Below are 46,570 nucleotides of genomic sequence, written 5' to 3' on the forward strand. Positions count from 1 at the left end.
CTTGTTCGCTGAAAATCAGGTTTGGATTCCACTCCCACGTGCTCGCACTGGCCAAGGACCAGCGTCGCTTTGAGTGTCTGCTTCGGAGCACGTCCTCGGTGGCGTTGAATGTTCGAGATGGTGTTGAAGCAGCCGCTTGTACCGGCAGTGACGCAATGTCCGCTTCCACTTCCATGTCCGACTTTGCGCTGACGAGCATCAATGTCGTGGAAGGGTCGGGGGCGGCGGTAGCCTCCCGTCCGTAGCTAGCTCCAGGTGGGGTGGGAAGCAGCCATAGCTACTTCCAGAGTGAAATCCCTTCCTGGGCGATCGTGCGCTGCACAGCGTCCCGCGCTTCCAGCCGCCGCGCGTGTGCCGTCCAGGCTGGGTACTGGCCTTGCATATCGATGTGCATACGGTTCCCCCAGCGGAAGAACACCAGCAGGTAGGGATCGACTACCGAGTAAGCGTCGCCGAGCGCGTACTGACGGCCTTGCATCCTGTTCTCGACCAGAGCGAATGCCGATAGCAGGTACTCCATGCCCCGTTCGATCAACGGCCCGTGCGTGGAAGCGTCAGGTAGGAAGTAGTCCGTCTTCCATACCATTCGAACCGCCACGGCGTGGACGGTGCCCGACAGCCAGTTGGTCCACTCGACCGCGCGCACGATGCTGCCGGTATCTGATCCCATGAGAGCGGCAGCAGGGTTGGTTAGCCCGAGATGCAGAAGGATCGCGGGGGCTTCAGTCAGGAGAAACCCCTCGGCGATCAGCACGGGGATACGGTCCTTGGGGTTGATCTGCCGGAACTCGGCAGACTTGGTCTCAGGGTGCCCGGCGGACATCATCACCGTCTTGTAGGGGACGCCGATTTCTTCGAGGACGATGTGTGGAGCGAAAGCGCTCGATCCAGGGGAGGCATGAAGGGTGTACATCGATCCCGTGCTCGAAGGATGTGCTGCTAGATGGACCACCCATCCATAGCACAGTGACGAGTAGCGGTCGCGCCAGTCAAAGGTCCGGCAAGGGGGCGCGATCGGCCCTTTTGTAGGATCAACCTAACCTATCGACTTCCTGCCAGAAGCCGGCTTTGCGGCCGTGAGCGGTCCGGAGCGCCCTTTCGTAGGCCGCGTGGTCCGGTATGGAGCCGAAGTCCTCCACGCGCCCCGCAGCGTCGCGGCAATCGCGGAGGTGCTGCGCCGCGTGCTTGTAGCGCGACGACCGAGCTGTCCCGAGCGTGAAGTCGATTATAGCCCGGCGCAGCAGCATCGCAGCGAGGGGATGCCTGCTGTCCAGCGCGTCGGAGGCCGGCGAGAGCAGCTCGTAGAGGTCGCCGTCTAATGCCTGCGTCCGGCTCAGGACCAGTTCGCTCGCCCGCCGCAGGTCGGGCCAAGTGACGAGGAACTCCAGCGATTGGTGGACGTCCTTGAACACGAGCGCGTGCGCCATGGCCCGCTGCTCCGCTTCGACATCGTCGAAGTCCGGTAGCTTGCGAAGGTAGGCGTGAAGATGGGTGGCGCTGAGCGTCGTGGTGAAGCGCTCCCACCGGAAGGCCTGCGCCTCGTCGGATCGCCCGAGCGCCTCGAGCACGTCGAGGCGCGCGTCCTCCCACTCGACCGGCGCCTGTTCACGCTGCCGCGCGTCGACGCGCTCCACCGCCGCCCAGGCCTCGGGCAGTCGCCCGGCTCCGAGCAGCCGTCGCGCGATGGCCGCGGCGACGGCCGGCATCTTGCGCGCAGGGGCGTCGAACTGCCCGATGAAGCCGTCCACGTCCCCGAGCGCGTCCGCCACCTGCTGCAGGATGAGGCTGGCCATGTGCTTTCGGTGACGGGACCGAACCTCGTCGGCGTGGATCGGACCGGCACTCGACCAGGCGACCACCTGTCGCTTGCTCCCGGGCGATGCGGCAAGCGGTTCCGCCTGCCACGCTTGCACGGCTTCCCTGAGAATCAGCAGCCCGGCCGTGCCGAGTTGGGGAGCCAGGATGGGGACGAGTTCGCCCCAGACACCATGTTCGTCGACGGCAAGGGCCTGAAAGGCGCGGTTGGCGAGGGCCTCGGGCGGTAAGCCGGCCCGCTGTGCCAGGGTGCCGAGATCCCGGACGGCGGTTTGGAATGCCTCGGACAGGCGGCCGCTGCCATCGTCGGAACGCGCGAGCACGCCTTCGGCGCAGCCGACCAGGCGCCAGAGCAGTTCGAAGGCCTCGGCCGGATCGGTTGGGGCAACCACGTCGAGGATGGCGCGGCGCTGCACCTCCAGTTCGGCTAGCAACGGCTTGATCTTCTGCCAGTTCAGCCAGGTTTTCGCGCTCCCGATACGGACCAGCTGCTTAGTGACGGCACGCGCCGTTTCACCGGCACCGCCGCGGCCGGCCAGGGCCAGGCGGAGCTGTCGCTGGGCTTCAGCATTGCCCTTGCTGATCGCCATGAGCAGTTCCGCGAGCCGGGCCGCGCCGAGCGCCTCGAGGTTCGCAGCGTTCAGTGTCTTGCTCTGGGCCATGCTGTGCTTCTGGTTCGATCAGGAACTGTCTTCAACGGCCATCTCGTCGGATAACTGGCATGCGGACGTACACAGACTTATCCCCCGCAACTGTGGATAAACGGTCGTCGCGAGCGATCACGAAGGAAGCACAAGGGCTGACAGCCTGACCTGGAGGGGACCAAAAGTCCGATCCTGGTGCACGAGGACCTCACCCTGCTTGGCGAGTTCCAGGCCAGCCAGGAAGCCGGTCGCGAGGTTGGAACGACGCCGCAGCGGCGAGGCGGGTATGCATCCTGACGCTCCGGGTACCAGCTCACCCAGCTCGCCACCGCCGGGGTGGTCACGCAACCAGGTCCGCAAGTGCACGAGTGCTTCCGCAAGGGGCCAGACATCAAGTGCGGGCGGCGCGTACGGCCGGACTGCCTCGCGTGCCGCCGTCTTCGGCACATCCAACAAGTCGAAGCACGCCAGCAAGAGGTCCAGCAGATCCCCGCCCTCAGTGCGGTCGGCGATGGCAGGCACTTCGGCGACCCCACGGGCGAAGACCTCCTGCCCTAGTTGCGGCCGCCGCTCCAGCCACCCTGCCAGTGCTCGCGCGTGCCGGCGCTGCTCAGCGCGGATGAGGCCGTCGCGTAGTCGCTCCGCCTCCGGCACCTTTGCCTCGTCCTCAGCATGCACCAGCAGCTTCGACTTCAGCAGGACCAGCCAGCTGGCGGCGATGAGCCAGTCGCCCCGCTCCGTTAGGGTCGCCGCGGCGCCCGGTGCCTCCACTGCGGCTACGTACTGGTCCACCAGCGCCACGATCGACAGGCGCGCAAGATCGACCTTCTGAGCGCGGGCCAGCTCCAGCAGGAAGTCGATCGGCCCCTCGTAGCCGTCGAGTTGCACGACCGGGGCGGAGGCGGGACCGCCCCGCCCGGCCGGCGTCATCCGGCGTCGCCGGCGACGGGTTGCAGGTCCAGCCGCAGGTCGGTCCAGGTCTTGGTCAGCAGCCGCACCGCCGCAGCAGGGCCGGCATCGGCTGCGAAGAACCCGAAGTGCAGTGCCGCCTGGCCCTTCGGTCGCCGGCCCGCCGAGCTGGGCAGCCGCTGCACTCGGCGTAGTTCTTCGGTGCCCCAGTGGGTGCGGAGCCAGCGCCGGGCATCCGGGTGGTCGGGACCGAGCGCCAGGATCGCCGCCGGCACGGGCAGCAAGGCGTGCAGGTCGAGCGGCCGGGCACGGCTCGCCTCCGCCGCAGCCCGAACCCGCCGGTGCCGATCCTCGCTGCGTTCGCGAAGCTGCGCTGCAAAGATCCGGCAGCCCTCGAGCGATAGCCGCCCGGTGCGGGGATAGCGGGAGGCCAGACGGTGAAACACGTCCTCCTCCATGGCGGCGAAGTCGATCTGCCAGGGCGTGACACCCGGCCCCTCTGCCGCGGCGGCGAAGGCCGCCACCATTTCGGCTGGCCCGCCGACGGCCAGCCGAAACGGCAGCCACTCCGTGTGCTCGACCGCTCCCTCGCCGCCCAGACGATCGGCGCCAGGCAGTTCCGCTTGGCTAAGGGTGGCTGTCGAGCCGACCGTGTCCCGACCGACGGAACGAACCTGCTTCGGACGCCCACGCGGCCGCTTCGGTGCGTCCGGCTTCGCGCGGGAGCGCGACGGCCGGACCGGCGCCTCGTCCCAGGGGAAGCGGATCTCCGTCACAGGCCGACCTTGCCGGCGGGGCTCTCGGAGAGAAGCTTGGCCCGCCGAACGTAGCCGCGCATGGTCTTGTGGTCGCGATGGCGCGTGTGATCCATGATGTCCTGATCCCGCACACCCTTGTCGTAGGCCTCGGTGATGAAGCCGGCGCGCAACCCGTGCGCGGTCAGGCGGTCGCCGCCCGGCACGGTGATGCCGGCGAGGTGGGCGCGTCCGAGCAGCAGGAAGCGCACGGAGTCCGGCACCAACGCGTCGCGGCCGATGGTGCCGGTCTTGCTGATGCGGCGGAACAGCGGTCCCGCGCGGTGCTTCAGTGTCGCGCGCCAGGCCTCGATGGCGCGCACCGGACAGGTCGCCGGGTTCTTGCCGCGCGGGATGCCGATCTCGGCGCCCTGGCGCTCCTGGTCTGTCTTGGACCGGCGGATGCGTACCCGCAGGCCGAACGGCGTGGGCACGACATCGGTCACTTCGAGCGCCACGAGTTCGGAGCGGCGGAAGGCGCCTGCGAAGCCCAGCAGCAACAGCGCGCGGTCGCGCCGGCCCACAGGACCATCGTCGCAGGTGTCGACGAGCTTGCGCAGGTCGGCGAGGCGGATCGCCGCGGCCTGACGCACGGGCTGGCCGTGCTCGGCGAGCACGCCCTTCAGCGTGGCGCGGATCTCGAGGCTGCCGGTCTCCCAGGGGAAGCCGTTGTAGCGATGCATCTGGCCGATGGCGGCGAGCCGGCGGCGGACGGTGGTGGGGGCGTGGGTCTCGCCGAGATGGGCAAGGTAGGCGCCGACGGTGGAGGGCTCGGCCGGGATGGGTTCGAGGCCGGCCTCGAGGCACCAGGCGGAGAAGTGCTGCCAGTCCGAGCGGTAGGCCCGCAAGGTGGCAGGCGACATGGAGCGGCGGGCGTACTCGCGAGCCTTGGCCTGCGCCGCCAGGCCCTTGGCGGTGGGCACAAGTCGCTGTTCCGGCAGGCTTTCACCCGCCCCACGTGTCGCGACGTCGCTACCCATATCGCCTCGACCTCCTGCCTCCGGAAGCCCGAATCTGCCTCAGGCGGGCACGAAGCGCCACCTGCAATTACATTACTCGTGATAAGGGGGGTTATCGCGGGTAATGGGTCGCGTGCATGCTGTTGGTTGTTGCTCGGCCGAGATCGCGATAGTCCCTGATTGCCATCCTGGATTCCGGGCCGATCATCCTTGGTTCTGGGACGGGTCCGGTCGGCCGAGGCGAACCTGAAGCGGACCGGAGCCGAGATCAACCTGGTGGACGCGGTCAACGCTGCCTGACGGCGAGGCTCAGATCGGCAGCTCGGCCTGGGGACTGCCGGCCCGAACGTATCGGTATCTGTATGTCTTCGCCCGGCCGGACCCTACGACCTCCTCCACCCACGACGTGAGCCCGCCTGCCTGCTGCATGTCGGCAAGCGCCTGCCGAACCTCCTCTCGCAACTTGACCCGTTTCTTTGTCTCCTCGGCGCGGTAGTCACGCCCGGCCAGCGAGGCCAGCAGTTCCACGTTGATCCAGCTATGGGCAGGCTGGCTGTCAATGTAGGGCCACCAGCATCGCGCGTAATCGGACTTCAATTTGAAGTAAACGTCAGCATCTACTGCGACGAGATGCCGTTCCTCAAGTGTCCGACGGACCCATTCTCCATACGACACCGTCAACTTGCTATCGAGCTGGGCACCATCCCACTCGATTCGACCTATTAGGGCATCCGACCAACCGGCTCCGGCGAGCATCCCCCGGGCCTCGGCACGCAGATATTCTTCATGCGATCCACGGAAGACCCTGATCGTTACGCGCTGTAGCTCCTGGAGCACGCGAAGGGCGGTCAGGAGGTTCGTCACGTGGATGGTCAGGCCACTGGCAGCCAGCAGCTCCCGCCACGTCGTCTCGGTCTGGCATACGACGATCTTCTGCCCAGTCTCGGTGCGGGCCTCGACGCGCTTCGCGCGCAGCCGGAAAAGCGCAACGAGCGCATCCCGATGCCGGGTTCCCAGCTCGCGCCCGGCCACTTCGACCACGCTGTGCGGGGGGACGATGTAGGTCCGACGGAAGTTGCTGTCGGTGTCCAAACCATGGACACGGGCAGCGAATGCACTCGTCCGAGCCAGCCGGGAGGGCATCACGGCGGGGGCACGACGCCCCCTGGCGTTCTGCTTCGTCCGCTCAAGCCGGGCAAGGCGCTTTCGCTCCACCTCAGACAGGAATTTCGGCCCGCTCTCGCTCATTGCCCCAAAATGCCCCTGCGATTCCGCTCGCCGCTGGAATGCTCCCGCGATTCCCGTGGAAGAGGAGCATAGACACGAAGAATGGGCCTGAGAGCCCAAAAAATGCTCCCGTGATTCCCGTCACCCGGAGAAGTTATCCCCAGCTCTGGGGACAACAGGAGGCCCTAAGTGAATCCCAGGGGCACTTTCCGTAGAGGCAGGGGCATTACGCGTAAAAGCGGGAGCAGAACCCCCACCTAGGCCACTGAATCGAAACGCAGAATTTCCCTTTAGACTCATATTATTAGACGAATCTTAGACCTTCCGCTGGGGACAACCCTAACGCGGGCTGGTTCCCCATGCTGGTCCTGGAACGGACGTCCAGTTCATGAGGCAGGAACGGCATCGGGAGAAAGGCTGCTGAAAGGACGGTCCTGGCACCGACTCGGACCAATCAAGGGTGCAGGGAAGAAGCAGAGGAGGGGATCGGGCTCTAAAGTGCCCCCGCAATTACGACTGCCTCGCCCCTTCCAGGGCGGCCACTTTGGCCGCCATCGCGATGTTCAGACCCTTAGGTCCGCGCACAGTGCCAGACATTGGTCCGCCGGTCCTGACCGTCTTGAGAGAACGCCAGAATGTGGTGGGCCCCGAGGTAGCGTCCTGGCCTCGGTCACGAACCCTCGGCGCCGCAGCGTTCGCAGAACCCTCCGGCGCGCAGCAGGACCTCCGCCCACACGCGGGGGTCCCGGACGTAACGGCGGCCCCTAAAAGTGACTGTGTGGTGTGTGTCGGAGCCGGCATCGACGTCGTTGAGACTGTCGCCTGTAGCTCGCAGGTCGTGGTCCAAGAGTCGCTCAATCAGGCCCGCATGGGGCACCTCGACCTTCATGCGCTCCCAGGCCCGCCGAGTGCCCAGGCCACGTAGCGCCGCCATGGAAGCTGCGATCGCATCCTCGTAGTCCGACCGGCTACCTTCAAAAGACGGTGGAGCAGCACCTCAAGGGCGAACTACGGCTCGAGAAGACCCTGCACGGCGTCGCCGACATGGCTGGACGGCCGGGCAAGGCGACTCGCAGAAGCCAGATGCCGCAGGGAAGCTTCGGCCGGCTGCTGGGCTGATTTCTTCGCTGCCACACAAGATTCACCCGGTCATGCAAAGCCTTGTGGGTAGGGCATTCCGCGAGTCATGGAGCCTCCTCCCGCAGGTTCGCGGTCGCGTGAGCTGGGAATCAGTTCTTGTTTTGTTCGCGATTCGCCCGATAGGGTGGCGGCATGGCCGACCATTTTCCGAACGAATCCAACGAGAACTCGCTAAGCCCAGCGCGCCCAGAGGAGGTGGCCGACGCACTGTCCTACGCGCTGCGCTACGACGAGCGCGGGCGGCCACGGCCGCACGGTGGGGAGATGGTCGCGGGCTTGGCGGCGCAGCACTTGGCTCAGTATCTCGAGCGGGCCGGCTTCGTGTTGATGCGCAAGCGTCCGGGGCGTCCACACAGTGCGGGGTGACTCGGGTAACGCCCGGCGCTTCATTTCCGTGCATCTTCCGTGGCTAGCGGTGGACGCGCTCCGACGGCGCGAGCCCGACCTCGCAAGCGAGGCAGTGGCGACGTGGCAGACTGTGGGTAACCGCCGCGCGCTGGTTTGCGTCGACGCCCCGCATCTGCACGCAGGGCAGGCCATGGCCGACGCTCAGGCCATGCTGCCGAATCTCGTGTTGCGGCCCGCTGACCCAGGCAGTGAGGCCGAGCTGCTGCAGCGGCTCGGGCACTGGGCCCTGCGTTTCACACCGCTTGTGGCCCTGGATGCCCCAGATGGGCTGGTCCTCGACGTGTCCGGCTGCACCGACCTGTTCGGCGGTGAGATGGCGATGCTCGCGGAGGTGGAGCGCTGTTTCCGCCGGGCCGCCTATCGGGCGCGAGTCGGGATGGCGGGCAGCGCCGATGCTGCAGCAGCCATGGTCCGGAGCGGGCACAACGGCGTTGTTGTCCCCGTCGGCGGCGACCTAGAGGCAATCGGCGCACTGCCGCTTGCTTCGCTGCGGCTCCCTGGCGAGATCGCAACCGGTCTCGCCAGGCTCGGCCTGCTAACGCTGGGCGATGTGCTGCGCCAGCCGCGGGCGCCCCTGGCACGCCGCTTCGGTCGCCCACTACTCGATGCGCTGGATTTCGCCTCAGGCGCGAGGGCGCGGCCACTGAAGCTGGTCCAGCCACCCCCTGCCCTGCTGGCGATCCGCTCTTTCCTCGAGCCGATCGTGACGCGCCCGGCCATTGACCGTGCCGTGGACGCCCTGCTGGAGGAGCTGTGCGCTACGCTCGCTGAGTCGGGCAGCGGTGCCCGACGCCTCAGCCTGCTCGCCTTCCGCGTGGACGGCGAGGTGCAGGAGGTGGTCATCGGTGTCGGCAGTCCCTCGCGTGACGCCGCTCACCTGCGCCGGCTCTTCGCCGAGCGGCTTGGCACCTTGGAGCCCGACCTCGGCTTCGAGCGCATGATCCTGCGCGCGACCGAGACCAACGCACTTCAGGCCCGCCAACTGAGCGGCCTGGGCGGGGACGCCCTGGCCGGCGAGCAAGAGCGGATGCTGTCGAAGCTGATCGACCGTCTCGGCCAGCACGCCGTGATGTGGCGTGTGGCGCAGACCGGAAGCCATTTGCCCGACGATAGCGTGGCCATGGTCGATCCCCACACAAATCCCGAGGTGCCGGACGCCTGGGAGGAGCGGCGGCGGCCGGTGCGCCTCCTGCGTCAACCGAAGGAACTCGGCGTGGTGGCCGAGGTGCCGGAGGGCCCCCCTGCCCGGCTGCGTCTGGACGGCCGCGTGCTGCGAGTGTTGCACGCCGCCGGCCCCGAGCGGCTGGAACCGGAATGGTGGGGCGACAAGCACGACCGTCCGCGCCGGGATTACTTTCGGGTGCAGACCGAGGAGGGCGGCCGGCTGTGGGTGTGCCGACTCGGGATCGCCCGTCCCAACGCCCCAGCACGCTGGTTCCTGCACGGCGTCATCGGCTGATCGCCCTGTGTCCCTTGCCTACGCAGAACTCGGCTGCCGCTCGAACTTCACCTTGCTGGACGGCGCTTCGCATCCCGGCGAGCTGGTGGTGGCCGCTGCAGCGCTCGGCCATGCCGGGGTGGGCATCTGCGATACCAACAGCCTTGCCGGTGCTGTGCGCGGCCACGTTGCTGCCAAGGAGGCCGGCATACCCTACGTTGTGGGCTGCCGCCTGCAGTTGCAGGACAGTGCCGAGTACCTGGTGTGGCCCACCGACCGGGCGTCCTTCGGCCGCCTGACCCGACTGCTTTCGCTGGGCCGCATGCGCTCGCCCAAGGGCGAGTGCAGCCTCACTCATGACGAGATGATCGGACCTGCGGAGGGCTGGTGCATGGCGGCCGTATCCCCCGTGCGCCCGGACGCCGCCTTTGGCGATCGCCTACGGGCCGACGCCACGGCGCTGCGCTCTCGGTTGGCGCTGCCGCTGCTCTGCACGGCGACGATCCGTTTCGACGACATCGACGAGGAACGGCTGGAAGCCCTGGCCGAGATGACCGCCCTCGCCCGTGTTGACCTGCTGGCGACCAATGACGTGCGCTACCACGTCGCCTCCCGTCGTCGCCTGGCTGACGTGCTAACGGCGATCCGCCTCGGCCGGCCGGTGGACCGGCTGGGCCGCGATGCCGAGCCCAATGCTGAGCGGCACTTCAAAGACCCAGCCGAGATGGCCCGGCTGTTCCGCCGCGCCCCGGCCGCCCTGCTCAACACCCTCCGTGTCCTCGAGGCCTGCAGGGGCTTCTCGCTGTCCCAGCTGCGCCACGAGTACCCGGACGAGATCATGGAGCCCGGCCGCACGCCGCAACAGACGCTGGAGGGCCGCGTCGCCGAAGCATGCGCCCGCCGTTTCCCGCGCGGCGTGCCCGACGACATCCAGGGCCGCATTGAGCACGAGCTGCGGCTAATTGAGCGGCTGGACTACGCGCCCTACTTCCTGACGGTGGACGAGGTGGTGCGCTTTGCCCGAGACCAGGACATCCTCTGTCAGGGACGCGGCTCCGCCGCTAACTCCTCCGTCTGCTACGTGCTCGGCATCACCGCGGTAGATCCCTCCAAGCACGACCTCCTGTTTGAACGCTTCCTTTCGGTGGAGCGGGCTGAGCCGCCCGACATCGACGTCGACTTCGAGCACGAGCGCCGCGAGGAGGTGATCCAGTTCATCTACCGCCGCTACGGCCGCGATCGCGCGGCCATCGTGGGCACTGTAATCCGCTTTCGCGGCCGATCGGCGGTGCGCGAGGTCGGCAAGGCGCTCGGGCTGTCGGAGGACGTCACCGGGCGGCTGGCCAAGGCCAGCTGGGGCCCAGGACGGGACGACAGCCTGGCCGAAATCGCGGCGGCCGAGGGTCTCGACCTGTCCGACCGCCGCCTCGGCCTTGCGCTGGAGCTGGCCGAGGAGATCCAGGACTTCCCCCGCCACCTCGCCACCCATGTCGGCGGCTTTGTCATGTCGCGCGGGCCCCTGATCGAGATGGCGGTGGTCGGCAACGCCGCCATGGACGGGCGCACGGTGCTGGAGTGGGACAAGAATGACGTCGAGGCGCTCGGCCTGCTGAAGGTGGACATCCTGGCGCTGGGGATGCTGAGCTGCCTGCGGCGCGGCTTCGACCTTCTGCGCCGGCACCGCATTGCCGACCTCGATCTCGCCGACGTGCCCCGCGACTGCACCGAGACCTACGCTATGCTGCGTCGGGCCGACTCTCTGGGCGTGTTCCAGGTCGAAAGCCGCGCGCAGATGAACATGCTGCCGCGTCTGCGGCCATCGAAGTTCTACGACCTGGTGGTGCAGGTGGCCCTCGTCCGGCCCGGGCCGATTCAGGGCGACATGGTACATCCCTACCTGCGCCGGCGCTGGGGCGACGAGGCGCCGGTCTACCCCTCCCCCAGCAAGGAACACGGTCCGGAGGACGAGCTAAAGCAGGTGCTCGGCCGCACCCTGGGCGTGCCACTCTTTCAGGAGCAGGCCATGCGGGTGGCCATCGTCGCCGCCGGCTTCTCGCCCGGCGAGGCCGACCAACTGCGCCGCGCCATGGCCACCTTCAAGTACACGCAGGGTGTGGCGGTGTACCGGGACAAGCTGGTCGGCGGCATGATCCGCCGCGGCTACGACCCCGACCTCGCCGAGCGCGTGTTCAAGCAGATCGAGGGCTTCGGCTCTTACGGATTTCCGGAGAGCCATGCCGCCAGCTTCGCGCACCTGGCCTACGCCTCGGCCTGGGTGAAGTGCCACCATCCCGCGGTATTCGCGGCCGCGCTGCTGAACAGCCAGCCGATGGGCTTCTACGCCCCCGCGCAGATTGTGCGCGACGCCCAGCAGCACCGGGTGGTGGTGCGTCGGCTGGACGTGAACGAGAGCCGTTGGGACTGCACCCTGGAGCCGGAGGCGCGCAGCGCCGAGGGCCTCGCCCTACGCCTAGGGCTGCGCATGGCCGCTGGCCTGTCGGCCGAGGACGGGAAGCGGGTGGCCGAGGCCCGGCGGACGGGCAACGGCTCGCCTTATGCCTCGGTGGACGAGGTGGTGCGCCGGGCCGGGGTAGGCCGTAAGGCTATTGAGGCTTTGGCCGAGGCGGACGGCTTTGCTGGCATGGGTCTCGATCGCCGGGCGGCGATGTGGGACGCCAAGGGAGTCGAAGGCGACACCCCTCCCCTACTGCGGCTGGCCGCCCAGGCCGCAGCGGCCGGTGAGCCGCCTCTCCTTGTTGAGCCCTCCCCTGCCCTGCCGGCCGAGGCAGATGGGCAGTCGGTGGTGCTGGACTACACTGCGACTGGGCTAACCCTACGTCAGCACCCGCTGGCGCTACTGCGATCGCAACTGCGCGCACTCGGTTGCAGCGATACCCGCGACCTGGAGGGTATGCGCGCCGGGCAGCGGATCAGGCTGGCCGGCATGGTGCTGATGCGGCAGCGGCCGGGCACGGCCAAGGGCATCGTCTTCATCACGGTCGAGGACGAGCACGGGACAGCGAACCTCGTCGTGTACACCGATGTCGGTACGCGCGACCGGGCCGCGCTCATCGGGGCCCGGCTTATGGTGGTCGAGGCTCGGGTAGAGCGTGAGACCGAACGGGCCGAGGTGCCGATCACCCACCTGATCTGCCGCAAGCTGGAGGATCGCTCCGATCTACTTCGTAACCTGATGCAAGGCTCACTGCATGAAGGATGGACTGAGCGCGCGATTGGACGCGCCGACGAGGTCAGGCGCCCGGATCCAGGGTCAGTGCGACCCAACCCCCACATGCCTCAAAGCAGAGATTTCCGCTAACCCTGCTTTCCCGAAACGCTGAAGTCCCGAAAGCAGGAAATCGGGTTTGGCTGGGAACCTTGAGACGATCAGTCAGCAGATTGGGGCGGCACCTCCTCTTCTGAAATGCAGAGTGTTGGCACACCTGGGGTGTGTGGTCCTCTAGCAATTTGTGTGGGCAATCAGGCTGAAAGGGCACTCTAGTAGCCCCGTAGTCACTCACCTTAGCCCGATTTCGGGGTTTCCCGAAACGACGAAATCCCCGTTTAGGGCTTTCGTGCTAGCCCGAAACCAAGTAAGACTTGATGATGCCGCAAGGTCAGGGCAGCGCGGCCGTTGCTGGAAACCGTGGTTTCGGGAAATCGGTGTTTCGGGGGCGGTCATAATGGCCATTGTCACGTTCGCTCAGGTCAAGGGTGGTTCAGGAAAGACTACCGCGGCGATGTGCACAGCTGCCGAACTCGTTGCCCGAGGCGCGACAGCCCCGTAGCCACCCACCTTCGCCCGATTTCGGGATTTCCCGAAACGACGAAATCCCCGTTTAGGGCTTTCGTGCTAGTCCGAAACCAAGTAAGGCTTGATGATGCCGCAAGGTCAGGGCAGCGCGGCCGTTGCTGAAAAGCGTGGTTTCGGGAAATCGGTGTTTCGGGGGGTCATGATGGCCATTGTCACGTTCGCTCAGGTCAAGGGTGGTTCAGGAAAGACTACCGCTGCGATGTGCACAGTTGCCGAACTCGTTGCCCGAGGCGCGACAGTTGCTGCCCTCGACCTCGACCCCAATCGTCCTCTGAACGCCTTCTTCGGGAAGGTGCCGGAACTGCAGCACGTAGGCGTGGCTGTTCCGGACGGCGAGCGTCGGGTCAGTGCTCTGGTGAGGGATCTAGCGTCGAAGCATGATCACGTCGTGATCGACCTTATGGGGGCTGCCACGAACGACACGCAGGTAGCAATGGCGCTGGCAGATTTGGTGATCGTTCCATCTCAGATGAGCGAGACTGACCTCCGATGCGGGGTCGAGACGTGGCGGCAAGCTGAGGAGGCCCAAGACATTAGCGGACGCCGTATTGCCCGCGGCGTCCTTCTGACACGCACGGCTGCCGGCGCAGCCCGACCGAGGGTCGAAGCTTTTCTTAGAGAACAGTACCAGCGGATAGGCGCGCATGTTCTCAGGGCCGCCTTCGGCGACCGGGCTGCGTGGAAGGAGATGACCTACACCGCTCACATCCCTCATCTTCATGACAGGAGTAGTAATGCTGCAGCGAACTTCGTCGCCGTTTTCGACGAGATGATGGCCTTGATCTCGGAGGACGCTTCTCCCTTGGCCAGTGCAGCCTGAGGAATCGAGCAATGTCCGCAAAGCCTCAGCGCCCGGTACTTCAAGCGCCTGATTTTGGACCGCGGCCGGCGCCCTTACCAACCTCGGCTAATGACCCGCGCTTCAGTGCAGCGGAGGCTTTGGAGACCACAGAGGCTCTTGAGCGTGGCTTGAGGAGCGGTAACGTGCGTGTGGTTAATCCGGAAACCGCGCCTCCCCAATCACGAACTGAGCCCGGTGCTCCACCCTCTCGCCGCTCCCCGGAAATCTCACTCTCTACCAAGGCACCCGAGTACGTTCTGCAGCAGCTTCGGCGACGTTACGCCGAGACTGGAGTGACTATTCGCAATCAGCTTCTGCTCGCGTTGCGAAAGGATGGGATTGAAATCAGAGAGGATGATCTGCAGGACGAACGTAAACGTCCGCGGACCAGATAGTCTTGTCGCGTTGTAGGAAATCGGGAGTTCCGGCTTTCCCGAAAGACCGAAATCCCTAGGAAGGCTCCACGGACTAGCTGGTTTCGGGGTTGCAGGCCGGGTGTTAGGGACCTGGCTACGCTCACAAGCTGCTGGGTGAGATGGTCGGGCTGCAGCTAACGACGCGACTTGCGAGATTCCTCCTCGTCTACCCGCCATCAACATACTGGTGTCCTCGCGCTCCTTTCGGCCGTACCGAGAATGACCGCGGGCGGCGCGAACGGCGTGCTCGCCACGATTGAATTCCGCTTTTCCTGTTCGCACCGCTGATCGCGATTCTATGGGCCGAACCGGTTCAGGGAGCCACGATGCATGGAAGACGGGAGGGGAGGGGAGAGGCCGGTACCGCTAGCGGCGGACCCGCGACAAGGGTGCGTCGCTGCGCTCCCGCGCCGGGGCGGGGCCCCGGCACCGCCCTTGTCCCGCGCCCGCCTCGCGGTCGGCGGGTGGAATCCAGGAGGAGGATTCCGAGGGATGATTGGTAAGGATGACGAGCTGCAGCGGCTTCGGGAAAGCGTGAACTGCGCCGCCTTGCTGGAGCGCATGCCACCGCCGTGGAGGCTCGACAAGGCCGAGAGCACCCGGGACTGCCTGAAGTACCGGCGCGGCCAGGGCGAGATCATCATCGTCAACCATGGCGGCCATGGCTGGTGGGACGCCGGCAGCACCGCCAAGGGCGACGTGTTTGGGCTGGTGCAGCACCTGCGCCCGGACCTGAACTTCGGGCACGCTCGCAAGCTCCTGCGTGAGATGGTCGGGCTGCAGCCCAACTTCCCCGAGTACGAGCGGGTGCGCTCGCGCGGAGAGGGAGTTACCCCAGCCGCCGAGCGCTGGTCGGCGGCGAAGCCACTGCGGCCGGGCTCGCGGGCCTGGCGCTACCTCGCCGAGGTCCGCCGGTTGCCCAGCCCGGTGCTACGCGCTGCCGTAGCGGTCGACGCTATCCGGGAGGGTGCATACGGCACAGCCTGGTTTGCTCACCGCGACGAGACAGACGCGCTGACCGGCTTCGACATGCGGGGGCCGGAGTTCCGTGGCTTCGCCAAGGGCGGGTACAAGACCCTGTTCCGGCTGCCCGGCTGGATCGCCTCGCGTGAGGTACGGCCACGCCGGATGGCCGTGACCGAGGCGCCGATCGATGCCCTCAGCCTTGCGGCCGTCGGGCGGCTGCAGGGCGACACCCTGTACGTCGCCACTTCCGGCGGCATGGGGCCGGGGTCGGTGCAAGCATTGGATTTGCTGCTCGCCGGGATGGCCACCCTCCCGGACGCCCTTCTGGCCACCGCGACCGACAACGACCCGCCGGGGGAGCGCTACGCCGCCTTCCTGGCCGAGCGCGCCGCCGCGGCGGGCGTGCGCTGCGAGCGCCTGCTGCCACCGCGCGGGCTGAACGACTGGAACGACGTCCTGACACGGGGGAGGGGGGCATGAGCCTCATCACGGAAAGTACTGCCACGGCCCCCAGTCGGGAGGCGGACGATCTGGTGCGCGCGCTGCACGCCGCCTTCTTCCGGCTGCCCCCGAAGCTGCAGGCCCGCTGCAAGGTGCCGCCAACCGGCGATGCCGCGATCGACCGCCCGGTGCTGGTCGCGGCCGACAACGGCTCCGACCACTACCGCGGCGTGGTGGTCGCGGGCGAGCGCGACCAGGACGGCCACTGGCTGCTGGACGACGCCTTCACTCTGCTCAGCCTCGACCACGACGAGGGCCCCGACGCCGCTCTGGTGATCTGCCACGGATGGAACTGCCATGCCGACCGCATCTGAAGCCATCTCCTCCGACCGTGCCCGTCTGGTAGCTGGGCTGACCCGCCCCCAGGGCGAAGCCGCCGGGATGCACGGGCCGGTGCTGGTGCTGGCAGGAGCTGGAACCGGCAAGACCAAGACCCTGACCGCCGGCGTCGCCCTGCGCATCGCCGAGCGCGGCATACCGGCCCAGCGCATCCTGGCCGTGACCTTCACCAACAAGGCGGCGGGCGAGATGCGCGAGCGCATCGTCGCCCTGCTCGGCGGGCAGGCGGCGCCGTCCTGGATCGGCACCTTTCACGGCCTCGGAGTCCGCCAGTTGCGACAGGAGCCGGAGATGGCGGGGCTGCGCGAGAACTTCGACGTGCTCGATGCCGTCGATGCCAAGCGCCTGCTCAAGCGCACCATGAAAGCCATGGGCGCCGAAGCCGGCGATGACGAGGGCATGGGCAAGGACCCGGTGAAGGCCGTGGCCGGCCACATTGGCCGCTTCAAGGACAACCTCATCACCCCGAGCGAGGCGGTCATCCGGGCTGAGGCGATGATTGCCTCGAGTCCAATGGCCGACGCCTCCGGTCTGCGCGCCGCGGCACGTATCTACCCGGAATATCAGCGCCGACTGGTGGAGGCTAACGCCGCCGACTTCGGCGACCTGCTGCTCTGGCCGACGGTAGCCATGGGACGCGACGAGGAGCGCCGACTGCGTTTCGCCGGCCGCTTCTCCTGCTTGCTGGCCGACGAGTACCAGGACGTGAACGCCGTCCAGTACCGCTGGCTCCGGCTGATGGCCGAGGACCACGGCGAGATCTTCGCCGTCGGCGACGACGACCAAGCGGTGTTCGGCTGGCGCGGCGCGGACATTGAGTACATCCGCCGCTTCACGCGCGACTTCCGCGGCGCGGCCGTGGTCAAGCTGGAGGAGAATTTCCGCTCCACTGGCCACATCCTGGCCGCGGCCAACGCGGTCATCGCCCGTGACGACACCCGGTTAGGAAAGACGTTGCGCACCACCCGGGAGCAGGGCCAGCCGATCGAGGTGGTCAGGTTCCGCAACGACGAGGCGGAAGCGATCGGCATCGCCGCCGAGATCCGCAAGCGCGGCGCCGAGGGCGTCCGCTGGCAGGACATGGCCATCCTTTACCGGGCCAACCACCTGTCGCGCGGCATCGAGGAGGAGTTGCTGCGAGCCAAGGTGCCCTACGTGCTCGTCGGCGATGTCGGCTTCTACCAGCGCGCCGAGGTGAAGGACGCCCTGGCGCTGCTACGCCTCGCGACCTGCCCGGATGACTGCCAGTCCGACGAGGCGTTCCGCCGCGCCTGCAACAGCCCGCCGCGCGGCATCGGCCCGAAGGCTCTCGACCTGCTGGAGCGCGACGCCGAGTGGCGTGGTTCCTCGCTGCTGGCCGCCTGCCGCACCGCCGAGCTACCGCCCAAGGTGAGAGGGGCGGCCGGCGCCTTCGCCGACGCCGTGCGCTCGATCGCGACCGACGCGGAGGCCACAGTCGCCGACCGCTTGTCCATGCTGCTCGACCGCACCGGCTACCGGCAGTGGCTGCGCGATAGCCGGGCTGAGACGGTGGAGGGTCGGCTGGAGAACTTGGCCGAACTGGTGCTGCTCGCCGGGAGCTTTCACTCAGCGGCGGAGTTGCTGGAACATGCCGCCCTGGCCAGCGCCGCCGCGGGGGAGGACACCGAGGGACGGGTGCAGCTGCTCACCCTGCACCGGGCCAAGGGACTGGAGTTCGCCCATGTCTTCCTGCCGGCATGGAACACGACCGTATTCCCGAGCCAGTACGGCGAGGCCTCGGAGGAGCGGCGACTGGCCTATGTGGCACTGACCCGCGGCAAGGAGCGGGTGGCGGTCAGCTACGCCGAGTTCCGGCGCGGCTACGTCGATCCCTCGCCCTTTCTCGACGACATCCCGGCCGACAACCGCCACGAGGGGTGGCTCCGCCCGGAGGAGCGCCGGGCACCGCGTCCATCACCCCGGCAGTCCGGCATGGACGCGCTCAACGAGATGCTCGCCAGCCTGCGGCAGCGGCGGGCGGGGTAAAGCAGGCGGGAGAGCAGGGAGGAGGAGAGGGAGTAGGGAAAGCCCTGCCACCCTCTCCCGGAGCGCGGCAAGGGTTCGTCGCTGCGCTCCCGCCGCAAGCGGCTCCCTTGCCTCGCCCCGGTCGGGGCGGCCGGCGGGCTGGGTCTTCGAGAAGAAGATTCAGCAGAAGGAATGGGATCCATGGATCTCGCCAAACGCCTCTCCAAGCGTCAGGGCCGCAGACAGGACATCGAGGCAGCCGTCGGTCTGATCGTCATCGCTGTCGTCCTCCTCGGCGGCGCCGTGCTGCCGGGCTTCCTGGCACAGCACGCCTCCACCGTCCCGGTGCCGGCCCATCGGGAGGCCCGCCGGTGAGCCCCATCATCCTGCCCGAGATCCAGGGCCATCTCACCGTTCGGGCGCTGAAGGGTGAAGTGGCGGACGGTTTTGCTCTGTCCCGCGCCGACTGCTTCCCTGTTGTCGAGGTCGCCATCGTCCACGACGGCGCCGACCGCGGCATCGGCGAGACCGAGGCCTACGTCGCGCTGCTCGCCCGCGCTCCCGGCATGAAGCGCCTGCTCGAAGAGGCCCTGGCCTTCGAGGCCGAGGCCTTTGACGACGACGAGTCGGTGTCGGGTGCTGACCTGGTGGAATGGTTCGCTGGCTGGCGCGGCCGGGTCCGTAAGCTGCTGACGCAGCCGCTGCCGCCTCTTCTCCCGGTGCTCGACCCGGAATCCTGACGGGCGCCCTACGCCCTTCCGATTGCCCCTCTCAATCCGATCCGAAAGGAACTGCCATGTCCACTCCGGCACGGTTGCCCCGGCTGCTTGTCCTGCGTCCCTACCTCGGGCAGGCGACCCGTGACGGCGCCTACGCGCACGTCGACGCCCTGGTGATGTACACACGCGACGGCACGATGCCGTGCCGCTACGGCGAGCTGCGCCCGCTGATGTGGCACGAGGACGGCGCACGCCCCATCCTGCACGAGAACTTCCGCTTCACCTGCCAGGTCGATGACCGGCAGGCCGCGCCTTACGCACTGCGCTACGGGTACATGCCGGAGAACGGCGAGGTGTTCACCACGAGCGATCTCGCCCGCTTCGGCAAGCCGCTCGCCGCCCTGCAGCGCGCCATGGCGCGGCTGGTCGAGCAGGAGGGGCGCACCGAGGATCTCGGGCAAATCTTCGCCCGGCTCGCCCGCGTGCTGCGGGTCGATGGCACGGTGCTGCTGGATGTCCGCGAGCACGGCAGCTTCTTCGAGGAGAACCACCGCGTCCGTCTTACGGCGGACGCTCCGAACCTCGGCGAGATGATCCGTGATCTCGGGGTGGTCGCGCGGGAACTGCACCTTCGCTGCGCCGAGCGGCTCGGCCGTCGGGCGGCCTGAGCCATGGTCCTCGCCTGCGAGGCTCCCGAGAGGGCGGCCGCGATCTGCTCCTGGTGCGGCGAGATTGCCGTGCTGGAGCTTGCGGAGGCGTGGTCCGACCACGCTTTCCTGTTCGAGACCTGCTGCCCGGCCGCCCACGAGGACGTCTGCGCCGGCATGGCCGAGGACCCGGCCTGGGCGCGCGACCTGCTGCGCCATCTCGGGGCCGAGGTCCTGCTGGGACACGGCCTGCGCCGAGTGGCCGACACCGGCTGCGGCCAGCTGCTGCTGGACTGGAAGCTGGAGGTCCGGCCAGTGAGCTTCGCACGCGCTGCCGACTTCGTGCGGCGTCACCACGCCCACAACGCCGCCCCAACCGCCTGGCGCTACGGCGCCGCGATCGTCAACGGGTCCACCCTGCTGGGCGTAGTGATGATCGGCAACCCGGTCGCCCGCGGTTTGATGGGCCGAGGCACTGTCGAGGTGAATCGCCTCTGCATCCGCAGAGATGTCCCCCGCACCCTGGCCTGGAACGCCTGCTCGCAGCTTTATGGCTGGGCGGCCAGGGAGGCCGAGGTGCGCGGCTTCGAGCGCATCGTTACCTACACGCGGGCTGATGAGGAGGGCGGCAGCCTCCGCGCTGCAGGATGGAACAGGGATGCCCAGGTTCGCGGTCGGTCATGGAGCAGCCCGACGCGGCCACGCACCGACCGTGCCCCGCTGATCGACAAGCATCGCTGGAGCCGGGCGTTGAAGCCTCGCCATCCTGTTCCCCAGCCGGCCGTGCTGCCGGCGATTATGCCCCTGACCCTGGATGCCGCCGCGTGAACCGGCCGCCAATCCCGTGGAACCCGGAGGACCTGCTCGACGTCGCCCGCGCCATCAAGGCCCTGGGCGCCCTGAGCTTCCAAATGGCCGAGCGCTTCGGCCCCGACGACGGGCTGGAGCTGTCCTGCCGCGCTACGGCCGCGCTGCTCGAGCGCGTTCTGCGCGACGAGGCCGATGCCGCCCTGCGCCACACGATCATGCGCCGCCTGGAGGCTGAGGCCGACCATGCCAGGGAAATGCAGGAGACGAGCCCGATCAAAGAGAGCGAGGAAAGCGGTGAGAGAGCCGTGCCGCACGGCGGCCCGGCGCCGCAAGGGGAGGCCTGACGGACCGCGGCTGCGCCGCGCCCTTGCCCCACCGTCCCGCGTCTGGCCGCGGCGGAGGGGCCGAGGCGGAATGATCCGTTCTCGGCAGGCAAACCTACCCTGAAAGGGATCAGCCCGTGGCTACCACCAGCATTATCCTATCCGCCTACCCTGGCCGTCGCGTGCGCGAGCACGGCTACATCTCGACGGAGATCGGGCTGTGCATCGGCGGCGGCACGCCCCAGCGCCGTCTCGCTGTCGAGGGCCTGACCGGCATCACCCGCGTCGTGGCCGAGTTCGGCCGCGACGTGCTGGCCGCCAACCCTGGCGCCAGCTTCAATATCTCGGTCACCATGGCCAAGGGCCAGCGCAAGCCGCGTGGCTTCGACGATGCCGAGAAGGCCGGGACCTTCGCCCACCACGCTTTCCTGCGCGAGGACGCCGGCGAGGACGCAACCCACCGCAAGCTGGTCGGTCCGTCGGCCGCGGGTGCCGGCGCGCCTGCAGCGCTCGCCGCCTGAGAAGGCGGAAAGGGAGAGAGGGATTTGAGAAGGGGAGGGGTGCCGCACCCCGTCCCCCGCCGCAAGGGCGAGGGCCTGACGGCCCGCCGCTGCGCGGCGCCCTTGCCCCGGCGGCGCGGGGCGGCGGCTGCCCGGGAGGTGTTCGGAAAGGAACACCGCCATGGAAATCCGCCGCCTCACCGCCCGTCCGGGACCGGACCTGTTCACCCGCAGCCCCGCCGCCGACGCGGGCGAGCCGGTCGCCTGCACCCGCTGCAGGGCGATCTTCGACACCGATCCGACGATCGCCGTCGGCTGCCCCACCTGCGGCGCTCCGGAGGGGGAGCGCTGCCGCCTGCCGGTGCAGGGCGGCTTCCATCGCTCGCACTACACGCGCTCGCATATCGCGCTGCGCAACGGCCGCATGGGCGCCTGCGAGGCGCTGACCTGGGACCGGCTGCACGCGCTGCCCGTGCGGCTCCCTCGGGCAGCCTACCCCGCCGTCATCCCCATCCACGCGAGCCGGTGAGGAACATTCCGATGAGCGCCGTCCGCCGTTTTCTCGACCTGTCCAACGCCCACCTCACGAACGAGGACCGAGCCCTGCTCGACGCCTGCGCCGGTCACGACACCGGTGAGCTGCTCTGCGCCAGCACGCCCTACGGCTGGTTCGTCTTCGCCTGCGAGGAGCGGCCGCAGATCTCCGACACGCTGTGGGCGCTGTTCGAGGAAGCCCGCCAGCACGGCTGCGAGTACCTCCTGTTCGACCGGGATGCCGCGAGCCTCGACGGCTTCCCGGTATTCGACTGGGAGGCCAAGGGGGCCACAGCAGAGAAGGCGCAGGAGGAAGAGGATCTGATGGAGGCAGGATGAGGGGAGGGAGGAGAAGCCGTCCCGCACCGGGGATGGCCGCCGCAAGGGTTTGTCGCTGCGCTCCCGCGCTTTGCGCGCCCTTGCCCCGGCCACCCCGGACGCGGGGCGGGGAGGTGTTCCGAGAGAAGGAAAGGGAACACCGATGGCCCAGTCCCGCCGCCAGTCGTCCGAGCGCCCGGCTCCCCGCGACCACTACGCCGAGATCACCGACCAGGTGGTCGCAGCACTCGAGGCCGGCACGGTGCCGTGGCGCCGCCCCTGGAACCAGGACAAGGCCGGCGCCGGGCCCCTGTCGCCGCGCAACGCCGTCACGGGCCGGCGCTATCACGGGATCAACGTCCTGTTGCTCGGCATGACCGGCATGGCCTTCGCTGGCACCGATCCCCGCTGGCTCACCTACAAGCAGGCCGAGAGCAAGGGCTGGCAGGTCCGCCGCGGCGAGCGCGGCTCGCGCGTGTTCTTCTTCCGCAAGCTGACCCTGCGCGACGGCGACGCCGCGCCCGACCCCAGCGGGGAGGGGGAGGGCGGCACCCGCACTGTGCCGGTGCTGCGCGCCTACACCGTGTTCCACGCCAGCCAGGTGGACGGCATCCCCGCCTTCGAGGCGCCGTCCGTGGAGGAAGCGTCCTGGCGCACGCCCGAGGCGGCCGAGACCATCATGCGCAACAGTGGCGTGGTGTTCCGCGAGGGCGGCGACCGCGCCTACTACTGCCCCTCCACCGACCACATCCAGATGCCGCCGCGCGCGGCCTTTGCCACGCCGCAGGGCTACTGCGCCACCGGCCTGCATGAACTGGCGCACGCCTCCGGCGCCAGGCACCGCCTGGATCGCGACCTGACCGGCCGCTTCGGCAGCCACGCCTACGCCCAGGAGGAACTCCGGGCCGAACTCACATCCTGCTTCGTCGGAGCCGAGCTGGGCCTGCCCTCCGACATCCCCAACCACGCCAGCTACGTCGCGTCCTGGTTGCGCACCCTGAAGCAGGACAAGCGCGAGATCTTCCGCGCGGCGGCCGAGGCGCAGCGCATGGCCGACTACCTGCTCGGCTTCCACCCCGAGCACGCCCGCGTTGCGGCTGAGGAGGCACGGCGCGACGAGGCCGTCGAGGAGGCGTGAGCGCCGCCGTGCTGACGCGCGAGGTCGGGGACGCTCCCGACCTGCGCTCCTACGACCACGTCGTGCTGTTCACCTCCGGCGGTAAGGACGCTACGGCGTGCCTGCTCGACCTGCTGGATCGCGGCGTGGATCCGACGCGCATTGAGCTGCACCACCACGAGGTGGACGGCCGCGGGCCGGCCTTCATGGATTGGCCGGTGACCGGCGCCTACGTCGCCGCCCAGGCGGCGGCCTTCGGCCTGCCGCTGTTCCGCTCCTGGCGTGCGGGCGGCTTCGAGCGTGAGATGCTGCGCCAGGATGCACCGACGGCGCCCATCCTGTTCGAGACGCCCCAGGGGGTAATGCGAACCGGCGGTGCCGGCCTACGCAACACCCGGCTGCTGTTCCCGCAGACCTCGGCCGACCTATCCGTCCGCTGGTGCTCGGCCGCGCTCAAGATCGGCGTCGGCGCAGCCTCCATCGCCGGCCAGGACCGCTTTCTCGGCCGCCGCACCCTGGTGGTGACCGGCGAGCGGGCGCAGGAGAGCGCGGCGCGGGCGCGCTACGCCACCTTCGAGCCGCACCGCACCGACACGCGCGACGGCTCGCGCCGGCCGCGCCACGTCGACCACTGGCGCCCAGTCCACGGCTGGGACGAGGGTCGGGTGTGGGACATCCTGCAACGCCACGGCGTGCGGCCGCACCCGGCCTACGAACTCGGCTGGTCGCGCCTGTCCTGCATGGCCTGCATCTTCGGCTCGGCGGCGCAATGGGCCACCATACGGCTGATCGCGCCAGCGCTATTCGAGCGCATCGCGGCCTACGAGGAGAGGTTCGGCCGCACCATCCAGCGCGCCCGCTCGATCCGCGCCCTGGCCGACCTCGGCCGCCCCTATCCGGTCGCCCTGGCCCGTCCCGACCTCGTGACGCTCGCCCTTAGCGAGACCTGGGCCCTGCCGATCCTTGGCCTGCCCTCGGCGTGGACCCTCCCGGCGGGCGCTTTCGGCGAGGCCGCCGGTCCGACCTGAAAAGGGACGATGAGACGAAGGAGGAGCTGCCGCACGCCGACCAGGCGCCGCAAGGGTGCGTCGGCTTCGCCTCCCGCGCTGCGCGCGCCCTTGCCCCGCCCGGCGCGGGTGCCGGCGGGCGGGGAGGGGAGGCTCCGGAGTGAATGGGCCGAAACCGAGGAGCCGGGCCGTGAGCGCCAGCATCGACATCCCTTCCCGACGCAACCTGGCGATCCCCCAGGGCAGCGACAACGAGCACCACGCCGAGTGGCTCGGCATCGGCTTACAGGTGGCCTTTGCCGAACGGCTGCGCGAGGACCTCGCCGGCTATCGCGACACCGAGCCCGACGGCCGGCATCGCCACGCCGGGACCACACTACGGCTGACCGAGGGGGTGACGCACCTGGCCAATGAGGCTGGCTGCTTCTGGCTGCTGGATCAGATTTGTGCGGCGCAGGCCGACCCGGCCATCCGCCATCTCCCAGTGCAGATATGGACGCTGGGCGTGTGCCGCGACCGCTCCGCCGCGCTCACTTGTGGCGACGGCCATGGGCGGGTGCTGCACGACCGGGCGGTCGCCTGGACCGACTTCCCGCTCACCTCGGTCGCGCTCCGGGTCGAGGCGGGATTGGTCGCGCTGCGCTCGGAGCGCTGAGCCGCCTTCCGGTTGCCCCTTCCATTCCCACCCTGCGCATGAGGGAGGCCCCGATGGGCTGGCTCGCCGATCATCCACTCACCCACAGGGCACCGCTGCTCACGTCGGCTCCCAACTCGTCCGCGTCGGTCGTGCGGCCGGCGTCGCTGCCTTGATGGCCTGGGAGGACGTGCAGGACGTCCTGTCGGAGCCGGGTCGGCATCCGCTCGATGGACAGGAGGACCGCTCGCGCCTGCGGCTTTCGCTGCGCGACGGACGTGTGATCGAGGGGATCTACAATCCCATAGCCCGGCAGCACTTCCTGCACCGCACCGGCCCCGGCCTACCGCTGATCGGTGAGGTGGAGGGGCCGCTCCTCGCCGCTGACGTCATCGCGGTCGAGGTGGTGATGACCCGCGCCGAGATCCGCGAGCACGCCCGTGAGTTGCTGCGTGGCCCCCGCGTTCCCGGCCGGGAGCCGGTCACGCGTGACGATTTCGAGCATCGCCTGCAAACCCTGGCCCGCGCCGTTGCCGCGGTACCGGAGGCGGAGTGGCAGATGCAGATCCGCCTCAAGCGGCAATTCGAGGCCTGCGCCGAGCGGATTGCGCTCAGCCCAAGCAAGCAGGCCTGGCTGCTGGCCGAAGCGAAATGGGCGCGACGCTCAAACGCCCCGCCCACCATGGCCGACCTCTGGGTGGATCCGGTTGCCAACCCGTCCTGCTTCGCGCGGCCCCGCCCGCAGGACTTCGATCCCGACCCGGCGAAGCGGCGGCGCCGTGTGCCGCCGCCGCCTGCGGTGCGGGCCGACCCGCATTCGATCCAGAACATGCTCGCCGCCCTGACCGGGCGGGGCCTCAAGGCCAGGATCACCCGGTTGGGCGATCCCGCGCACGCGCGGGGCCACATCCAGGTGGACATGCCGGTGAAGGGCCGGGCGCGCTTCGTCCTGATCGGCGAGGCCAGCGACGGCATCACCGAGTGGCGCGCCGTTTGGGACGGCAACGACAGCAAGGCCGGGCTCAAACGGCGGCGGCAGTCAGAAGCCACCGACGCATACCACCTGATGGTGACGGCGATGCGCGAGGGGCGCCCGCAAGTCCAAACCGACCTGTTTGCTGCTTTTCCGGAAAGCCCGAAAGACCGAAAGACGGGAAAGGGAGAGCTTTGAGAACGGATGAAATGAGATGAGGGAGAACTCGCTGCCACCGCGGCCCGGCGCGCGGCAAGGGTGAAGTCGCTCCGCTCCCGCCGCTGCGCGGCGCCCTTGCCGCGCCCCGAACCGGGCGGCCGGCGTGGAGGGGTCACGAGGAAAAAGATGGATCGGGACAGGGGATGATCCCCGACCCGGCCTGAGCCTCGACCGGCGCCCCCGAGGGCGTCGCCCCCACCAGAGTCCCCATCCACCACCAGCATCGCGTCACGCGCACCCGGCCGCCCCCCATGGGCTGCCGGGCGCTCGCGCGTGCGCGCACGGGAACCCCGCGCCATGGCCAAGACCGCCCCCGCCTCCGCCCAGCTGAGCCTGTTCGACACCACCGCGCTGACCTCGCCCTTTGGGCTATTCGGGGGAGGAGGCGGTCTGCTGCCCGCCTTGGATGGGGAGGACGACGAGGATCATGCGGCCGAGGCGCCGATCGCCCCGGCGATTCCGCGCGTGGTGGCCCGCGACTTCCGGCTCGCGGGCGATCGTGGCCTCGCCGCCGGCTGGAAGGCCCGTGCGGCCGACAACCTGGCGGCCATTCGCCTGCTGCAGCGGATCGAGGGCGAGACCCGGCCGGCCACGGCCGAGGAGCAGGCGGTCCTGGCGCGCTTCGTCGGCTACGGCGCCGGCGACCTCGCCAATACCCTGTTCCGCCGCCCTGGCGAGGCGTGGCGCGAGGGCTGGGCCGAGCAGGGCGACGGGCTGGAGCAGGCCGTGTCGGCCGCGGAACTGGCGTCGTTGAGTCGCTGCACCCAGTACGCCCACTTCACGCCCGAGTATGTGGTGCGCGCTGTGTGGGCCGGGCTGACCCGCATGGGCTTTCAGTACGGCTCGATCCTGGAGCCGGGCTGCGGCACCGGCCAATTCCTGGCCCTGCGTCCCCAGGGGGTTGAGGACTGCTCCGCCGTTACCGGCATCGAGATGGATCCGATCACCGCCCGAATCGCGGCGCTGCTGTATCCCAAGGCCTGGATCCGCAACGAGGACTTCACCCGCGCCAAGCTGGCCGAGAGCTTTGACCTCGCGGTCGGCAACCCGCCCTTCTCCGACCGCACGGTGCGGGCCGAGGACGTGGCCGGCAAGCTCGGCCTCAAGCTGCACGACTACTTCATCGCCCGTGCCGTGGAGCGCCTGAAGCCCGGCGGCCTTGCCGCCTTCGTCACCTCGCACGGCACGATGGACAAGGTGGACCCCAAGGCGCGCGAGCACATCGCGGGCATGGCCGACCTGGTGGGCGCCATCCGCCTGCCCGCCGGTGCCTTCGCCGCCGCCGCCGGCACCGACGTTGTGGTGGACGTGCTGTTCCTGCAGCACCGCGAGCGCGGGGCCGCCTCGAACGGGGTGGAGTGGGCCCATCTGGAGGAGGTGGTCCCGGCCGAGGACGGCGAGGCGGCGATCCACGTTAACGCCTACTTCGCGGCGCACCCGGAGATGGTGCTCGGGCGGCATGGCTGGACCAGCAGCCAGTTCGGCCTGACCTACGACTGCGCCCGCGACGGCCGCGACCTGGAGGGGGCGCTCGCCGAGGTTGTCTCCCGGCTGCCCGAGGGCATCCACCAGCCCCCGCACGCCGCCACGGCGCCGGTGCGGGTGGCCAGACCCACCCTGCAGGTCGGCACCGCCGCCGAGGGGGCCACGGTCAAGGAAGGCTCCTACCTGCTGGGCGACAATGGCACCCTGCTGCAGGTGGCCGACAGCCGCGCCGAGGAGGTGGCGGTGAAGTCGGGCAAGGGCACCGTCGGCCTGTTCGCCAAGCACGCGCGGATCATCCGCGGCCTCATCCCGGTCCGCGACGCCGTGCGCGAGGTGATCCGCGCCCAGGAGCGCGACGAGCCCTTCGGTGCCGCCCAGGTCCGGCTGCGCGCCGCCTATGGCTCCTTCGTTCGCAGCTTCGGCCCTATCAACCTCACGAACGTCTCGACCTCAACCGACGAGGCCACGGGCGAGGTGCGCGAAAGCGTGCGCCGCCCGAACCTGCAGCCTTTCCTGGACGATCCCGATAGCTGGCTGGTGTCGTCGATCGAGGAGTACGACCCCGAGACCGGGGAGGCGACAAAAGGCCCGATCTTCACCGACCGGGTGATCCACGCGCCAGCGGAGCCGGTGATCGTCTCGGCCGCCGACGCCCTGGCGGTGACGCTGGCCGAGCGGGCCGTGGTGGACCTCGACCGCATCGGCGAGCTGATCGGCCGCGACCGCGCCACGGTGCTGGCCGAACTCGGCGAAACGGTGTTCCTCGACCCTGGGCTGACCACGGAGGGCTTCGAAGCTTGGCAGACGGCCGACGAGTACCTGTCCGGCCATGTCCGCCGCAAGCTGGCCGCCGCCCGCGCCGCCTCTGTGCTGGACGAGCGCTACGCCCGCAACGTGGCCGCTCTGGAGCGGGTGCAGCCAGAGGACCTGCGGCCCTCCGACATCACCGCCCGCCTCGGCGCGCCGTGGCTGCCGGCCACCGACATCGCCGACTTCATCCGCGAAGTCATGGGGGTGACGACGGTGGTGCGGCACACCGTGGAGGTGGCGCACTGGAGCATCGAGATCCACCGCTTCGCCGGCGAGGCCTCGGCCACCTCGGAGTGGGGCACGCACCGCCGCCACGCCGGAGAGCTGCTAGACGACGCCCTGAACGCCTCCATCCCGCAGATCTGGGACACCTGGCGCGACGAGAACGGCACCGAGCGGCGTGAGATCAACGCCCAGGAGACCGAGGCGGCCAAGGACAAGCTGGCCAAGATCAAGGGCGCCTTCGAGCGCTGGGTGTGGACCGATAGCGACCGCGCCGAGCGGCTGGTCCGCCTGTACAACGACGCCTTCAATAGCCTCGTGCCGCGGCACTTCTCGGGCGAGCACCTGCAGCTGCCGGGCGCCTCCTCGGTGATCGGGCTGCGCCCGCACCAGAAGCGGGTGATCTGGCGCATCGTCGCCTCCGGCCAGACCTACATCGCCCACGCCGTCGGGGCGGGGAAGACCTTCACCATCGCCGCCGCGATCATGGAGCAGAAGCGCCTCGGCCTGATCGGCAAGGCCATGCTGACCGTGCCGGGTCACTGCCTGGCCCAGGCCTCGCGCGAGTTCCTGCAGCTTTACCCGGGCGCCCGCATCCTGGTGGCCGACGAGACCAACTTCACCAAGGACAAGCGCGGCCGCTTCCTGGCCCGGGCGGCCACGGCCAACTGGGACTGCATCATCATCACCCACTCGGCCTTCAAGTTCATCGCCACCCCGGCCGAGTTCGAGCGCGGCCTCGTGCAGGCCCAGCTCGACGCCTACTCCGCCTTGCTGGAGCGGCTCGACGGCGACGACCGCATCGCCCGCAAGCGCATCGAGCGCAGGAAGGAGGGCATGCAGGAGAAGCTGGACAGCCTGTCCACGACCAAGGACGACATGCTGACCATCGCCGAGATCGGTGTCGATCAGGTGATCGCCGACGAGGCGCAGGAGTTCCGCAAGCTGTCCTTCGCCACCAACATGGGCGGCCTGAAGGGCATCGCTCCGGACGGCTCGCAGCGGGCCTGGGACCTGTTCGTGAAGTCGCGCTTCATCGCGACCATCAATCCTGGCCGCGCACTCGTGCTCGCCTCCGGCACGCCGATCACCAACACGCTGGGCGAGATGTTCACGCTGCAGCGCTTCATGCAGCCCGAGATGCTGGAGGAGCGCGGCATCCAGGAGTTCGATGCCTGGGCCTCCAACTTCGGCGACACCCGCACCGAACTGGAGCTGCAGCCGTCGGGCAACTACAAGCCGGTGACGCGCTTCTCGGAGTTCGTCAATGTCGCCGACCTGATCGCCATGTTCCGCACCGTCGCGGACGTGGTGCTGAAGGACGACCTGCGGCAGTACCTGAAGCTGCCGGCCATCGCGGGCGGTAAGCGGCAGATCATCACCGCCCCGGCGAGCCCGGCCTTCAAGGACTACCAGCGCACCCTGGCGGCGCGGATCAAGGCCATCGAGGAGCGCAAGGGCAAGCCCGAGAAGGGCCAGGACATCCTGCTCTCCGTCATCACCGACGGCCGGCACGCCGCCATCGACCTGCGCTTCGTGGTGCCCGAGCAGGACAACGAGCCCGAGAACAAGCTCAACCTGCTCATCGACAACGCCTTCCGCATCTGGTCCGAGACCCGCGACCGGCGCTTCCGCAAGCCGGACGGCTCGCCGCACCCGGTGCCCGGCGCCACCCAGATGATCTTCTCGGACCTGGGAACCGAGGGAGCACTGGCGACGCGCGGCTTCTCGGCCTACCGCTGGATCCGCGAGGGGCTGATCGCGCGCGGCGTGCCGGCCGAGCGCATCGCCTTCATGCAGGACTACAAGAAGTCCGAGGCCAAGCAGTCGTTGTTCAATGCCATGAACAATGGCCAGATGGACTTCCTGCTGGGATCGTCGGCCACCATGGGGACGGGCGTGAACGCCCAGCGCCGGCTGGCCGCCCTGCACCACCTCGACGTGCCCTGGCTGCCCTCCGAGATCGAGCAGCGCGAGGGGCGCATCGAGCGCCAGGGAAACCAGAACGAGGAAATCGGCCTCTACGCCTACGCCACGCTGGGCTCGATGGACGCCCAGATGTGGCAGAACAACGAGCGTAAGGCCCGCTTCATCGCCGCGGCGCTGGGCGGCGACCGCTCGATCCGCCGCCTGGAGGACGTCGGCAGCCAAGCCAATCAGTTCGCAATGGCCAAGGCCATTGCCTCTGGCGACCCCCGCCTGATGCAGAAGGCGGGGCTGGAGGCCGAGTTGGCCCGCCTCGATCGCCTGCGTGCCGCCCACTTCGACGACCAGCACGCCGTGCGGCGTCGGGTCGCCGAGGCCCGCTCGACTATCGGACGGGCGACCCAGGCCATCGCCGACACCGAGGCGGACCTGGCGCGGCGGGTGTCCACCCGGGGTGACGACTTCCGCATGGAGGTGGAGGGACGGACTTACACGGAGCGCAAGCCCGCCGGTGCCGCCCTGCTGAAGTTCATCCGCACCGTGCAGTTCGAGGGCCGCAAGGGTGACTGGGATCTCGGGCAGATTGGCGGCTTCCCGCTGAAGCTGGAAGCCCGCCGCTACCGCCAGGGTGCCGACCTGGAGATCCACCTGCTGCTCACCCGCGTCGGCGGCGAGCACGAGGTGCGGGTCGAGGACGACCTCACCGCCCTGGGGCTGGTGTCGCGGCTGGAATACGACCTCGGGCGCTTCGAGGCGGAGCTGGCCGAGTACCGCCGCAACCTGGCCGAGGCCGAGCGCCAACTGCCCGCCTACGAGGCACGGCTGGGTGAGGGTTTCGAGTTTCAGGCCGACCTCGACGCCAAGCGCGCCGAGATGGCCGAACTGGAGGCCTCCCTGGCGCTGACCGGCAAGGAGGAGACGCTTCCTGCCGCGGCCTGAACCGCGGGCAAAAAGTAGGGCGGCGCCCGAGGGTGCCGCCCGAGTTTAGGGAGGAAACGTCCAAGAAAGGCAGCATCGGCAAGCCGAATGCTGCGAGGCACAAGATTAGCCCAGGCGGAGTGGACGACAAGTTAATTTGTGCAACGCAGCATGAATGTTTGGGGAAGAAGAGGAGAGGAGGGGAGGGGGGAAGCGGTCGCACCCGGACGGGCCCCGGCACCGCTTCGCTCCACGGCCGCCTGCGCAGCCCGGCCCTGCTAGGCCGCAGCCCGCTGCGCGGGCCGCGTCCCGCGCCGGGGCAGGGCCGCTCGCCCGCCGTGGTGCCGGCGCCCGTCCGGTCGCTGCCGGGGAAGGGTCAACCCAGGAATGGGGAGACAGAAACCTCTGCGGGAAGCCCGACCATGAAGCTCATCGAGATCGACCCCAGGAAGCTGCGCGACAACCCCGAGAACCCCCGCCGCACCACGGCCGGGCCAGAGGCCGACGCTCTGCTGCTGGCCAACGTCCAGGCGGTTGGCATTCTGCAGCCGCCCACCGCGCGCGAGCGCGACGGCGAGGTGGTGCTGATCGCCGGGCACCGTCGCCGCGACGTGGCGATCAAGGCCAAGCTGAAGAGCATCCACGTCCTCATCCGCGAGGATGGCGACGACGCCGTGGCCGGGGCCGACGGGGTGCGCGCCTTCGCCGAGAACATGGTCCGCGCCAACATGAACCCGGTGGATCAGTGGCGCGCGGTCGAAGCTCTGGTCAGTGAGGACTGGACGCCGGAGGCCATCTCCACCGCGATGAATATGTCGGTGCGCCGGGTGAACGTGCTGCGCCACATGACGCACATCCTGCCGGCCATGCTGACGCAGATGGCCCGCGGCGACATGCCCACCGAGCAGCAGCTGCGCACCATCGGCCTCGCCTCGGCCGAGGAGCAGGCCTCGGTTTGGAAGTCGCAGAAGCCGAAGCGGAACGAGCGCGCCAACTGGCACATGATCTCGCACGGGCTCGACAAGCGCCGTGTCTCCTTCACCCTGGCGAAGTTCGGCGCGGCTGAGACGGAAGCCTTCGGCATCGTCTGGGAGGACGACCTGTTCGCCCCGGGCGACACCGATCCGCGCTTCACCACCCAGGCCGACGCCTTTCTGCAGGCGCAACAGTCCTGGTTGGAGGCCAACCTGCCCGAGGGCGGGGTCATGGTGGGGATGGACGAGTATCACCGCCCGCAACTCCCGCCCCGAGCGCAGCAGCTCTACTCTTCCAGGCCCGGCCCGAACGACACAGTGGGCTACTACGTCAACCATCGCACCTTCGAGGTGGACACCGTTCTTTTCCGGATGCCCGAGCCGGCGCAGCGCCGTGCCTCCACGGGCGGCGGAACCGGCGAGGATTACGTAGCGCCCAAGGCTGTCCGTCCCGACCTCACCCAGAAGGGCGAGGCCATGGTGGGCGACCTCCGCACCGAGGCCCTGCACGCCGCCTTCGCCGAGGCCGAGATCGGCGACGACGCCTTGATCGGCCTGCTGGTGCTGGCCTTGGCCGGGAAGAACGTCAGCGTCCGCTCCGGGGCCCATGGCAACGACGTCGGCAGCGGCGAGCGCGGCTTGCTGGCCGCCTCGATCACCGAGGGCGGCGTGCTGGCCACCGACCCGGCCACGCTACGCACCGCCGCGCGCGGCATGCTGCGTCAGGCGCTGTCCTGCAGGGTGGGCTTCTCCTCCTCCGGCACCATCGCCCGCGTTGCCGGCATCGCCGTGGACGCCGACGCATACCTGCCGACCACGGCCACCGAGGAATTCTTCGGCAACCTCAGCAAGGCGGCGATTGAGCGCACCGCCACTGCGACCAGCGTGCTGCCGCGCCCCACCGGCAAGGCCACCCGCGCGGCTATCGTCGAGCACCTGAAGGGGCGGACCTTCCTGCACCCACTGGTGCGGTTCGACTTCACCGACGAGGAGCGGCGCCAGGCGGAGACGGAGCGGGCCCGCGAGGCTGAGATGGCCGTCCTGCGGCGCGGCGGCCATGTCGCGGACGAGGACGATGCCGGGGATGCGGAGGGGATCGAAGACCCCGAGCACCTGCTCGACGGCGACGAGGAGGGCCCGGACACCGACATCATGCCGCCGCCCAGCGAAGCCGGGGCGCCCGCGGCGCACGCCGTTTGATCGACGAGGCCCGGTCGGAAGGCCGGGCTCCCCCTCTCCAGATCACCCTCCGCGAGAACATCATTTCATGGCCTTTACCGCTGTCGCCGCGCGCGGCTCGGCCGACGAGCCGTTCCAGCTCGTCGGCAAGGAACCGATCCACCACACTCCGGACGCCCGGGACGCCCACGACCGCCTGTTCGAGTACGCCGGGGGGCATCTCGGCTTCTACAGCTTCCTCCGCGTAGCCAACACTCGCATCTCGGGCCGCGTCATGGTCGGCCTGATGGACCTGCCCGATCGCCTTTGGCGGGATGCCTACGACGACGGTGCCCATCCCGGCGACGCCGCGAACGAGGCCATCAGCGAGGCCGCTGAGGAGATGGGGGTCGCTGAACCGTAAGCGGGCGTCCGGCGGCGGATGTGGAAGCGCTTTCCGCTAGGGCCTGATCGCGCACGGTCGTCAGGGCGCACCCACCCCGTCCTGTGGTCCCACCATGATCTGTAAGCGGAGCCTGCGGAGCGTCCCGGGGCGCTTCAACCTGACGGTGCTCCACGTTGTTTCGCCCCCTGCGGGGTGACGCGCCCCATGCCGCTCCGCCTGTCGTCTCCGCCGATCACGGCAGAACCACACGACGGAGCGACACCATGAAGACCGCGACCTATCTCAAGACCCTGACCCGCAGCGCTGGGCGTACCATCCGCCGCCTGCTGCGGCACCTCACCGGCAAGACGACCATCAGCGCAAGCCTGACCCTCTCCATTCCGGGCTTCATCAAGCTCGAGCTCGGCTGGAAGCGGGAAAGCGAGCGCCCTGACGGTTGCAAGCCCGCCTGACGGCGGGCGCCGCCGGCTCCGGCCGGCGGCAAACCGCGCGACGGAGGCGCGATCAGTCGCCCTTGGCGGCTTTCGTCGCCTTACGCTTGGCCTTCTTGGCCCCGGCGAAGGCCGCCAGCTTGAGCGAGGGCGCGGCCTTGAACTTCACCGTCGCACCGGCCTTCACCGCCACCTTCTCGCCGGTACGCGGGTTCAACGCCGAGCGCTTGGGCGTCTCGCGCACCGTGAAGGAGCCGAAGTCGGGCAGCGAAAAGCGCCCGGTTTCGATGATCTCGGCCTTGATGGCGGCGATGATGTCGGCCGCCAGGCGACCGGAGGCCACCCCGGTCAGGTCGCTGGACTGCTGGATAACGTCGGTGAGAAAGCGCTTTGACATTGCCCGATTCTAGCGTGCGGGCCGCTTGCGCGAAACCTCAGTCCTCGAACGCCTCACACACATGAAGTCGCCAGCCCTGGGCCGGTGCTCCGGTGCGTTCCGAGCGCAGCAACGTGAGCGCCGGCATAACCTCGCACTCCGGGCAGGCGTACTCGAAGGCGAAGTCGGACAGCAGGTCCTGCGGTCGCTTGACCGCGTGGAACCACAGCGGTGAGCGGTGCCGGCGGCAGCAGCGCGCCTCCAGCCAGAAGGTCCGGAGATCCACGAGCGGGGTGGCGAGGGCTTCGGCGAGGGTCATGGAGGGGCAGAACATAGCCAGAAGAGGTGGAGGTAAGGATGGAAGAAAGCAGGGCCTGCCGCACCACCCCGGCCGCCGCAAGGGCAGGGGCTGACGCCCGCGCGAGCGCGCCCTTGCCCCGCCCAGGGCGGCGCGGCCCTCGGCTGAGGTCTCGGAGAAGCGAGACGCAGCAGAAGGATCCACGCAATGACCACCGTCCTCGCTTTCCCGAGCGCCCGGCTTACCCCTTCGGCCGTCCCCGTCGCGCCGGTCATCATCGGCATCGGCACGCGCGTCTCGACCCAGCTGTACGACCGTGGCGAAGGCTTCGTGTTCGCGGTCCATGACGATCCCCGGCCCGGTTCGCTGCGCCCGGTGCTGGGCGGCTTTGCCCAGACCGGAGGGCGGCAGACCTACGACATCGTCTTCCTGTCCGGCGCCTTCACCCTCCGACTGCCCGAAGCCGTCCTGCGTGGCCCGGGCTGGCGCTTGCTCGACACTACAGGCGATGCCGCCGAGATCGCCGCGGCTATCGCCCACGCCGAAGCCGAAAACGCCCGCCGTGCGACCGAGAAGGCGGCCGCCGACGAAGCGCACGCCGCGAGTTGCACCGGCTGCGCCATGCACCCGAGCATGCCCGTCTGAACCAGGGTGATGACCGGCACAGCGGCAAACTGGCGGCGGCCAACATCCGCGTCCAGCTGCGGCACACCTTCCCCGGCGTGCGCTTCTCCGTGCGCAACCGCGACCACGGCACGGTCTACGTGCGCTGGCCAGGTGGTCCTGACCAGAAGGCCGTCGAGGCCGTGGCGATGCCGTTCCAGGGCGGCCACTTCGACGGCATGGACGACAGCTACAAGACCGCCCGTTCGGCTTGGTGCGAGGCGTTCGGAGGTGTCGATTACGTCGTCTGCCGACGTGAGGCCTGACAACGCCAGTCAGCCATTTTGCCGTTTTGCCGTTCGCGCCGGAAATCCCGATGCGGGACGGCATCGACTTCCATTGAGGAATAAGCCCCATGCACCTTTCACGCCTCGTGCTTCCCATCCTGGCCATCCTCTGCTTCCCCTCGGGTTCACGGGTTCACGGGTTCACGGGTTCACGGGTTCACGGGTTCACGGGCTCAGTCAGCGATCGAGGTCACGGCCATGGCGGCGGCGCAGGTGCGTGCCAGCACGGCTCAGCTACGAGAGGCCTGCGCCAACCTGACCCAGCGTGCCCAGCCCGCTCCGCCTGCCCCCAATTCGACCCCTGATCCGTGGCGCGCCGAGGAGCAGCTCTGCGACTATCTGGCCGACCCGGGGGGCCTGGTGACCAGCACGGCCTGGTTCTTCGGCATCTTCGGCGCCGTGCTCATGACTGTCGGCATGCTCGCCTTTGCCTTCCTCGGCGGAACCATGCGGCGCCTGTGGTGGGCGGCCTGAAGGGGTGCGGGGGAAGAAACAAGACAGGAGAAACGGGGAGGAAAGGAGGCCTGCCGCGTCCGTCCCCCGGCCGCAAGGGTGCGTCGCTGCGCTCCCTCGCTCCGCTCGCCCTTGCCCCCGGCGGCCGCGGACGCGGCGGCTGGGGAGGGGTCGAGGACGAGAGCGCCGGAAAAGACGGTTCGTTCCCGGCATGCCGCAGCCCCACGGGAGTTGAACCCTTATGAGCACCCTGGTTGAGCGCGCCCTGCGCTCAGCGGCCGAGGATCTCGGCCTTTCGACCGATGGATGGAGCCCGATCCAGGGCTTCCCCGGCACTGGCCATGCCTTCCGCCACAGCGACCGCCCGGCCCTGGTGGTCGAGGTCAGCGCCGACGACCACGGCTGGGGCTGGTCGGTCGGCCAGTCCGAGAGCGGCCCGCGCCGTCAGGCGAACCCGGGCGTCGTTCAGCGCTGGGCCTGCGTCCACAAGCTGATCGTGCGGGAAAGCCCGAACAGCCGTGCCGCGCTGCTCGACGCACTGGCCATCGCCGGCGATGACCTCGCCGAGGCGCGCGCGTGCTCGACCGAGATGCTGCACACCCGGCTCGACGTGCTGGTCTGCCGCAAGGGACTGGATCTCTTCGTCGCCCTGGTGCAGCGCCTCGACGCCGCGCCGGCCGAGCCGGTTGAGCCGCTCCGGCTGGAGTGGAGCTACCGGGGCACGGCATCGGCGGGCGATGCCGTCACCGGCACCGTGCAGGCCAGCAACGAGGTCGAGGCCGTCGAGGCGTTCAAGCGGCTGCACCCCGGCGCGGATCTCGCCGAGCTGACGCCCCGGATGGCCGGGCTCGCGTCGGTGTTGCCGATCGCACGACAGCTGGCCGAGGAGGGGATGCGCCGCGCGGCTGCGCTCCCGCGGGCGCCGGTTCTGCCCACGCTGCACTGAACCCGGGGCGCCGCGGCGCCTCACCCCACACCCCCAGTCCATCACCGACGTCGCGTGCGGCAGGGCCCAGGCCCTGCCGTTCGCGTTTCTGGAGCCTCGCGCCATGATCTCCGAGCACGGCCACGCCACCATTCTGCACGCCCACCTCTTCGCCGGCCTCGGCGGGGGAGCCCGCGGCTTCAATCGCGCCACCTCGCGGGTGGGCAACCTGTCCGCCAGCTTTCGCTGCATCGGCGGCATCGACGTTGACGCCGCGGCGATCCGCGACTTCGGCCGCCTGGCCGGGGTGCCCGGCACTTGCATGGACCTGTTCGACCGCGAGCAGTACGCCGACTTCCACGGCAAGGAGCCGCCGGCCGGTTGGCGCGAGGCCACCGTGGACGACGTGCGCGCGGCCTTCGGCCACGAGCGCCCCAACGTCCTGTTCACCTCCCCGCCCTGCAAGGGCTTCTCCGGCCTGCTCTCGGAGACCAAGAGCAAGACCAGGAAGTATCAGGCGCTGAACCGCCTCACCCTGCGCGGCATCTGGCTGGCGCTGGAAGCCTACCGCGACGATCCGGTGGAGCTGATCCTGTTGGAGAACGTGCCGCGCATCGCCTCGCGCGGCCGGCCCCTGCTGGATCAGATCGGCGGCCTGCTGCGCGCCTACGGCTACGCCGTGGCCGAGACCACGCACGACTGCGGGGAGCTCGGCGGGCTGGCGCAGAGCCGCAAGCGCTTCCTTCTCGTGGCCCGGCACGCCGCCAAGGTGAAGCCGTTCCTGTACGAGCCGCCGAAGCGCTCGCTGCACGGGGTGGGCGACGTGCTGTCCCGTATGCCCCTGCCGGGCGATCCGAAGGCGGGGCCGATGCACCGGGTGCCGATGCTGCACTGGGCGACGTGGGTGCGCCTCGCCTTCGTCGAGGCCGGAAGCGACTGGCGCTCCTTGGGCAAGCTGGCCATCGAGGAGGGTATGCTGCGCGACTACGCCCTCGCCCCCTGCGGCGACTGGCGCGGCGGCGTACTGGGCGTGAACCGCTGGGACGAGCCCAGCGGCACCGTGGCCGGGCGTTCCGGCCCGTCCAACGGCGCCTACAGCGTCGCCGATCCCCGCCGCGCCGACGGCGTGGCCGCCTTCGGCCAGTACGGCGTGAAGCGCTTCGACCAGCCCTCCCAGGTGGTAATCGGCAAGGCCGCGGTCGGGGCCGGCGGCTTCGCCGTGGCCGACTCGCGCCACACCGGCCCGGCCAAGCACTCCAACGAGTTCCGCATCGTTCCCTGGGACGGGGCCGGGCGGGCCGTGACCGGCGCCCACGGCACCGGGCAGTGCGTCGCCGATCCGCGCGGCGAGGTCCGCCGCTCCGGCGCCCTGGGCGTGGTGCCCTGGGACGCCACCTCCGGCACCGTGGCCGGCGAGAGCCTGCCCTCCAACGGCACCTTCGCGGTGGCCGACCCCCGGCCGCGCATGGAGCGCGAGAAGGGTGACGACTACTACGGCGCCGGGCACTACGGCGTGGTTCCGTGGCAGCAGTCCACGGGCGCGGTCAGCGCGGCGGCCGGCTACGACAACGGACGCTGGAGCGTGGCCGACCCCCGCCCGACGCTGCCGGGGGCGTCGGACCGGGTGGTGGCCCGCATCCGGGCCCTGGACGGGACGTGGCACCGCCCCTTCACCACGGCCGAGCTGTGCGCCCTGCAGTCGCTGATCGACCCGGAGGAGCAAGCCGAGCTGGACGGGCTAAGCGATGCCGACTGGCGCGAGCGGATCGGCAACGCCGTGCCGCCCGACGCCGCCCAGGCCATCGCCGAAACGATGGGCCGGACGCTGCTGCTGGCCTGGTCGGGGGAAGGCTTCATGCTCTCGACCCTGCCGATCTGGGTGCGGCCCGTGGCCGTAGCGCTCACCGTGCGCCAGCCCCAAGATATAGGATAACAAGGTCTATCGTGCGGCTCTGCGGCTGTGCCTGAGTTAAGATGGCTGACGAGTTCGCCCTGAGATGGTATGAGGTTGTGGTATGGCAAAGAACGGGCACAAGAGTACAACGAGTAAAGCAGCATCAGCTGCATCGAAGGTACTGCGCGACGGCCGAACCGGTTCAGCTTCTAAAACCGCTGCGGGTTCTGCCCTTTCGCAAAGGCCGATGAGCAAACCTGCCCATATCTCCAGTGCTCAGGCTACCAAGGCTGTGCAGTCGTACTTATCAGGAAAGAAGAAATAGTCTGCGAATGGCCAGTCCTGCGCAGAACGTTTTCATCAACTGTCCGTTTGATGATCAGTACCGGCCGAACTTCCATGCTTTGGTATTCGCGGTTTTCTCCTGTGGTTTTCAGGTGCGGTGCGCGCTTGAAATGGATGACGCTGCCGAAACGCGAATTGATAAAATATATCGCGTTATTGAGCAGAGTCAGTTTGGTATACACGATCTTTCCAAAACGGAACTAGATCAAGCAAATCTGCTTCCGCGCTTTAACATGCCGTTGGAGTTAGGGGTGTTCCTCGGCGCGAAGCGTTTTGGGGAAAATGCACAAAGAAATAAACGGTGTTTGATACTGGATAAAGAAAAATACAGATTCCAGAAGTTTATTTCTGATCTTTCCGGAATGGATATCACATCTCATGAAGGAAATAGTCGGAAAATTGTAACTTGCGTGAGAGATTGGCTGGTGACCGTTTCAAAGCGCCGCAACATACCACCTAGTGCTGACATTCTTGATAGCTATGATCGTTTTGTAGAAGGGTTTCCGGAGATTGCCAAGGCGGCCAAGCTAGACGCCGCCGCAATGGTGTACGCAGACTTTGAGAGATTGGTGTTGGCGTGGGTCAAAGAAAATAAAACCAGTCGTTGAACTGATCTGATAATAGCAATCTCGGCCTGCTGATTAATTCATATCTAGATCGCTGCGGCACGGATCTTACCAAGATCTAAGAGACCCTTGGCGCCCCAGCCCTTGGCGCCCGCCGGCACCTCCGGCCGGAAGTGCTCATAGAGCCGAAAGCTGACCCGGTTCAGCTCCTCGGGCTCCATCGAGACCGCCAGGTCCTGCATCGCCTTCCTGACAGCGCCGAGGTCCTCGCCGAAAGCCCGCTCGACGTAGCCGGCTGCCGCCTTCGGCGACGCCGCCTTGTCATGGTCCAGCGCGAGTAGAGCCCCTTTCTCCTCGACCACCGGCACGTCACGGCCGAGCAGATGCACGGCCTTGGGCCGCTGCTTGCCCTCACCCTGCTTGCGCGCCTCGTCGCGGAGATCACCGCCCTCGTGCGCGTCCTCGGCGATGCCGATGGCCTTGGCCTTCACGCGGGCGCTGGAGCCGGCCACGGCCCGGCCCAGCGTAATCGCCGCGTCCTGGTCGTGTCCGAGCCGCTCGGCCACCACCGCGGCCCACAGCGTCAGCACCGGCGCCCGGTTCACCTTGATTGCCTTTCCGTCCTTCGCCTCGGTCATCGGTTCCCATTCCATCCGTGCTCCCCCTCCAACGGGCCACGGACCGGCCGGGATGCGCGGTGCCGGGCGATGCCACTTCGGCCATCGGCCGAGCCGGCGCCTCGCGGCCTCTGGGGCAGAGCAGCCACCATGAAGATCGAGCTTCGTAAGGTCTCCTACAGCGCCGCCCTGAGCGAGGAGACGAGCAACTTCCACGCCGATATCTGGATTGACGGTAAAAAGGAGGGTTACGCCCAGAACCACGGAACTGGTGGCGGCACGAATGTACAGCCCAACACCTTGCGCTTGCGCCTGGATGCCCACGGAAAAACCCTGCCGGAGGTGGACATCGGCACACCCACAGGCGGGCCACCGCGCATGATTGTCCAGGACACCGAGTGGATCGTGGATGACCTTCTCACCGTATGGATCGTGCGGCGCGACCTGAAGCGTTCGCTCAGAAACCGCGCCCTCTACACCCACGCAGAGAAGCCAGGGATTTTCCAGAGCAAGGTGCTGACAGCCGATCAGCTGAAGCAGGTTCTGGAATCGGAGGACGTGAGAACGAAGTGGAAGGTGAAGGCGTGGCTCAACACCATGCCGGAAGAACAGGCCATCGCGATCTACCGCGATGAGGCGGCCTGACCTGGGCCGATATGGCGACATCGTGCCTGATCGACGCAGCTGCGGTGCATCGTCGTGCGGTGGCCGCAATGGGACGAGAAGATAAGAAAGCTGCCGCGCCTCGTCGGCCGCCGCAAGGGACGGCGGCTGGCGCCGCCCGCGCGAAGGCGCGCGCCCTTGCCCCGTCCGCCGCCGACGCGCCCGCCGTGAAGGGTTCAAAGAAACCCATACGGAGGCCCGAACACCATGGCCGTCGCCAGCTTTCAGAACCCGCCACTGCGCGCGGAAGACTTTACCGCCACCAGGTTCAATGACGACGCGGCTAAGGCTGCCTTCGGCAACCAGCTGCTCGCGTTCATTGCCGAGGACTTTCCGCGCAAGCGTTTCACGCTGAAGTTCTACCGCGTGCTGTGCCAACACTTCGGCATGATCGCGCACTACGACGTGCACGGGTTCTGGGCAGAGTATTTCACCTCCACCACTGACAAGCTGCGCTTCCTCGAGGAGCTGATCGCCCACCCATGCTGGGGTGATCCGGCCTTCACCTTTTCCGACCTGGAGCGCGCGGTGATCGCGCGGCTTCGCTCGGCAGGGCTGGTCGCCCGCCTCCGCTCCACCCTCGCGCGCGAGACCGAGGCCGGCGAGCGCGCCCTGCTGAATCGCCTGCAGGCGCGCTACCAGCCCGAGAAGCTGCCGGTTGCCGAGCTGTCCCGCCCGCGTGCCGCGGATTGGGCCTCCGACCAGCCGTCGCTATTCTGACCATCATGCCGGACTTCCTGCTTGGCCTGCCGCACCTCGCGGACGGGCCCCTTCTCGCTGCAGCCCGGCGCCTGCAAACGCCGGTGCTGCTCAGCGCCAACGCCTTCTCGATCTGGCGTCCGGATCGCCTCGACATCCGGGATTGGGTAGGCTTCGACCACCGGCCGCTGCGGCGCCTCGCCGGGCTCGACGCCGCTCTGGACTCTGCCGGCTTCGTGGCGATGGCCCGCTACCGCTTCTACCCCTGGACAGTCGCCGCCTACGTCGACCTTGCCGCCGCCGCGCCGTGGCGCTGGTTCTCCGCCATGGATCTCTGCGTCGAGCCGGAGATCGCCCGCAACGACGCCGAGGTGTTGGACCGCATCGCCGGCACGGTGCGGTTCTACCTGCGTTGCCTCCGCGAGGCGGAAGACCGCGGCATCGCCGACCGGCTCGCCCCCGTGGTGCGGGGCTGGCGCCCCGACCACTACCTGCGCTGCCTCGACCGCCTGCCGGGCGTCGAGTGTGTCCCGGTGCTCGGCGTGGGCAGCGTCTGCCGTCGTCAGGTCGGCGGTGCTGACGGGGTGCTGCGCGTGATCGACACCCTGGATCGGGCGCTCGGGAATGCCCCGGCGAGGCTTCATCTCTACGGGGTGAAATCTGAGGCCATGCACGCCTTGAGGGACCACCCACGCGTGGCCTCCGTGGACAGCCAGGCCTACGGGCAGACCGCGCGGCGGGTCGCCTTCCTCGCCGGGCGGAGCAAGACCGACGCCTTCCTGGCCCGGCACATGGTCGCCTTCCACCGCCGTCAGGTGGCCCTGCTGGCGGAGCCGGGGCAGGGGGCACGCTCGCCCTTCTTTCCGGTTGCCCTGCCAGAGTCCCCGGCGGATCCGATCGAGGCCCGGGTCGCCGCGGCGGCCGACGAACTCCGGGCGCTGCACGAGGAGGGCGAGGTGGACTGGAGCGATCTCGGTCCGCTGGCAGCCTTCCACTGGGCCTTCATGGACGACCTGCCCGATCCGGAGGCGGCGGCCGAAGCCGCCTGATTGGGGCAAGCGAGAGGGGGGCGGGGGAGAGGGGAGAGGAGAAAACTCGAAAGGAGCGGGGGAGATGTCCAGAGGACGAGAGTGGGGAGAGGTGTGTCGGTTGCCTGCCCGTACCGGCCGCATCTCCTCGTGGTGCTGCGGTCTGAGCCACGGTGTCGGCCGCTCCTACCCCCGCTTTCCCCGAAGCCGGGAAAAGCGCCTGCGGTTCGGCATTCTCGGTCAGGGGCCGGGGCCGCGCCGTGCGCGGGGCAGTGCCCCGCTGCGTCGCAACCCCAACCCCCTCCCTCACATGCCTCAGGGGTAGGACCGCCCGCCACCGCGTCTCCTGTCGACCGCACCCGAGGAGACGCGACCGGCACGGGCCGGAAGCCTCTTCGGGGAGAGAGAATGAAGAGGATCGGACGATGGCCGGCTCGATGAACAAGGTTCTGCTGATTGGTCGCCTGGGCAATGACCCGGAGCCCCGCACCTTCCAGAACGGCGGCGGGGTGGTGAGCTTCAGCCTGGCCACCAGCGAGCGCTGGACGGATCGCACCAGCGGGGAGCGCCAGGAGCGCACCGAGTGGCACCGGGTGTCGGTCTTCACCGAGGGCCTGCGCGATGTGGTCGAGAAGTACCTGAGCAAGGGCGACCTGGTGAGCATCGAGGGCAAGCTCGAGACCCGCAAGTGGACCGACGCCCAGGGCACTGACCACTACTCCACCGAGGTGGTTCTGCGGCCCTTCCGCGGCGAGCTCATCATGCTCGGCAGTCCGAACCAGTCGGGCGACCGGGAGGCGCGCGGCGAGGCCGGCGCCTCGGCCGAGGGCGGCGAGCGTCCGGCGCAGGGCAACACCCGCGGCCGCGGTCGCCAGCGCGCCCGGGCGGGTGCGGCGGCGGGTGCTGGCGGCGGCTCCGGCTGGGACGCGCCGAAGGCGGACCTGGACGACGACGTGCCGTTCTGACGCCCGCGCTCCGGCGCCTTTCGAGGCGCCGGACGCCTCTCGCTCCTGCCCTTTCCACCTCACCGGGCGGCCTGACGGCCTGCCCGGCGCACGAGGATTCCAGCGATGTCCGCCAGCCTGCTCGCTTCCGTGGCGCTGCCGCGCCCGCCTGCACTGACCACCGTCGTCTTCGAGGACGTCCACGAGGAGGGCTTCGAGGGTCTCTACGGCCGCTGCCACGTCACGACCTCCTGCCACCCCTACCGCTTCGCCTCGCGCGCCGCCGCCAGCCGCTTCGCCAACGCCATGTGCGACCGCTACGGCTACGACGGCTACCGCTTGGACACGCCGGGCTTCGTGCCGCCGCCGCGCCCCGTCTTCGATGACAGCGAGATCCCCTTCTGATGCTGCGCCAGTATCACGCCCAGCGCCGCCAGGGCGGCGACAACCCGCTCGGCGTTGGCACCGTCGCCCTCGGCTCGATCTTCTACCTGCAGAATGACGGCTACTGGCGCGCCCGCTTCGGCCGCACCGCCATCTGCCGCACACCCTGGATCGTGGAGGGCTTCCTCAACGGCCAGTACCACGCTGCCCGGCGCGATCCCGCCACGGGGCACTGGCTCAGCGTCTATGCCGCTAATCGCACCGGCTTGGCCGTCCTGCGCTCCCTGCGCGACGGACCGTCGCGATCCACCTCCTGCAGCTGCACGAGGACGAGGGCTTCGGACGGCCGGACAACCGCTATCCGGCACTGCCCACACTTTCGCGGCCGAGGCATCGGCGCGCCGCCTGACCGGGCCGCACGCTGGTCAGCCGTCGCCTTCGGCGCACGGCTGGCTCCTTCCACCATTCACACCGAGGTTCGCCATGGTCCGCTCGCTCACCAGGGCAGGCACGCTCACGCGCGCCCGCTGCCCTTCCCGCTCGTCCGGTCAACGGGAGGCGTGACGTGTTCCATCATCCTCCCACCGTCCCGCGCACCGCCGAAGCCGGTTGCTTGGCCGAGTTTCGCCGCTGGCAACACGAGACCCAGCGGCTACGAGAGGGCGCCGACGCCGAGCCGCTCAACGCCGCCCAGAGCGCCCGCCTCCTGCGCGAGGCGCAGGCCGCAGATCGCCGAGCCTACGACCGCCTCGAAGCTGTTCAGGAGCACTGACGGCCCGGATCGCCTGATCCGCGCCGTTGGTCGGCCGCCCTCAGCCCCCCACCACCGCGAGGCCGAACACCGCCAGCTCGGCGTCGCGCAGGGTGGTCGGCTTCCACTCCTCGCCGCGCAGCGCCAGCGACACCACCCGTGCCGCGGCGGATCGCTCCACCGAGTACCCGTAGGCGGTGATCGTCAGCTGCGCCGCCTGCTCCGTCAGGTCGTTCGCCCGCTGCGACAGGATCTCCAGCGCCGCGTCCGTGCCCTGCTCCTGCTGCCGCAGCACCACTCCCTCCTGCGCCGCCTCCGCCGTCACCCAGGCGTCTCGCGCCACCTCGGCCGCCGTTTCCGCCCGCTCGGCATACGTCGCCAGCAGATCGCGCAGCGCGGCCTCACGACGGGCTCCCTTCTCCGGCGGCACATTGGTCAGCACGAACTCCGCCACGCTTGCTTCCACCCGATCGCGCAGGTCCTGCGACGGCATCTCGAGCTGGAAAGCATCGGCGATGTTGCTGATCTCGCGCACGTCGGGCACGCCCTCGAACGCCTTCGCCACCTGTTCCGGGAGCACCCGCCGCAGTGGGAACTGCACCACGTTGTTCGATCCAACCACGGTAGCCTCCATGTCAGCCGTCCTACTGCCGTGAATCTAGTTGAACGGGCAGGGCTACTCCAAGATAAATGACTGATGCTGAACGATTATTTTTCACAAAGCACGCCATATCGCGCGGAATGCAGAACTACCTGGCATGGATGAGAACCGCCCTCCCTACCGCCCCCTCACTGACACGCCCGTCGACCAGACCGACGACAGACGTCGCGGCGTCGTGCGCGTCGAGCCGGGCCAGCCCTTCGAACACTTCTGCCCCGAGTGCGGCCGATGGGACACCTTCGGGTTCGGCGGGGATCTCCTCAAAGGCATTCCTGGCGTCTGGTACTGCTCCGAACACAGAGAGACCGGCGAACGTCGTTGGAAGACGGGCGGGCTCGTCGCTTCCGCTGGCTGAGCCTGGCGGGGCTTCCGCAAGATCTGGGCGCGTCCCCGCAAGAGCGGGGACCGGGCTCTACTCGGCCGCAAGAGCGGCCTCCCCGAGCCCCCAAGCGGGGTCTCGGCCCTTCGGGTAACGATCCACGCTACGGCTTCGCCTTCGCTCTCGCGCGGTCTGTCGGCCCCCGCTGCGCCCAATGTCCAAACGGTGTGCTGGTGATGAGCGGCTGGCACCAGGACAACTGGCGGAGTGCGTGTGGCCCGCTCCGGCACGCCGTGTGTGGATCAGCCTTTCCCTCGCCCATCTCTCCGGGCGGTAGTAGGACCGGGCCCCGCCCAGGCACGCCGGCTT

47 protein-coding genes are annotated in these 46,570 nt (G+C 68.8%); 37 read left to right on the plus strand and 10 right to left on the minus strand.

What is annotated here, in order from left to right:
• A partial coding sequence (locus D9599_RS31585; protein WP_232480867.1) for a hypothetical protein occupies positions 1–245 on the plus strand: 245 nt, incomplete at its 5' end.
• Positions 246–277: 32 nt separating this feature from the next.
• Here D9599_RS31585 and D9599_RS24580 read toward each other — a convergent pair.
• From D9599_RS24580 to D9599_RS24605, 6 genes are all read right to left on the minus strand, one after another.
• Complete coding sequence (locus tag D9599_RS24580) at positions 278–913, minus strand: glutathione S-transferase family protein (RefSeq protein ID WP_198383943.1); 636 nt, start codon at positions 911–913, stop codon at positions 278–280.
• Between the two features lie 118 nt (positions 914–1,031).
• Positions 1,032–2,477 carry a DUF6880 family protein gene (locus tag D9599_RS24585; RefSeq protein ID WP_198383944.1) on the minus strand — a complete coding sequence of 482 codons (1,446 nt, stop codon included), beginning with the start codon at positions 2,475–2,477 and terminating at the stop codon, positions 1,032–1,034.
• Between the two features lie 117 nt (positions 2,478–2,594).
• Complete coding sequence (locus tag D9599_RS24590) at positions 2,595–3,389, minus strand: ScpA family protein (RefSeq protein ID WP_198383945.1); 795 nt, start codon at positions 3,387–3,389, stop codon at positions 2,595–2,597.
• Positions 3,386–4,144 carry a hypothetical protein gene (locus tag D9599_RS24595; RefSeq protein WP_198383946.1) on the minus strand — a complete coding sequence of 253 codons (759 nt, stop codon included), beginning with the start codon at positions 4,142–4,144 and terminating at the stop codon, positions 3,386–3,388. Before D9599_RS24595 ends, D9599_RS24590 begins: the two co-directional genes overlap by 4 nt.
• On the minus strand, positions 4,141–5,142 hold the full coding sequence (locus tag D9599_RS24600) for a tyrosine-type recombinase/integrase (RefSeq protein ID WP_198383947.1): 1,002 nt from the start codon (positions 5,140–5,142) through the stop codon (positions 4,141–4,143). Before D9599_RS24600 ends, D9599_RS24595 begins: the two co-directional genes overlap by 4 nt.
• Positions 5,143–5,430: 288 nt before the next feature.
• Positions 5,431–6,369 (minus strand): hypothetical protein, encoded by a 939-nt coding sequence (locus tag D9599_RS24605; protein WP_073138426.1) that lies wholly within the window; start codon positions 6,367–6,369, stop codon positions 5,431–5,433.
• A gap of 1,251 nt (positions 6,370–7,620) precedes the next feature.
• Here D9599_RS24605 and D9599_RS24610 point away from each other — a divergent pair.
• From D9599_RS24610 to D9599_RS24725, 23 genes are all read left to right on the plus strand, one after another.
• The gene (locus tag D9599_RS24610) at positions 7,621–7,854 is read left to right on the plus strand and encodes a hypothetical protein (RefSeq protein ID WP_198383948.1); all 234 of its coding nucleotides are present in this window, start codon (positions 7,621–7,623) and stop codon (positions 7,852–7,854) included.
• A gap of 112 nt (positions 7,855–7,966) precedes the next feature.
• Positions 7,967–9,355, plus strand: a complete 1,389-nt coding sequence (locus tag D9599_RS24615; protein ID WP_375373070.1) for a DNA polymerase Y family protein — start codon at positions 7,967–7,969, stop codon at positions 9,353–9,355.
• A gap of 7 nt (positions 9,356–9,362) precedes the next feature.
• On the plus strand, positions 9,363–12,653 hold the full coding sequence (locus tag D9599_RS24620; protein ID WP_198383950.1) for an error-prone DNA polymerase: 3,291 nt from the start codon (positions 9,363–9,365) through the stop codon (positions 12,651–12,653).
• A gap of 634 nt (positions 12,654–13,287) precedes the next feature.
• Positions 13,288–13,968, plus strand: a complete 681-nt coding sequence (locus D9599_RS24630) for a ParA family protein (protein WP_232480869.1) — start codon at positions 13,288–13,290, stop codon at positions 13,966–13,968.
• 929 nt (positions 13,969–14,897) lie between these two features.
• Positions 14,898–15,851, plus strand: a complete 954-nt coding sequence (locus tag D9599_RS24635; protein WP_232480870.1) for a DUF3991 and TOPRIM domain-containing protein — start codon at positions 14,898–14,900, stop codon at positions 15,849–15,851.
• Positions 15,848–16,186, plus strand: coding sequence for a hypothetical protein (locus D9599_RS24640; protein WP_198383951.1), 339 nt, complete (start codon positions 15,848–15,850; stop codon positions 16,184–16,186). The genes D9599_RS24635 and D9599_RS24640 overlap by 4 nt, the downstream gene beginning before the upstream one ends.
• Positions 16,170–18,218 (plus strand): ATP-dependent helicase, encoded by a 2,049-nt coding sequence (locus tag D9599_RS24645; protein ID WP_232480871.1) that lies wholly within the window; start codon positions 16,170–16,172, stop codon positions 18,216–18,218. Before D9599_RS24640 ends, D9599_RS24645 begins: the two co-directional genes overlap by 17 nt.
• Positions 18,219–18,398: 180 nt before the next feature.
• Positions 18,399–18,572, plus strand: coding sequence for a hypothetical protein (locus D9599_RS24650; protein WP_198383952.1), 174 nt, complete (start codon positions 18,399–18,401; stop codon positions 18,570–18,572).
• Positions 18,569–18,937: a hypothetical protein gene (locus tag D9599_RS24655; RefSeq protein ID WP_198383953.1), complete on the plus strand. Its 369-nt coding sequence runs from the start codon at positions 18,569–18,571 to the stop codon at positions 18,935–18,937. Before D9599_RS24650 ends, D9599_RS24655 begins: the two co-directional genes overlap by 4 nt.
• A 56-nt stretch (positions 18,938–18,993) precedes the next feature.
• The gene (locus D9599_RS24660) at positions 18,994–19,584 is read left to right on the plus strand and encodes a hypothetical protein (RefSeq protein ID WP_198383954.1); all 591 of its coding nucleotides are present in this window, start codon (positions 18,994–18,996) and stop codon (positions 19,582–19,584) included.
• Positions 19,585–19,587: 3 nt separating this feature from the next.
• Positions 19,588–20,391, plus strand: coding sequence for an XF1762 family protein (locus D9599_RS24665; protein ID WP_198383955.1), 804 nt, complete (start codon positions 19,588–19,590; stop codon positions 20,389–20,391).
• Positions 20,388–20,717, plus strand: coding sequence for a hypothetical protein (locus D9599_RS24670; RefSeq protein WP_198383956.1), 330 nt, complete (start codon positions 20,388–20,390; stop codon positions 20,715–20,717). Before D9599_RS24665 ends, D9599_RS24670 begins: the two co-directional genes overlap by 4 nt.
• Positions 20,718–20,833: 116 nt before the next feature.
• A complete protein-coding gene (locus tag D9599_RS24675) occupies positions 20,834–21,217 on the plus strand; it encodes a hypothetical protein (RefSeq protein ID WP_198383957.1) in 384 nt (127 codons plus the stop codon).
• A 160-nt stretch (positions 21,218–21,377) separates the two neighbouring features.
• Complete coding sequence (locus D9599_RS24680; RefSeq protein ID WP_198383958.1) at positions 21,378–21,725, plus strand: hypothetical protein; 348 nt, start codon at positions 21,378–21,380, stop codon at positions 21,723–21,725.
• An 11-nt stretch (positions 21,726–21,736) separates the two neighbouring features.
• Complete coding sequence (locus D9599_RS24685) at positions 21,737–22,069, plus strand: hypothetical protein (RefSeq protein WP_198383959.1); 333 nt, start codon at positions 21,737–21,739, stop codon at positions 22,067–22,069.
• Positions 22,070–22,211: 142 nt separating this feature from the next.
• Positions 22,212–23,186, plus strand: a complete 975-nt coding sequence (locus D9599_RS24690) for an ArdC family protein (RefSeq protein WP_198383960.1) — start codon at positions 22,212–22,214, stop codon at positions 23,184–23,186.
• Complete coding sequence (locus D9599_RS24695; protein ID WP_198383961.1) at positions 23,183–24,193, plus strand: phosphoadenosine phosphosulfate reductase family protein; 1,011 nt, start codon at positions 23,183–23,185, stop codon at positions 24,191–24,193. Before D9599_RS24690 ends, D9599_RS24695 begins: the two co-directional genes overlap by 4 nt.
• Before the next feature lie 169 nt (positions 24,194–24,362).
• Positions 24,363–24,827 carry a DUF6876 family protein gene (locus D9599_RS24700; protein WP_198383962.1) on the plus strand — a complete coding sequence of 155 codons (465 nt, stop codon included), beginning with the start codon at positions 24,363–24,365 and terminating at the stop codon, positions 24,825–24,827.
• Positions 24,828–25,086: 259 nt separating this feature from the next.
• A complete protein-coding gene (locus D9599_RS24705) occupies positions 25,087–25,977 on the plus strand; it encodes a hypothetical protein (protein WP_198383963.1) in 891 nt (296 codons plus the stop codon).
• Positions 25,978–26,295: 318 nt separating this feature from the next.
• On the plus strand, positions 26,296–31,380 hold the full coding sequence (locus D9599_RS24710) for an N-6 DNA methylase (RefSeq protein WP_198383964.1): 5,085 nt from the start codon (positions 26,296–26,298) through the stop codon (positions 31,378–31,380).
• A 401-nt stretch (positions 31,381–31,781) separates the two neighbouring features.
• Positions 31,782–33,533 (plus strand): ParB N-terminal domain-containing protein, encoded by a 1,752-nt coding sequence (locus tag D9599_RS24715; RefSeq protein ID WP_198383965.1) that lies wholly within the window; start codon positions 31,782–31,784, stop codon positions 33,531–33,533.
• A gap of 67 nt (positions 33,534–33,600) precedes the next feature.
• Positions 33,601–33,915, plus strand: a complete 315-nt coding sequence (locus tag D9599_RS24720; RefSeq protein ID WP_198383966.1) for a hypothetical protein — start codon at positions 33,601–33,603, stop codon at positions 33,913–33,915.
• A gap of 245 nt (positions 33,916–34,160) precedes the next feature.
• Complete coding sequence (locus tag D9599_RS24725) at positions 34,161–34,349, plus strand: hypothetical protein (RefSeq protein ID WP_198383967.1); 189 nt, start codon at positions 34,161–34,163, stop codon at positions 34,347–34,349.
• Positions 34,350–34,401: 52 nt separating this feature from the next.
• Here D9599_RS24725 and D9599_RS24730 read toward each other — a convergent pair whose 3' ends face one another.
• Positions 34,402–34,725 carry an HU family DNA-binding protein gene (locus D9599_RS24730; RefSeq protein ID WP_198383968.1) on the minus strand — a complete coding sequence of 108 codons (324 nt, stop codon included), beginning with the start codon at positions 34,723–34,725 and terminating at the stop codon, positions 34,402–34,404.
• A 37-nt stretch (positions 34,726–34,762) separates the two neighbouring features.
• Positions 34,763–35,023, minus strand: a complete 261-nt coding sequence (locus tag D9599_RS24735) for a hypothetical protein (protein ID WP_198383969.1) — start codon at positions 35,021–35,023, stop codon at positions 34,763–34,765.
• A gap of 186 nt (positions 35,024–35,209) precedes the next feature.
• Here D9599_RS24735 and D9599_RS24740 point away from each other — a divergent pair, with 186 nt between their 5' ends.
• The 6 genes from D9599_RS24740 to D9599_RS24765 all read left to right on the plus strand — a co-directional run bounded on the left by D9599_RS24740 (position 35,210) and on the right by D9599_RS24765 (position 40,177).
• Entirely contained in the window at positions 35,210–35,647 is a 438-nt protein-coding gene (locus D9599_RS24740) for a hypothetical protein (protein WP_198383970.1), read from the plus strand.
• Positions 35,608–35,931, plus strand: a complete 324-nt coding sequence (locus tag D9599_RS24745) for an LPD29 domain-containing protein (RefSeq protein ID WP_198383971.1) — start codon at positions 35,608–35,610, stop codon at positions 35,929–35,931. The genes D9599_RS24740 and D9599_RS24745 overlap by 40 nt, the downstream gene beginning before the upstream one ends.
• 219 nt (positions 35,932–36,150) lie before the next feature.
• Positions 36,151–36,426, plus strand: coding sequence for a hypothetical protein (locus D9599_RS24750; protein WP_198383972.1), 276 nt, complete (start codon positions 36,151–36,153; stop codon positions 36,424–36,426).
• Positions 36,427–36,646: 220 nt separating this feature from the next.
• Complete coding sequence (locus D9599_RS24755) at positions 36,647–37,351, plus strand: hypothetical protein (RefSeq protein WP_198383973.1); 705 nt, start codon at positions 36,647–36,649, stop codon at positions 37,349–37,351.
• Between the two features lie 103 nt (positions 37,352–37,454).
• Positions 37,455–39,263: a DNA cytosine methyltransferase gene (locus tag D9599_RS24760; RefSeq protein WP_198383974.1), complete on the plus strand. Its 1,809-nt coding sequence runs from the start codon at positions 37,455–37,457 to the stop codon at positions 39,261–39,263.
• Between the two features lie 293 nt (positions 39,264–39,556).
• Positions 39,557–40,177 carry a hypothetical protein gene (locus D9599_RS24765; protein ID WP_198383975.1) on the plus strand — a complete coding sequence of 207 codons (621 nt, stop codon included), beginning with the start codon at positions 39,557–39,559 and terminating at the stop codon, positions 40,175–40,177.
• A 44-nt stretch (positions 40,178–40,221) separates the two neighbouring features.
• On the opposite strand, the gene D9599_RS24770 is transcribed toward D9599_RS24765, so the two are convergent.
• Positions 40,222–40,773, minus strand: coding sequence for a hypothetical protein (locus D9599_RS24770; RefSeq protein ID WP_198383976.1), 552 nt, complete (start codon positions 40,771–40,773; stop codon positions 40,222–40,224).
• A 129-nt stretch (positions 40,774–40,902) separates the two neighbouring features.
• Here D9599_RS24770 and D9599_RS24775 point away from each other — a divergent pair, with 129 nt between their 5' ends.
• From D9599_RS24775 to D9599_RS24800, 6 genes are all read left to right on the plus strand, one after another.
• Positions 40,903–41,397, plus strand: coding sequence for a hypothetical protein (locus tag D9599_RS24775; RefSeq protein ID WP_198383977.1), 495 nt, complete (start codon positions 40,903–40,905; stop codon positions 41,395–41,397).
• A 225-nt stretch (positions 41,398–41,622) separates the two neighbouring features.
• On the plus strand, positions 41,623–42,135 hold the full coding sequence (locus tag D9599_RS24780) for a hypothetical protein (protein WP_198383978.1): 513 nt from the start codon (positions 41,623–41,625) through the stop codon (positions 42,133–42,135).
• Between the two features lie 5 nt (positions 42,136–42,140).
• Positions 42,141–43,163, plus strand: a complete 1,023-nt coding sequence (locus tag D9599_RS24785; protein WP_198383979.1) for a hypothetical protein — start codon at positions 42,141–42,143, stop codon at positions 43,161–43,163.
• A 404-nt stretch (positions 43,164–43,567) separates the two neighbouring features.
• Positions 43,568–44,107: a single-stranded DNA-binding protein gene (ssb, locus tag D9599_RS24790; protein ID WP_198383980.1), complete on the plus strand. Its 540-nt coding sequence runs from the start codon at positions 43,568–43,570 to the stop codon at positions 44,105–44,107.
• 105 nt (positions 44,108–44,212) lie between these two features.
• Positions 44,213–44,491 carry a hypothetical protein gene (locus D9599_RS24795; RefSeq protein ID WP_198383981.1) on the plus strand — a complete coding sequence of 93 codons (279 nt, stop codon included), beginning with the start codon at positions 44,213–44,215 and terminating at the stop codon, positions 44,489–44,491.
• 544 nt (positions 44,492–45,035) lie between these two features.
• The gene (locus D9599_RS24800; protein WP_198383982.1) at positions 45,036–45,242 is read left to right on the plus strand and encodes a hypothetical protein; all 207 of its coding nucleotides are present in this window, start codon (positions 45,036–45,038) and stop codon (positions 45,240–45,242) included.
• Positions 45,243–45,282: 40 nt separating this feature from the next.
• Here D9599_RS24800 and D9599_RS24805 read toward each other — a convergent pair whose 3' ends face one another.
• Complete coding sequence (locus tag D9599_RS24805; RefSeq protein WP_198383983.1) at positions 45,283–45,855, minus strand: hypothetical protein; 573 nt, start codon at positions 45,853–45,855, stop codon at positions 45,283–45,285.
• A gap of 124 nt (positions 45,856–45,979) precedes the next feature.
• On the opposite strand from D9599_RS24805, the gene D9599_RS24810 reads away from it, so the two are divergent.
• Positions 45,980–46,237 (plus strand): hypothetical protein, encoded by a 258-nt coding sequence (locus D9599_RS24810; protein WP_198383984.1) that lies wholly within the window; start codon positions 45,980–45,982, stop codon positions 46,235–46,237.
• Positions 46,238–46,570: the final 333 nt, after the last annotated feature.

Origin of the sequence: Roseomonas sp. KE2513, assembly GCF_016107305.1 — a bacterium.
Lineage (GTDB): Bacteria > Pseudomonadota > Alphaproteobacteria > Acetobacterales > Acetobacteraceae > Roseomonas.

What these genes read in the sequence shown, in the direction of transcription:
- D9599_RS24735 (WP_198383969.1), bottom strand. Translation starts at nt 35,023, where the DNA reads ATGACCCTCGCCGAAGCCCTCGCCACCCCGCTCGTGGATCTCCGGACC.
- D9599_RS24680 (WP_198383958.1), top strand. Translation starts at nt 21,378, where the DNA reads ATGGAAATCCGCCGCCTCACCGCCCGTCCGGGACCGGACCTGTTCACC.
- D9599_RS24725 (WP_198383967.1), top strand. Translation starts at nt 34,161, where the DNA reads ATGAAGACCGCGACCTATCTCAAGACCCTGACCCGCAGCGCTGGGCGT.
- D9599_RS24605 (WP_073138426.1), bottom strand. Translation starts at nt 6,369, where the DNA reads ATGAGCGAGAGCGGGCCGAAATTCCTGTCTGAGGTGGAGCGAAAGCGC.
- D9599_RS24665 (WP_198383955.1), top strand. Translation starts at nt 19,588, where the DNA reads ATGGTCCTCGCCTGCGAGGCTCCCGAGAGGGCGGCCGCGATCTGCTCC.
- D9599_RS24785 (WP_198383979.1), top strand. Translation starts at nt 42,141, where the DNA reads ATGCCGGACTTCCTGCTTGGCCTGCCGCACCTCGCGGACGGGCCCCTT.
- D9599_RS24630 (WP_232480869.1), top strand. Translation starts at nt 13,288, where the DNA reads ATGATGGCCATTGTCACGTTCGCTCAGGTCAAGGGTGGTTCAGGAAAG.
- D9599_RS24635 (WP_232480870.1), top strand. Translation starts at nt 14,898, where the DNA reads ATGATTGGTAAGGATGACGAGCTGCAGCGGCTTCGGGAAAGCGTGAAC.
- D9599_RS24650 (WP_198383952.1), top strand. Translation starts at nt 18,399, where the DNA reads ATGGATCTCGCCAAACGCCTCTCCAAGCGTCAGGGCCGCAGACAGGAC.
- D9599_RS24640 (WP_198383951.1), top strand. Translation starts at nt 15,848, where the DNA reads ATGAGCCTCATCACGGAAAGTACTGCCACGGCCCCCAGTCGGGAGGCG.
- D9599_RS24715 (WP_198383965.1), top strand. Translation starts at nt 31,782, where the DNA reads ATGAAGCTCATCGAGATCGACCCCAGGAAGCTGCGCGACAACCCCGAG.
- D9599_RS24760 (WP_198383974.1), top strand. Translation starts at nt 37,455, where the DNA reads ATGATCTCCGAGCACGGCCACGCCACCATTCTGCACGCCCACCTCTTC.
- D9599_RS24765 (WP_198383975.1), top strand. Translation starts at nt 39,557, where the DNA reads ATGGCCAGTCCTGCGCAGAACGTTTTCATCAACTGTCCGTTTGATGAT.
- D9599_RS24780 (WP_198383978.1), top strand. Translation starts at nt 41,623, where the DNA reads ATGGCCGTCGCCAGCTTTCAGAACCCGCCACTGCGCGCGGAAGACTTT.
- D9599_RS24740 (WP_198383970.1), top strand. Translation starts at nt 35,210, where the DNA reads ATGACCACCGTCCTCGCTTTCCCGAGCGCCCGGCTTACCCCTTCGGCC.
- D9599_RS24770 (WP_198383976.1), bottom strand. Translation starts at nt 40,773, where the DNA reads ATGACCGAGGCGAAGGACGGAAAGGCAATCAAGGTGAACCGGGCGCCG.
- D9599_RS24610 (WP_198383948.1), top strand. Translation starts at nt 7,621, where the DNA reads ATGGCCGACCATTTTCCGAACGAATCCAACGAGAACTCGCTAAGCCCA.
- D9599_RS24685 (WP_198383959.1), top strand. Translation starts at nt 21,737, where the DNA reads ATGAGCGCCGTCCGCCGTTTTCTCGACCTGTCCAACGCCCACCTCACG.
- ssb (WP_198383980.1), top strand. Translation starts at nt 43,568, where the DNA reads ATGGCCGGCTCGATGAACAAGGTTCTGCTGATTGGTCGCCTGGGCAAT.
- D9599_RS24810 (WP_198383984.1), top strand. Translation starts at nt 45,980, where the DNA reads ATGGATGAGAACCGCCCTCCCTACCGCCCCCTCACTGACACGCCCGTC.
- D9599_RS24585 (WP_198383944.1), bottom strand. Translation starts at nt 2,477, where the DNA reads ATGGCCCAGAGCAAGACACTGAACGCTGCGAACCTCGAGGCGCTCGGC.
- D9599_RS24710 (WP_198383964.1), top strand. Translation starts at nt 26,296, where the DNA reads ATGGCCAAGACCGCCCCCGCCTCCGCCCAGCTGAGCCTGTTCGACACC.
- D9599_RS24805 (WP_198383983.1), bottom strand. Translation starts at nt 45,855, where the DNA reads ATGGAGGCTACCGTGGTTGGATCGAACAACGTGGTGCAGTTCCCACTG.
- D9599_RS24755 (WP_198383973.1), top strand. Translation starts at nt 36,647, where the DNA reads ATGAGCACCCTGGTTGAGCGCGCCCTGCGCTCAGCGGCCGAGGATCTC.
- D9599_RS24690 (WP_198383960.1), top strand. Translation starts at nt 22,212, where the DNA reads ATGGCCCAGTCCCGCCGCCAGTCGTCCGAGCGCCCGGCTCCCCGCGAC.
- D9599_RS24795 (WP_198383981.1), top strand. Translation starts at nt 44,213, where the DNA reads ATGTCCGCCAGCCTGCTCGCTTCCGTGGCGCTGCCGCGCCCGCCTGCA.
- D9599_RS24750 (WP_198383972.1), top strand. Translation starts at nt 36,151, where the DNA reads ATGGCGGCGGCGCAGGTGCGTGCCAGCACGGCTCAGCTACGAGAGGCC.
- D9599_RS24720 (WP_198383966.1), top strand. Translation starts at nt 33,601, where the DNA reads ATGGCCTTTACCGCTGTCGCCGCGCGCGGCTCGGCCGACGAGCCGTTC.
- D9599_RS24660 (WP_198383954.1), top strand. Translation starts at nt 18,994, where the DNA reads ATGTCCACTCCGGCACGGTTGCCCCGGCTGCTTGTCCTGCGTCCCTAC.
- D9599_RS24580 (WP_198383943.1), bottom strand. Translation starts at nt 913, where the DNA reads ATGTACACCCTTCATGCCTCCCCTGGATCGAGCGCTTTCGCTCCACAC.
- D9599_RS24590 (WP_198383945.1), bottom strand. Translation starts at nt 3,389, where the DNA reads ATGACGCCGGCCGGGCGGGGCGGTCCCGCCTCCGCCCCGGTCGTGCAA.
- D9599_RS24730 (WP_198383968.1), bottom strand. Translation starts at nt 34,725, where the DNA reads ATGTCAAAGCGCTTTCTCACCGACGTTATCCAGCAGTCCAGCGACCTG.
- D9599_RS24645 (WP_232480871.1), top strand. Translation starts at nt 16,170, where the DNA reads ATGCCGACCGCATCTGAAGCCATCTCCTCCGACCGTGCCCGTCTGGTA.
- D9599_RS24775 (WP_198383977.1), top strand. Translation starts at nt 40,903, where the DNA reads ATGAAGATCGAGCTTCGTAAGGTCTCCTACAGCGCCGCCCTGAGCGAG.
- D9599_RS24600 (WP_198383947.1), bottom strand. Translation starts at nt 5,142, where the DNA reads ATGGGTAGCGACGTCGCGACACGTGGGGCGGGTGAAAGCCTGCCGGAA.